At 42.5% G+C, this 56808-nt stretch carries 61 protein-coding genes, 1 tRNA gene and 4 pseudogenes (2 of these 66 only partly in view); 38 read left to right on the top strand and 28 right to left on the bottom strand.

The window, feature by feature from the left end; genetic code table 11:
* Positions 1 to 802, top strand: the final stretch of a protein-coding gene (locus tag BXP28_RS11915; protein ID WP_077585062.1) for an AAA family ATPase. It extends 2078 nt beyond the left edge of the window; the window shows 802 of its 2880 coding nt (coding positions 2079–2880); the start codon falls outside the window, past its left edge; it ends in the stop codon at positions 800 to 802.
* Positions 803 to 943: 141 nt separating this feature from the next.
* Here the strand turns inward: BXP28_RS11915 and pfkB are convergent, their stop codons facing one another.
* Positions 944 to 1876 (bottom strand): 1-phosphofructokinase, encoded by a 933-nt coding sequence (gene pfkB, locus BXP28_RS11910; protein ID WP_023483890.1) that lies wholly within the window; start codon positions 1874 to 1876, stop codon positions 944 to 946.
* Positions 1877 to 1949: 73 nt separating this feature from the next.
* Entirely contained in the window at positions 1950 to 2822 is an 873-nt protein-coding gene (gene fba / locus BXP28_RS11905) for a class II fructose-1,6-bisphosphate aldolase (RefSeq protein WP_023483889.1), read from the bottom strand.
* Positions 2823 to 3080: 258 nt separating this feature from the next.
* On the opposite strand from fba, the gene BXP28_RS11900 reads away from it, so the two are divergent.
* On the top strand, positions 3081 to 3878 hold the full coding sequence (locus BXP28_RS11900; RefSeq protein WP_036655094.1) for a DeoR/GlpR family DNA-binding transcription regulator: 798 nt from the start codon (positions 3081 to 3083) through the stop codon (positions 3876 to 3878).
* 101 nt (positions 3879 to 3979) lie between these two features.
* Here the strand turns inward: BXP28_RS11900 and BXP28_RS11895 are convergent, their stop codons facing one another.
* Together BXP28_RS11895 and BXP28_RS25130 are read right to left on the bottom strand one after the other, a co-directional pair.
* On the bottom strand, positions 3980 to 4702 hold the full coding sequence (locus tag BXP28_RS11895) for a YkvI family membrane protein (RefSeq protein WP_313778442.1): 723 nt from the start codon (positions 4700 to 4702) through the stop codon (positions 3980 to 3982).
* Positions 4657 to 5022 carry a hypothetical protein gene (locus tag BXP28_RS25130; RefSeq protein WP_313778443.1) on the bottom strand — a complete coding sequence of 122 codons (366 nt, stop codon included), beginning with the start codon at positions 5020 to 5022 and terminating at the stop codon, positions 4657 to 4659. Before BXP28_RS25130 ends, BXP28_RS11895 begins: the two co-directional genes overlap by 46 nt.
* Positions 5023 to 5166: 144 nt before the next feature.
* Here BXP28_RS25130 and BXP28_RS11890 point away from each other — a divergent pair, with 144 nt between their 5' ends.
* Positions 5167 to 5784, top strand: coding sequence for a DedA family protein (locus BXP28_RS11890; protein ID WP_036657011.1), 618 nt, complete (start codon positions 5167 to 5169; stop codon positions 5782 to 5784).
* Positions 5785 to 5941: 157 nt separating this feature from the next.
* Here BXP28_RS11890 and BXP28_RS25125 read toward each other — a convergent pair whose 3' ends face one another.
* From BXP28_RS25125 to BXP28_RS11870, 4 genes are all read right to left on the bottom strand, one after another.
* Complete coding sequence (locus BXP28_RS25125) at positions 5942 to 6388, bottom strand: DDE-type integrase/transposase/recombinase (protein WP_077585061.1); 447 nt, start codon at positions 6386 to 6388, stop codon at positions 5942 to 5944.
* Positions 6389 to 6411: 23 nt separating this feature from the next.
* Positions 6412 to 6657 (bottom strand): IS3 family transposase, encoded by a 246-nt coding sequence (locus BXP28_RS23280; RefSeq protein ID WP_158673676.1) that lies wholly within the window; start codon positions 6655 to 6657, stop codon positions 6412 to 6414.
* Between the two features lie 260 nt (positions 6658 to 6917).
* Positions 6918 to 7499 carry a helix-turn-helix domain-containing protein gene (locus BXP28_RS11875; protein WP_051427925.1) on the bottom strand — a complete coding sequence of 194 codons (582 nt, stop codon included), beginning with the start codon at positions 7497 to 7499 and terminating at the stop codon, positions 6918 to 6920.
* 91 nt (positions 7500 to 7590) lie between these two features.
* Positions 7591 to 8235: a hypothetical protein gene (locus tag BXP28_RS11870; protein ID WP_024093681.1), complete on the bottom strand. Its 645-nt coding sequence runs from the start codon at positions 8233 to 8235 to the stop codon at positions 7591 to 7593.
* Between the two features lie 345 nt (positions 8236 to 8580).
* On the opposite strand from BXP28_RS11870, the gene BXP28_RS11865 reads away from it, so the two are divergent.
* On the top strand, positions 8581 to 8907 hold the full coding sequence (locus tag BXP28_RS11865) for a hypothetical protein (protein WP_036655089.1): 327 nt from the start codon (positions 8581 to 8583) through the stop codon (positions 8905 to 8907).
* A 126-nt stretch (positions 8908 to 9033) separates the two neighbouring features.
* On the opposite strand, the gene BXP28_RS11860 is transcribed toward BXP28_RS11865, so the two are convergent.
* The gene (locus BXP28_RS11860) at positions 9034 to 9294 is read right to left on the bottom strand and encodes a hypothetical protein (protein WP_257125633.1); all 261 of its coding nucleotides are present in this window, start codon (positions 9292 to 9294) and stop codon (positions 9034 to 9036) included.
* 439 nt (positions 9295 to 9733) lie between these two features.
* Between BXP28_RS11860 and BXP28_RS11855 the strand changes: the two genes are divergently transcribed.
* The 4 genes from BXP28_RS11855 (at position 9734) to BXP28_RS11845 (ending at position 10939) form a co-directional block, all read left to right on the top strand.
* Complete coding sequence (locus tag BXP28_RS11855; protein ID WP_024095020.1) at positions 9734 to 9967, top strand: hypothetical protein; 234 nt, start codon at positions 9734 to 9736, stop codon at positions 9965 to 9967.
* A 71-nt stretch (positions 9968 to 10038) separates the two neighbouring features.
* Positions 10039 to 10707, top strand: coding sequence for an adenosylcobinamide amidohydrolase (locus tag BXP28_RS11850; protein ID WP_023485292.1), 669 nt, complete (start codon positions 10039 to 10041; stop codon positions 10705 to 10707).
* Positions 10688 to 10753, top strand: coding sequence for a hypothetical protein (locus BXP28_RS25770; RefSeq protein ID WP_496543688.1), 66 nt, complete (start codon positions 10688 to 10690; stop codon positions 10751 to 10753). The genes BXP28_RS11850 and BXP28_RS25770 overlap by 20 nt, the downstream gene beginning before the upstream one ends.
* A 99-nt stretch (positions 10754 to 10852) precedes the next feature.
* Positions 10853 to 10939, top strand: a tRNA-Leu gene (locus tag BXP28_RS11845).
* A 70-nt stretch (positions 10940 to 11009) separates the two neighbouring features.
* Here BXP28_RS11845 and BXP28_RS11840 read toward each other — a convergent pair.
* Complete coding sequence (locus tag BXP28_RS11840) at positions 11010 to 11195, bottom strand: tyrosine-type recombinase/integrase (protein ID WP_024095018.1); 186 nt, start codon at positions 11193 to 11195, stop codon at positions 11010 to 11012.
* A gap of 1019 nt (positions 11196 to 12214) precedes the next feature.
* On the opposite strand from BXP28_RS11840, the gene tnpA reads away from it, so the two are divergent.
* Positions 12215 to 12610: an IS200/IS605 family transposase gene (gene tnpA / locus BXP28_RS11830; RefSeq protein WP_024095017.1), complete on the top strand. Its 396-nt coding sequence runs from the start codon at positions 12215 to 12217 to the stop codon at positions 12608 to 12610.
* Positions 12611 to 12614: 4 nt separating this feature from the next.
* A complete protein-coding gene (locus BXP28_RS11825; RefSeq protein ID WP_036654192.1) occupies positions 12615 to 13670 on the top strand; it encodes an RNA-guided endonuclease InsQ/TnpB family protein in 1056 nt (351 codons plus the stop codon).
* Positions 13671 to 13825: 155 nt separating this feature from the next.
* Here the strand turns inward: BXP28_RS11825 and abc-f are convergent, their stop codons facing one another.
* The 7 genes from abc-f to BXP28_RS11790 all read right to left on the bottom strand — a co-directional run bounded on the left by abc-f (position 13826) and on the right by BXP28_RS11790 (position 19840).
* On the bottom strand, positions 13826 to 15304 hold the full coding sequence (gene abc-f, locus BXP28_RS11820) for a ribosomal protection-like ABC-F family protein (protein WP_023485255.1): 1479 nt from the start codon (positions 15302 to 15304) through the stop codon (positions 13826 to 13828).
* A 436-nt stretch (positions 15305 to 15740) separates the two neighbouring features.
* The gene (locus BXP28_RS11815) at positions 15741 to 16148 is read right to left on the bottom strand and encodes an RcpC/CpaB family pilus assembly protein (protein ID WP_198963620.1); all 408 of its coding nucleotides are present in this window, start codon (positions 16146 to 16148) and stop codon (positions 15741 to 15743) included.
* Positions 16149 to 16285: 137 nt separating this feature from the next.
* Positions 16286 to 16486, bottom strand: a complete 201-nt coding sequence (locus BXP28_RS11810) for a conjugal transfer protein TrbL family protein (protein ID WP_040931968.1) — start codon at positions 16484 to 16486, stop codon at positions 16286 to 16288.
* Positions 16487 to 16554: 68 nt separating this feature from the next.
* Positions 16555 to 16776, bottom strand: a complete 222-nt coding sequence (locus BXP28_RS11805; protein WP_024095013.1) for a DUF6133 family protein — start codon at positions 16774 to 16776, stop codon at positions 16555 to 16557.
* A 385-nt stretch (positions 16777 to 17161) separates the two neighbouring features.
* Positions 17162 to 17257 carry a ParA family protein gene (locus BXP28_RS24255; RefSeq protein WP_309555677.1) on the bottom strand — a complete coding sequence of 32 codons (96 nt, stop codon included), beginning with the start codon at positions 17255 to 17257 and terminating at the stop codon, positions 17162 to 17164.
* A gap of 552 nt (positions 17258 to 17809) precedes the next feature.
* Positions 17810 to 19105, bottom strand: coding sequence for an ATP-binding protein (locus tag BXP28_RS11795; RefSeq protein ID WP_023485254.1), 1296 nt, complete (start codon positions 19103 to 19105; stop codon positions 17810 to 17812).
* A gap of 6 nt (positions 19106 to 19111) precedes the next feature.
* Entirely contained in the window at positions 19112 to 19840 is a 729-nt protein-coding gene (locus BXP28_RS11790) for a LytR/AlgR family response regulator transcription factor (RefSeq protein WP_023485253.1), read from the bottom strand.
* 221 nt (positions 19841 to 20061) lie between these two features.
* On the opposite strand from BXP28_RS11790, the gene BXP28_RS11785 reads away from it, so the two are divergent.
* From BXP28_RS11785 to BXP28_RS11770, 4 genes are all read left to right on the top strand, one after another.
* Complete coding sequence (locus BXP28_RS11785; RefSeq protein ID WP_023485252.1) at positions 20062 to 20622, top strand: accessory gene regulator B family protein; 561 nt, start codon at positions 20062 to 20064, stop codon at positions 20620 to 20622.
* 70 nt (positions 20623 to 20692) lie between these two features.
* Positions 20693 to 20833 (top strand): cyclic lactone autoinducer peptide, encoded by a 141-nt coding sequence (locus BXP28_RS11780; RefSeq protein ID WP_104932509.1) that lies wholly within the window; start codon positions 20693 to 20695, stop codon positions 20831 to 20833.
* Positions 20834 to 20857: 24 nt separating this feature from the next.
* A complete protein-coding gene (locus BXP28_RS11775; RefSeq protein ID WP_024095010.1) occupies positions 20858 to 21055 on the top strand; it encodes a hypothetical protein in 198 nt (65 codons plus the stop codon).
* Between the two features lie 119 nt (positions 21056 to 21174).
* Positions 21175 to 22572 (top strand): radical SAM protein, encoded by a 1398-nt coding sequence (locus BXP28_RS11770; RefSeq protein WP_167552503.1) that lies wholly within the window; start codon positions 21175 to 21177, stop codon positions 22570 to 22572.
* A gap of 6 nt (positions 22573 to 22578) precedes the next feature.
* Here BXP28_RS11770 and BXP28_RS11765 read toward each other — a convergent pair whose 3' ends face one another.
* Positions 22579 to 23802: an IS256 family transposase gene (locus tag BXP28_RS11765; RefSeq protein WP_023483236.1), complete on the bottom strand. Its 1224-nt coding sequence runs from the start codon at positions 23800 to 23802 to the stop codon at positions 22579 to 22581.
* Between the two features lie 121 nt (positions 23803 to 23923).
* On the opposite strand from BXP28_RS11765, the pseudogene BXP28_RS11760 reads away from it, so the two are divergent.
* The 5 genes and pseudogenes from BXP28_RS11760 to BXP28_RS11740 form a co-directional block, all read left to right on the top strand.
* A pseudogene (locus BXP28_RS11760) lies at positions 23924 to 24736 on the top strand (arginine deiminase); the annotation flags it as partial.
* Between the two features lie 17 nt (positions 24737 to 24753).
* Positions 24754 to 25752: an ornithine carbamoyltransferase gene (argF, locus tag BXP28_RS11755; protein ID WP_023482959.1), complete on the top strand. Its 999-nt coding sequence runs from the start codon at positions 24754 to 24756 to the stop codon at positions 25750 to 25752.
* A 96-nt stretch (positions 25753 to 25848) separates the two neighbouring features.
* Entirely contained in the window at positions 25849 to 27264 is a 1416-nt protein-coding gene (gene arcD, locus BXP28_RS11750) for an arginine-ornithine antiporter (protein ID WP_023482958.1), read from the top strand.
* Positions 27265 to 27280: 16 nt separating this feature from the next.
* Positions 27281 to 28234 carry a carbamate kinase gene (arcC, locus tag BXP28_RS11745; protein WP_036655078.1) on the top strand — a complete coding sequence of 318 codons (954 nt, stop codon included), beginning with the start codon at positions 27281 to 27283 and terminating at the stop codon, positions 28232 to 28234.
* Positions 28235 to 28272: 38 nt separating this feature from the next.
* Complete coding sequence (locus BXP28_RS11740; protein WP_036655076.1) at positions 28273 to 28959, top strand: Crp/Fnr family transcriptional regulator; 687 nt, start codon at positions 28273 to 28275, stop codon at positions 28957 to 28959.
* A 55-nt stretch (positions 28960 to 29014) separates the two neighbouring features.
* Here the strand turns inward: BXP28_RS11740 and BXP28_RS11735 are convergent, their stop codons facing one another.
* The gene (locus tag BXP28_RS11735; RefSeq protein ID WP_023482955.1) at positions 29015 to 29512 is read right to left on the bottom strand and encodes a Crp/Fnr family transcriptional regulator; all 498 of its coding nucleotides are present in this window, start codon (positions 29510 to 29512) and stop codon (positions 29015 to 29017) included.
* A 269-nt stretch (positions 29513 to 29781) separates the two neighbouring features.
* Between BXP28_RS11735 and BXP28_RS11730 the strand changes: the two are divergent.
* A pseudogene (locus BXP28_RS11730) lies at positions 29782 to 30173 on the top strand (D-arabinono-1,4-lactone oxidase); the annotation flags it as partial.
* 73 nt (positions 30174 to 30246) lie between these two features.
* Here BXP28_RS11730 and BXP28_RS11725 read toward each other — a convergent pair.
* From BXP28_RS11725 to BXP28_RS11715, 3 genes are all read right to left on the bottom strand, one after another.
* Entirely contained in the window at positions 30247 to 30672 is a 426-nt protein-coding gene (locus BXP28_RS11725; RefSeq protein ID WP_023482953.1) for a ribosomal-processing cysteine protease Prp, read from the bottom strand.
* Positions 30673 to 30800: 128 nt separating this feature from the next.
* Complete coding sequence (locus BXP28_RS11720) at positions 30801 to 31664, bottom strand: copper amine oxidase N-terminal domain-containing protein (RefSeq protein ID WP_023482952.1); 864 nt, start codon at positions 31662 to 31664, stop codon at positions 30801 to 30803.
* Positions 31665 to 32005: 341 nt separating this feature from the next.
* Positions 32006 to 33028 carry an AI-2E family transporter gene (locus BXP28_RS11715; protein WP_257125696.1) on the bottom strand — a complete coding sequence of 341 codons (1023 nt, stop codon included), beginning with the start codon at positions 33026 to 33028 and terminating at the stop codon, positions 32006 to 32008.
* A gap of 241 nt (positions 33029 to 33269) precedes the next feature.
* On the opposite strand from BXP28_RS11715, the gene BXP28_RS11710 reads away from it, so the two are divergent.
* Both BXP28_RS11710 and BXP28_RS11705 read left to right on the top strand, forming a co-directional pair.
* Positions 33270 to 33704 (top strand): DUF2383 domain-containing protein, encoded by a 435-nt coding sequence (locus BXP28_RS11710; RefSeq protein ID WP_023482950.1) that lies wholly within the window; start codon positions 33270 to 33272, stop codon positions 33702 to 33704.
* Between the two features lie 105 nt (positions 33705 to 33809).
* Positions 33810 to 34133 (top strand): hypothetical protein, encoded by a 324-nt coding sequence (locus BXP28_RS11705; RefSeq protein ID WP_036655069.1) that lies wholly within the window; start codon positions 33810 to 33812, stop codon positions 34131 to 34133.
* A gap of 254 nt (positions 34134 to 34387) precedes the next feature.
* On the opposite strand, the pseudogene BXP28_RS25580 reads toward BXP28_RS11705, so the two are convergent.
* A pseudogene (locus BXP28_RS25580) lies at positions 34388 to 34789 on the bottom strand (exosporium protein C); the annotation flags it as partial.
* A gap of 863 nt (positions 34790 to 35652) precedes the next feature.
* Between BXP28_RS25580 and BXP28_RS11695 the strand changes: the two are divergent.
* Together BXP28_RS11695 and BXP28_RS11690 are read left to right on the top strand one after the other, a co-directional pair.
* A complete protein-coding gene (locus BXP28_RS11695; RefSeq protein ID WP_036655066.1) occupies positions 35653 to 37122 on the top strand; it encodes a hypothetical protein in 1470 nt (489 codons plus the stop codon).
* 314 nt (positions 37123 to 37436) lie between these two features.
* Complete coding sequence (locus BXP28_RS11690; protein WP_023482947.1) at positions 37437 to 38099, top strand: ATP-binding cassette domain-containing protein; 663 nt, start codon at positions 37437 to 37439, stop codon at positions 38097 to 38099.
* 97 nt (positions 38100 to 38196) lie between these two features.
* On the opposite strand, the gene BXP28_RS22790 is transcribed toward BXP28_RS11690, so the two are convergent.
* Entirely contained in the window at positions 38197 to 38532 is a 336-nt protein-coding gene (locus tag BXP28_RS22790) for a transposase (protein ID WP_096761175.1), read from the bottom strand.
* A 17-nt stretch (positions 38533 to 38549) separates the two neighbouring features.
* Positions 38550 to 39062, bottom strand: a complete 513-nt coding sequence (locus BXP28_RS22785) for a helix-turn-helix domain-containing protein (protein WP_023484369.1) — start codon at positions 39060 to 39062, stop codon at positions 38550 to 38552.
* A gap of 341 nt (positions 39063 to 39403) precedes the next feature.
* On the opposite strand from BXP28_RS22785, the gene BXP28_RS11680 reads away from it, so the two are divergent.
* The 8 genes and pseudogenes from BXP28_RS11680 to BXP28_RS25115 all read left to right on the top strand — a co-directional run bounded on the left by BXP28_RS11680 (position 39404) and on the right by BXP28_RS25115 (position 48112).
* A complete protein-coding gene (locus tag BXP28_RS11680; protein WP_235430756.1) occupies positions 39404 to 41023 on the top strand; it encodes an AraC family transcriptional regulator in 1620 nt (539 codons plus the stop codon).
* Positions 41024 to 41119: 96 nt separating this feature from the next.
* Positions 41120 to 42097 carry an ABC transporter substrate-binding protein gene (locus BXP28_RS11675; protein ID WP_023485551.1) on the top strand — a complete coding sequence of 326 codons (978 nt, stop codon included), beginning with the start codon at positions 41120 to 41122 and terminating at the stop codon, positions 42095 to 42097.
* 7 nt (positions 42098 to 42104) lie between these two features.
* Positions 42105 to 43115 carry a FecCD family ABC transporter permease gene (locus tag BXP28_RS11670; RefSeq protein WP_023485550.1) on the top strand — a complete coding sequence of 337 codons (1011 nt, stop codon included), beginning with the start codon at positions 42105 to 42107 and terminating at the stop codon, positions 43113 to 43115.
* Positions 43108 to 44135, top strand: a pseudogene (locus BXP28_RS11665) (FecCD family ABC transporter permease). The gene BXP28_RS11670 and the pseudogene BXP28_RS11665 overlap by 8 nt, the downstream one beginning before the upstream one ends.
* Before the next feature lie 303 nt (positions 44136 to 44438).
* Positions 44439 to 45484, top strand: a protein-coding gene (locus BXP28_RS11660) for an IS630 family transposase (protein ID WP_096761125.1) whose coding sequence is annotated in 2 segments (ribosomal slippage) — positions 44439 to 44942 and positions 44945 to 45484 — 1044 coding nt in all. Because the reading frame shifts where the segments join, the coding sequence is not laid out codon by codon here.
* 162 nt (positions 45485 to 45646) lie between these two features.
* Positions 45647 to 47110 (top strand): lytic polysaccharide monooxygenase, encoded by a 1464-nt coding sequence (locus BXP28_RS11655; protein WP_046655118.1) that lies wholly within the window; start codon positions 45647 to 45649, stop codon positions 47108 to 47110.
* 167 nt (positions 47111 to 47277) lie between these two features.
* Complete coding sequence (locus BXP28_RS11650; RefSeq protein ID WP_023484148.1) at positions 47278 to 47736, top strand: helix-turn-helix domain-containing protein; 459 nt, start codon at positions 47278 to 47280, stop codon at positions 47734 to 47736.
* 73 nt (positions 47737 to 47809) lie between these two features.
* Positions 47810 to 48112 carry an RNPP family C-terminal domain-containing protein gene (locus BXP28_RS25115; protein WP_357548366.1) on the top strand — a complete coding sequence of 101 codons (303 nt, stop codon included), beginning with the start codon at positions 47810 to 47812 and terminating at the stop codon, positions 48110 to 48112.
* A gap of 62 nt (positions 48113 to 48174) precedes the next feature.
* On the opposite strand, the gene BXP28_RS11645 is transcribed toward BXP28_RS25115, so the two are convergent.
* Positions 48175 to 49035: an alpha/beta hydrolase gene (locus BXP28_RS11645; protein WP_152532853.1), complete on the bottom strand. Its 861-nt coding sequence runs from the start codon at positions 49033 to 49035 to the stop codon at positions 48175 to 48177.
* A 162-nt stretch (positions 49036 to 49197) separates the two neighbouring features.
* Positions 49198 to 50415: a cytochrome P450 family protein gene (locus BXP28_RS11640; RefSeq protein WP_023484150.1), complete on the bottom strand. Its 1218-nt coding sequence runs from the start codon at positions 50413 to 50415 to the stop codon at positions 49198 to 49200.
* A 483-nt stretch (positions 50416 to 50898) separates the two neighbouring features.
* Between BXP28_RS11640 and BXP28_RS11635 the strand changes: the two genes are divergently transcribed.
* Positions 50899 to 52779, top strand: a complete 1881-nt coding sequence (locus BXP28_RS11635; RefSeq protein WP_023484151.1) for an AAA family ATPase — start codon at positions 50899 to 50901, stop codon at positions 52777 to 52779.
* Between the two features lie 85 nt (positions 52780 to 52864).
* Here the strand turns inward: BXP28_RS11635 and BXP28_RS11630 are convergent, their stop codons facing one another.
* The gene (locus BXP28_RS11630) at positions 52865 to 53185 is read right to left on the bottom strand and encodes a DUF2642 domain-containing protein (RefSeq protein ID WP_024093850.1); all 321 of its coding nucleotides are present in this window, start codon (positions 53183 to 53185) and stop codon (positions 52865 to 52867) included.
* Positions 53186 to 53554: 369 nt separating this feature from the next.
* Between BXP28_RS11630 and BXP28_RS24245 the strand changes: the two genes are divergently transcribed.
* The 5 genes from BXP28_RS24245 to BXP28_RS11615 form a co-directional block, all read left to right on the top strand.
* A complete protein-coding gene (locus BXP28_RS24245; protein ID WP_036655064.1) occupies positions 53555 to 53794 on the top strand; it encodes a hypothetical protein in 240 nt (79 codons plus the stop codon).
* Entirely contained in the window at positions 53791 to 54354 is a 564-nt protein-coding gene (locus BXP28_RS11625) for a type I restriction endonuclease (RefSeq protein WP_023484152.1), read from the top strand. The genes BXP28_RS24245 and BXP28_RS11625 overlap by 4 nt, the downstream gene beginning before the upstream one ends.
* A complete protein-coding gene (locus BXP28_RS11620; protein ID WP_077585054.1) occupies positions 54273 to 55583 on the top strand; it encodes a restriction endonuclease subunit S in 1311 nt (436 codons plus the stop codon). The genes BXP28_RS11625 and BXP28_RS11620 overlap by 82 nt, the downstream gene beginning before the upstream one ends.
* 348 nt (positions 55584 to 55931) lie before the next feature.
* Positions 55932 to 56081 carry a hypothetical protein gene (locus BXP28_RS22780; RefSeq protein WP_024093853.1) on the top strand — a complete coding sequence of 50 codons (150 nt, stop codon included), beginning with the start codon at positions 55932 to 55934 and terminating at the stop codon, positions 56079 to 56081.
* Positions 56082 to 56314: 233 nt separating this feature from the next.
* A protein-coding gene (locus BXP28_RS11615; protein WP_158529825.1) for a DEAD/DEAH box helicase crosses the window boundary here: on the top strand, positions 56315 to 56808 show its 5' end (the start). Its footprint extends 2083 nt past the window's final position; only the first 494 of its 2577 coding nucleotides appear in the window; its start codon is at positions 56315 to 56317; the stop codon falls past the right edge of the window.

The raw sequence follows: 56808 nt of genomic DNA, 5'->3' as shown, positions 1-56808 counted from the left end.
AACGGACGAAGAACTCAGGCGTCTTGCCAATCTGGATGAGGAACGGGGGAATCTGCAAAAAGAGAGACAGCTATTGTATACAGCCGTAGAAGCCCAGATTGGCCCCGGTCTCCTGGCGAAGTTAAACGAGGAGCTGGAAGGGTGTCCTGAAGAAAAGCTGGCAGAGAGGCTTGATTCTCTTAAGGAGCAGAAGAGCCGGCTGGAATCGTCCATTCATGACATGAGAGAGCAGCGGGGAAGACTTGCCGGAGAGCTGGACAAACTGGAACATGGGGATGGTCATGCAGTGCTTCTTCAACGCCAGCAGGAAGAAATCGCCCGGCTTCAAATAATGAGTGAAAGATATGCCATTCTATCCATGGCTTCCCAACTGATCCGTAAAGCCCGGGACCGATACGAGGAGGAACGTCAACCTGGGGTGCTTAAGAAGGCATCGGAGTACTTTGCTTATTTGACGGATAATCGGTATGTCCAGATTCGGGCTCCACTTGGAGAGCCGCGTCTTTCTGCCATTACTTCCGCCGGAGAGGCAGTGGATACGGGCTTTTTGAGCCGGGGAACAGCCGAACAACTGTATCTGTCCATGCGCTTTGCACTTGCCGACGAATACCGGAATAAAGCCGTTCTTCCTCTGATTCTGGATGATATTTTTGTAAATTTTGACCCGGTTCGTACCCGCCGATGTCTGGGGTTACTTAAGATACTCAGGAAAGACCGGCAGATTCTTCTGTTCACCTGCCATTCCCATATCAGGGATGCGGTACAGCAGATGTTGCCGGATTCGCAGATCGTAGAGATGTAGAACATACCGGGTAGTTTCACTTGTGGGCTGTTTCCCTTGACTCGTAATAGAAATGACAAAAAGACCTCCATGATCCGCTACAAGTGTTTGGAGGTCTTTTTGTCTTATTTTGAAACGGTCCCTTTCTTGTTCACATGCTTGTCAATTGAGCCGTTCGACTTTTATGTTTGCCTGCAGTTCGTATACTTCGTCAGCTTGAACACGGCCTGCCTGCATGTGAAGAGCGTTTGCGCTTCCGCAGGCACATCCGAGTTTCAGTACTTCTTCCGGACTATATTCTTTCATAAGTGCGATAGCCATTCCTGCTACCATGGAATCTCCGCTGCCTACGGCATTTACCATATTAATCTTAGGAAGATGGACGCGGTAAAGACTTCCATCTATGCCTGCCAGTGCTCCATTGCCACCGAGGGAAACCACTACATGACGGATACCGCGTTGATTCAGGGAAGTGATAGAGGTTAGGATATCCACTTCGGATGAAATGGAACGTCCCGCCAGCTTTGCCACCTCATGCTCATTCGGCTTGATCAGATCCGGCAGACCGGCCAGGCTTTGTTCAAGCGCTTCTCCGCTAGTATCTAAAATAACCCTTGCCCCTTCTTCTTTGGCCGTCCGGATTAAATCTACATAAGCGGAAGGAGAACAACCGGACGGTAAACTCCCGGAGAAAATGACAAAAGAGGAACGGACGGCAAGCTGTCTGATTTTCTGTTTCATCTTGTTCAGATGCTCTTCCTGTATGACAGGACCCGATTCCAAAAGCTCTGTTTGTCTCGAATTCCGGGGATCTACTATCGTTATGCAGGTCCTGGATTCTCCGGGAACGAACATGTACTCATGTCGGATTCCGTCTTCTTCAAGCAGCTTTTCAATTAATTTCCCGGTGTGTCCTGCAAGAAACCCCGTAGCAATGACCGGTTCTCCAAGTGTGGCTGTAACCCTTGCCACATTATTGCCTTTCCCTCCTGCCAGCATGCTCATTTCGGGAATACGATGCAGGCTTCCTTCTCTAAATTCCGGTACCTGATAGGTTTTATCAACGGCTGCATTTAGGGTAACCGTTGTAATCATAATGCAGGCATCTCCTTTTTTTTACAAAGATCATAAACCTCCAAGTGACGAACTTTTCTCCCGGCGGCAATTGTCAGAAGAGCAGTTCAGAGGCACGCCCCGCACTGCCGATTAGACGCATTTTTGTTTGGGCAAGCTCTTTGACAGCCTCTTTCGCAGGTACCATATATTTTCGGGGATCATTTTCTTCCGGTTGTTCCCGGAATACTTCTTTGTTTGCACTTGAAAATGCAATTTTGAGTTCTGTCGCCACATTCATTTTGGCCATTCCGAGTGAAACACACCGCTTCACCTGCTCATCCGGAATTCCGGACCCTCCATGAAGAACAAGAGGAACCTGAACCGTGTCCCGAATGACTTCAAGCCGGTCAAAGGCGATATTAGGCTCTCCCTTGTAAATACCGTGGGCGGTTCCGATAGCCGGAGCCAGTGTAGGAACCCCGGTACGTTCAACAAACTCAGCGCATTCTTTAGGGTCTGCCAGGGCAGCTTCACTTTCATCAACCGAAATATTATCTTCAACGCCGCCTACCTTGCCCAGTTCGGCCTCAACATTCACTCCTGCTGCTTTGGCCACTTTGACAACTTCAAGAGTGCGGCGGACGTTTTCTTCATAAGTATGCATGGAAGCATCGATCATCACGGACGTATATCCTTCTCTTATACAACGTATCAGCAGGTCGTAATCGGTACAATGATCCAGATGCAAAGCAATAGGGATGGAGGCATTCTTGGCTGCGGTTCGGGCAGCGGCTACAATATAGTCCGGTCCCAGATGTTTAACTGTTCCCACTGTTGTCTGAAGAATGAGAGGGGCTTTAAGCTCTTCAGCTCCCTCTACTACCGCTTGCATCATTTCCAGAGTGTGTACGTTAAAAGCACCGATTGCATACCCGTTTGTACGGGCTTGTTCCAATAAAGAAGTGGATGATATCAGATGTCCCATGATTGAATTTCCTCCTTCAGCAAAATGATTGAAACGATCAAAAAAATGATTTATACTGTCATAAACAGATTATAGTCTTTCAAAAACAAGAATGTCAATGTAAGATTGGGGAATAACGATAAATTTGTATCCGGATTTACAGAATAGTGCCGGAAGCAATATCTTTTACCTTTATTATTCGGACATATTTTGTCTTACACGTTCTGTCAAATGGCAAGACTGGCAGATGACATATCGTTTTATAGGCAGGTGAGATATATGAATTCCACTCAAATGTCCAAAGGTACCCGCAGAAGACAACAGATTTTACAAAAATTGAAGCAGCAGGGTCGCATTACAGTCCAGGAGATTATTGAAACGATGGGTTGCTCCGAAGCGACGGCCAGACGGGATTTGGATGTGCTGGAGCGGCAGGGTGAATTGGTCCGGACCATAGGGGGGGCCCTTTTTGAAGGTCCTTCTCCCATGAAAGAAATTCCGTTTGCCGAGAAAAAGAACCAGCTTTGGTTTGAAAAAGAGGCGATTGCCAAAAAAGCGGCCGAACTGATTGAAGAAGGGGACAGTATATGTCTCTCGGGAGGAACCACAACTTATCTGATTGCCAAAGAAATAAAAAAGCGCCAGGGCATCACGGTAGTTACAAACGCCGTAAATATAGCCATGGAGCTCGCTGACAGCGAAGCGCTCCAGGTTGTGGTGATTGGTGGGGTAATGCGCAGCAACACATTTGAATTGTCCGGTCCTTTGGCCGAAAAAACGATTGAACATCTAAACATCCGCAAATTGTTCCTTGGTATCGATGGACTCCGTATAGACAAGGGGATTACCACATACAGTGAGCTGGAGGCGGCAACTGCCCGCATGATGATGAAACGCGCTGAACAGACGCTGGCTGTTTTTGATCATTCCAAGGTCGGGAAAGCCTCCCTGTTTTCTATAGCCGGGTTACAGGAGCTTTCCGCCTGTATCACAGACCGTGCTCTTGATCCGGAAACGGACAGGCAGCTTCACCATTTTGGTACCAAAGTATATATCGCCCAGCCATCCGGGCATTAACCCCGGTATCCGAGTTCTTTTTTGCGGTAGAAAGACCCCCATTCACCTGCATGGGTGTTATTGGAGGTCTTATTTTTAGGGTTCCCTTTGTTTCCTGACATCTATGTATGATGGACAGGATCTTTTTTCCGGAGCATAAGGATAAACCAGATCAAGCTAATGAAACCAAACAACGGATAGAGCCAGGTAAGCAGCGTCTTGAATCCGATATGGCTTAGCAGGAAGCATATGGTCAGCACCATCAGCAGGATAACCCGGAAGCCAAGCCGGCTGTGCTGCTGGATTTGCAGACTAAGTCCGTAAGCATTGGAGAGGAAAGTAGTAAAAATTTCAGCGTAAATAATAAACAAAAACAGCATCTGCCATATACCGCCTACATGATCCAGAATGCTTCCCATGGGAATGTCAAACTGGGATATATCCGGCATTTGTGCTGACATCGCATAATGGGCTCCCATAATCAATACGCCAATCATACAACCCCCTAGAATTCCGCCTCTTATCAGAACTTTTCTGTCCTGAACCTGGGCCCCCAGCGGGACGAGAACAGCTTGTGCTGTAGCTAAGTTAAAACTTGTATACAGGAAGGGGGATAGCCAGGAATATACCGGAGAAAAATCCGTTGTAATGCGCAGCCAGTTACCGGAACCTGGTGTTCCCCAAGTAGTAGCTACAACAAGAAGGCTGAATAAGATCATGCAGGGAACTACAATCGTATTGACAGTCATAATCCCCCGGATTCCTTTCGTCAGGATAAAATAGGTGAGCATTATAATAATCAAAGCCCCCACTTTAGAATCAATTCCAAGCTGTTCTTCAAACACAGCCCCCCTCCCGCCAGCATCACGATACTCACTCCAAGAAGAACCAATAAGGAGAATAGGGCCACCCACTTGCCTGCCTTGGCCCCAAATAAATAACGGATCATGTCTTCATAAGATTTAGCCCTGACTTCCCGGGACAATAACATCAATTTTATCCCGACACCTATGAACAGGATTGTGGAAAGCAAAATAGTGCCCGTTGCAACAGCCCCATACCGGGTGAAAAATTGCAGAATTTCCTGCCCGGAGGCAAAGCCCGCTCCAACAACCGTACCCACGTAGGTGAAGGCAATTTGAAGTACTTGTATATGGCGTTTCAACTTATCTTGTCTCCCTTCCCTTTTATAGTACAAGGTATGTAAGGAAAAGGACGGGCATGACAGGCTAAAAAGACGAATAAGAAGGAAATATGTTGATCAACATGGAAGTAATTAAGGATGATAACGTATTGGGAGTGGCTGAACTTGAAGGAAACGGTTTTTTCTTTACTTGCGGATTATGGTTATTACGCCTTGTACAGCCTTCTGGCGTTAGGAATTATCGGACTTCCTATCCCGGATGAAACTTTGATGGCGTTTGTTGGGTCGATGACTATGCACGGGGGTCCCATGAATTTTTGGGCATCTTTGGCAGTGGCTTATGCCGGAACGATGACAGGTATGACAATCAGCTATACGGTTGGAAGAAAAGTAGGCAAGCCCTTTTTGTATAAATATGGGAAATGGATGAAGCTGACACCGGCCAGGCTACAAAAAGCGGAGAATTGGTTCCGTAAGTACGGCCTTTGGACAGTAGGCTTCGGCTATTTTGTTCCGGGGGTAAGGCATTTTACTTGTTATCTGGCTGGAATGAGCGGAGTGAAATGGTGGAAATATTTGCTTTATGCGGGCAGCGGGGCTTTGGTATGGTGTGTTACTTTCCTGCTATTGGGCAGATGGATCGGCAGAAACTTTGATCGCGTTCTTCATATGTTTCACCGTTATACTGGAGTTACCTTAGGAATTTTAGGAGGTCTGCTGATACTGGGGCTTATCGTATATCTGGTATTCAAACGAAAAAAAAAACAGCGTAATCACATGTGAGCCAGCGTCAAACTATATGGCAAACAAAACAAGCAAGCCCACCCGGATAATTGAAGTGCCCCCTGTCAAGTAGACAGTGTAAAAAAACAAAAACAGTTAGTTTGTTTCCCTCAGTTCTGTTAAATTGAACTGAGGGTTTTATTTTCTTCTCTCATTTTTATGCAGCTTGTTTTTGATATTCGCTGGGAGACAGGCCACTTAAACGCTCTGTATAGCGGTAATTGTTGTAGTAGTGGATATAATTTCTCACGTCTTTGAGAACGTCTTCATAGGTGTGGTGTTTCCTTAGATAAAAGCTTTCTGCCTTAAATGTACCCCAAAATCGTTCAATGGGTTGATTATCTAGACATCGGCTCACCCGAGACATACTTTTAGTAAAACCGTACTTAAGCTGAAGTAGACTGTATTCATGTGAAGTATACTGGAAGCCTCTGTCGCTATGCAGAAGTGGAGTCACACCCGGGTTCCTCCAGTAGGCCTTATTCACCGTATCCATGACGAGTTTTTTGTTGTTGGAGGGGCTTAACACCCATGAAACGATGGAGTTATCGTATACATCAACGATAGCACTCAGATAGGCTTTACGACCATTCCCATACTTCAATTCTGTGACATCTGTGCACCACTTTAAATTGGAGAGTCCGCGTGAAACTCGCGGTTCATCCCATTTTCAGCCACATGTATTGCAGAGGATTTCACGTAATTCGGTCGTTTCCTGCGAATCACCGCTTTTAATTCAAGAGCGCGCATGATTCGATAATAACGTTTTTTGTTGTAACTCTTTTTGAGTTTCCGGTTCAATTGTGTGCGGATTTGACGATAACCAAGTACACCCTTTCTCTTGTCATAGCGAAGTTTCACTTCCTTGGCCAATGAAAGGATTTCAAGTTCCCTGATGGATGGTTTCCATTTTAGCCATTTATAATAGGCAGATCGAGCGACTTCGGCTAGCTTGCACAGCTTCGTGACGGCATAGCCTTTCTCAGCGTGCAGTTCTTGGATAGCTTGATACCAGTCTGCATGTCGGACTAACGTTAGCGTGTATGTCGTCGCCGGATCTCTGCCAACTTTTTTGCCAGAGCGTTCTCCATTTCTAAATACTCGTTCCGTGCTTCTAATTCTTTGATCCGAAGCTAGAGTTGTTCATGATCATCCAACTCTTCCGCAGGCTTGTTACGACCGCGATTGTCCTTGAGGGCTTCCTCACCGCCAGATTTATATTTACGAACCCATGCGTACACCTGTGAATAAGAAACATCATATTTCTCCATGGATTTCTGATAATCCAGATCATTTGCGATCGTATACTGTGCAATTTCAATGCGTTCTTCGAAAGTGGTTTTACGTCCTTTGTTCATACGAGATACTTTACGAGTAGATTTTATTTCTACCCCATTAGTATACTTGGAGATCCATCTCGTCAAAACACTTTTACTAGAAATATGATACTTCTTTGTTGCCTCTCGTATAGAATGACTACCGGATAATACATCTCTGATTGCAGCCAGCTGCAGATCCTCTGAGTAAGCTTTACATCCTCTGGATTCCTTTAATCCGTCAAGACCATCTGCTTTATACTTCCTTACCCAATCTGTTACCGTGTTTTTGTCTATTCCCAGCTGTTTCGCCTCATAACTTGGGTTTGTCTCATTCTGAAGACATCGCTTTACGACACGTAGCTTTACCTCTAAAGAAGTTGGACTCCTTTTGGACATTGTAAAAACTCCCATCATTGTAGGGTAGATGTTTTTGTTTTTTCTACTGTCTACTATGAGGGGAGCATATCAAATTGTTGTGGCTTGCTTATTATTCTTTAAACAGTTTTATGGACAAGACCTGGTCGAGCTTTGGGTCCACATCCAGCCGAAGAATGGTTCCGCCGCTTTCATAAGCTAATACGTAAGAGGTCTTGGTCGAAGGAAGCCCCAGTGTATTGACCGCATCTTTCGTAGAAGAGCCTATTTTAACACCGTGCAATCCGGGATTAATTTTATCGTTCTTGATCTCTACAAACTCCAGTTTGCGGTTTCCGTTAAATCCTACCGAAAAATCCGCGTATTCATAAACTGTTACAGGATTTCTGGTTTCCTCCATTTTAAAAAAGCTTTTGGCTTTACCCAGTTTATCCATAACTTCCAGTATGTCCATGCCAGGCTGTAAACCAAGTAAAGCAGGTTTTGCCGGAGTGAATTGATCCTGCTCATTTACATGGAGCGGCGGATTATCAGCTTTCGGATCTACAAAAGGCTCGTTATTTGACTGACTGGAGATGAAGGTCCTGGAAGTTGACTGCCTGGAAGCGGAGGATGAGGAATCACTGTATTCGGGCTGTACGGTTTGTTCCTGGGTAGATACCGGTTTGGCCGACTCCCCGGTATTCCCGCATCCGGCCAAGATAGTGATAACAATTGAGGTAAGAATAGCAAGTGTAAAACGAGACTGGTGTATCATAATATCCGTCCCTTTCTTTTTCCTAACTAAGGATAAGCCTGGCGAATAATGTCGGATTCACCGCTTTAATATTATAGACGTTTTTAAACCGGAAAACCCTTCGACAAAATTGACATTTCTATATATAAAGACCCTTAAAGCAAATGAAAAGTTTTATTTTACTTCCATAAATTCAGATTTATCTATACCTTGTACAAGGTTGAATGGTATCTAAGTTTTGAAATGGATTCAATTCATTTATTTTATAAAATCGAGCTCCTTTTTGGAAGAAGTTTCTAGGCCGTCTTTTCGGCCCCGCAGTTTTCCGATATAATAAAAGAAGGCAAACGGAAAGGAGGAATCAGCATGGGGAACGAGACGCTTCCGAACGATTACTTGATTGAAAAGCTATCCGAAGCGAAGACGCTTTTTGAGCGGTCCCTTGACTGTAAACACACTGAGTTCGATGACCTGTACCCATACATGATTGAGCATCCTCAATTCTTTTGGTATAAACGCTATGTAGCGTGGTCCGAACTGTTGACTGTCGTTAAGATTTGCTCAGAACTTTCCGTTCCGTGGAAGCAGACTTTTACAAGTCAGCAGGTTCAGTATATTGAGAACCGTGTCATGTCCAGCAAGGTTCTGGATGAATGGTTCGAAAGGAACGATTCCAAGGAACATGTCGGGTAATAAGGAAAAATTTTTTTATAAGATCAACACTTTCCGGTGAAAATAAACTTTGAAAGACCTGTGCCTTCTTCGTGACGAATTGGGCTGCAGGTCTTTTTCTGAAGGTAAAAAAAGAAGTTTGGTTATTCAAAGTATATTCATATGCTCAATAGTTTCTTTCGTCTCTTTTGTTCCAAGCCGGTGTACAAGTTCGTAAATGTTTTTAAGTCCTCTATCGTACCTGTCATTTTCTTCATCCGAATGGTATTCTTTGAAAGGGATTAAAGCGCGGAAATGGGTACTTATGTCAGCCGAATAAAGCTCCTCGAATAATACTTGAAGCTGGTCCAGCTCTTCCGGACTGGCGTAAATTTCAAAATCGTAGTTGGTATCTTCTTTATTCTCCACAATGTCGCCGGAGGCCACAGTAAGGTAATATTTTTTTTGTCAACCAATTTGTCCGCTCCTTTCCTTATTGGCCAGTTACAGCTGATCTGATTAAAGTTATCCTTAGTCTTTCCTTCAGCGGATGACCGTATGTGGTTTGATTGGAAATTTAAGCTGAAATTTGAGAGAATTTACCCTTTAGGCTATGATAGCTTGGTAAAGACAGATAGCTGATAATCGTATTCTTGGTAAATGACTTTGTAAAACAGGCCTATAAAAAGGTTACATGGAAAATACATGGGATCTAACCACCCGTCGTGCAGCATCGCAACGCGTGCCCGGGAAGCGGCGCTTTGGGTAGAAGTTATTAGTTCAGGGACTCTGTGAAATCAACCATAAATCCTCTACAATGGAAAAGAGGTTTTCCCCAAATGTTTATAATAGGAGGGTATGACAGCAGATGATTTCGGATGAACAACTGGATGATTACAGGATCAAGGGAAAAAAGCTGCGTGTCATTCGAGATGCGGACCCGGCCAATGATGTGAAGGGCATTGTTGTGGCATGGGATGAACAACATGTTCTGATCCGGAAACAAAACAGGAATATTGTCAAGTTGTCCCGCAGCTATACTTACCAGCCTTTCGAAGCGGAAAGACCGGGTGAATTTACACTCCCGGACAAAGGCGAATAAATTTGCTGAAGAACACATCTATAGAAAGTTGCTGAAGAAGAGATTTATAGACAGCGGAGAGAGGATACAGGATGCGGTCATCTTACCGGATTCCGGGAATAACTGTGCAAATTTGCGGGGACGCCTTTCCTTATTTGTATTGGGAAAGTGAAAGCCCGATGCGTTCCCTCAGTTCGTCCATCTGGGGCGGGGGAGTTGGAGAAAAGAAATATATTGTAAACAGGCAGGTCACAAAGGGGTATAACTGTGATGAACCTCTTGAAGAGATGGCCGTCTTTTTTGAACATGAAGGCATAAACGGTACCCAGGCCGCCGGCTTCTTAACGGCTGCCCGGGTCAAGGATTTCGGGTTTGCTTCTTTAGTCTGGCCTCCGGAAGCCCTGGAACGCGGACTGGAACCGGAATTAGCTGTCTCAGCCTGGGCAACGGCCGGGTTCAGCAATAAGGCAAGAGCGGGCTTAAGGGTCCCTGAAGAGGTCCTTTTTCCCGGTACGATCAATATTGTTGTGATTGTTGACGCACAGATAGGGGACGCGGTATTGGCCGGTGCCTTCATTACGGCGACAGAAGCGAAGACAGCCGCCCTTCAGGATTTGGGTATAACCGTTGAGGGAGGGTTATCCGCTACCGGCACAACTACGGATGCAGTTCCTTGTTGCAGCAACAGGAAGGGGCCGATATTGTACCTATACGGGAACGGCTACCCGGCTAGGTCATTTAATCGGACGGGCCGTTTATGAAGCAGTCCGGCAATCTGGCCGGAAGTACCAAGAAAGGACATGCTGAGGGTTATCCGGCATGTCCGTTTCTATTCATGAATTCGCTGAATTTTTCCCGGTTGACATCCTCGATGGTGCATGTTATATTAGGTATCGTTCTTGTTAAGCGGTCGTGGCGGAATTGGCAGACGCGCACGGTTCAGGTCCGTGTGGGCTAACCCCCGTGGAGGTTCGAGTCCTCTCGACCGCACCACTTCATCAATGACAGGTTTCTGATCTGCTTTTTCTGGCAGAGCAGGAACCTTTTTATTATTCAATATCTTTTAGCTGGCACTCATTACCTGGGCAGAAGAAATCTTGGAACTGTAATCCAAATGAGCGTAAATATTAGCTGTAGTGGAGAAATGTCTAAGACCGAGCCATTCTTGAATCTCCTTCATGCTTACACCGTTCGCCAGCAATAGGCTGGCATAACTGTGTCGAAGATCGTGAAAACGAATCAGGCGCATTTCAATTTGACTTTAAGATACTGACAAACCTTTGAACCCGATCTTTGTCCGATTGATGAAAGCTTTCAGGAGTCACGTCGGTTGAATTGTAGGGGATCAAATTGACGTGATATAAATGTTCCCAAGGACCTCTGTCTTTTAACAAAGCAGCAATGGCTTCCGCAGCTCATTTGAATCGTTTTCTCCTCGAAGTAATATATACGCAATATATACTTTTCTACCTGTATCACGAATATGCTGATCCAACTTGTTCAACACATCATAAAGCGGAAATCGATTGTTAATGGGCATTAGTTCGCTCCGCTGTTCGTCGAACGGAGAGTGCAGTGAAAAGGTCAGGTTAACCTGTGGAAATTCCTTTGTCAGACGATCGATACCTGGCAAAATTCCGATGGTGGAAACTATAATTCTTCGATGCCCCAAGCCAAAGGTTTGTGAATCTTTTATTCGTTTCTTAAACCCTTGGGTAGTATGGTCATTCGGTCATATTCACCAATTTTTTGCTTGAAGATCGCGTCTGCAATTTGTTGAAACCGATATGCGGGTTGTTTCAATTCTGTCAATATGTGTTGAATCATTTCGTATTTCGAAGTTGATTTCATGTTTTTTCTCCTCTTGAACCGGAGAAAATGCCTTTAGCACCCTTTGTTGGTGCTTAACATATACATTAACCAACTATATTAAAACCCACGAAGCTTGCAGCTAGAATCGCTACGTGCATCTACCGATAGATGGATAATGCTCCGGCATCCGTTTAGTTTGATCGTGAACCGTACCAACGGACAATGAACGGTTCACATGAACATTTACAACTTCAGACATCTATTTTAACCTCCTAAGATAAAATAAGCATATAGTTACAGTAATTTCCGACTGAAAGCCCACGGTTTTAATCGTGGGATGAAAGCCGGCTTTGCCAGAACATCCCTTCATGGGATGGGCAGGGCAAACACATAGCCATGTGCGTGTACTTTTCGTTCAATTGTTGTAGTTGTTAGTTGAACGGATACAATTGGTTTATGCAAGAATATAGACGTACAGCTACAACAGTATCTCTCATTAACTATCATTTTGTTTTCTACCCTCGTTATCGAAGAAAAGTGTTAGTAAAACAAGTGGAAATTCGATTCAAGGAGCTATTGGCTGAAATATGCCATCAGAATAGCTGGTTTATTGTGGCAATGGAAGTTATGCCCGATCATGTCCATCTGTTCCTGAATGGTCTTCCCACCGATTCTCCATCAGACGTAATGGCAAAAGTGAAGGGAGTGACCCCTCGAATATTAAGGCAAGAGTTCAAGCATCTTGCTCATTTGCCTAGTCTGTGGACACGTTCTTTTTTCGTTAGTACAGCAGGAAACGTATCAAGCGAAACAGTAAAGCGTTATGCCCAAGAACAAAAGAAAAGGGGGTGAACACATGCAAGCTTTAACCGTTAAGATACGCATATTTCCTGATCAACCAGCCATTCTACGTCAATTGGGAAATGAGTACATTCGGGTAGTCAATCAATTAACCAAACGGGCTGAACAATTAGGGGCATTTCCGAAAATGACTACAAAAGATGTAGAAACAGTTCTTCCGTCTGCCGTTTGTAATCAAGCGATTCGTGATGCCAAAAGTGTTTTCAGTAAAATCAAGAAACTTGGTGTTCGTCCAATTCTTAAAAAATCTGTATATTTCGTTAACAATCAAAACTACACAGTATCCGAAAATACAGTTGCGTTTCCTATCGTTGTAGATAAAAAGACGAAGAAAACAGCGTTTCGGGCTACAGCGACTAGCAGAGATATGGAACTGTTAAGAAAAGCCAAACTTGGATTGATGCGTATTATCGAAAAGTCAGGAAAATGGTACGCTCAAATTTCAATAGAAGTACCTACAAGCGTAACAAACAACGAAAACATCATGGGTATTGATCTTGGTTTGAAAGTTCCCGCTGTTTCTGTAACTTCTACGGGTAAAACCCGATTCTTTGGAAACGGCAGAGAAAACAAGTACATACGAAGAAAGTACCAACAACGCAGACGTAAATTAGGTAAACTCAAAAAATTGTCTGCCATTCGTAAGCCAGGTAATAAAGAGCAACGTTGGATGAAAGATCAAAATCATAAGATTAGTCGGCAAATTGTCGATACAGCCATTCAGGAAAATGTGTCCATAATCAAGCTTGAACGACTGGAGAATATTCGCAAGACGGCAAGAACAAGCCGCAAAAACGCAAAGAATCTGCATAGTTGGACTTTTTATCAGCTTCAACAATTCATCTCCTACAAAGCAAACCTAGTCGGCATAAAGATTGTGGAGGTAAATCCTGCCTACACTTCTCAAACATGTCCTGCCTGTGCGGAGAAGAACAAAGCGAAAGACAGAGGGTACGAATGTTCATGCGGATTCAACGCTCATCGAGATCGGGTTGGAGCGATCAATATCATGAATCAACCTGTGGCAGATGGTAACAGTCTGTCAGCCTAAGATGCTATATGCACTATCTTAGGACGGGCTGATGAGACAGCCCTGAACTTGGGGGAACTACGGTTAGCAGAAATGCATGACCGACTACCACCCAAGAATCCCAGTGATACCAAAGGTGTCAGCTTGCGGCTTTAGCCGTGGGTGGGAGTCTCAAATTACAGTTTCACGATTTTGGTGGCGATATTTTTACAAAATTCGCTATCATGCTCTATAAAAAGTATTGTCGGAGAATATTCCAGCAATAGTTCTTCGATCTGTACACGAGAAATGACGTCAATAAAGTTTAACGGTTCGTCCCATATATGGAGATGAGCCTTCTCGCATAAGCTCTTTGCGATCAACACCTTCTTTTTCTGTCCGCTGCTGAATGAAGACATATCTTTTTCAAATTGTATGCGCGAAAAATCGAGTTTCCTTAAAATCGCTTTGAACAAGCTCTCATCGATCTCGTTCCGACTCGCATAATCTGATAAGTTGCCTTGTAGATGTGAGGTATCTTGTGCCACGTACGAGATTTTTAGTTGACTACCTTTGCGAAACGTTCCCGTATAAGGGATTTCCTCACCAAGAATTAGCTTAAGAATACTTGTTTTTCCCGAACCGTTTGGACCCACAAGTGTAAATCGCTCCCCTTGTTCAACGGTAAAAGTTACATCGTTGCAAACCGTGTGTTCACCGTAGTGGATTGAAACATTCTCTAATTCCACCATCTGCTTTTTATTATAAGCAAGCTGAGTGATTTTCAGACTTTTTGAGCTTTCAATATTTTTCAAGAGTTTGGAACTTTCCTCAATCGCGGATTGCTGTCTCTGCTCAATCGATTTGGAACGTTTCATCATTTTGGCGGCCTTGTGTCCGATATATCCTTTATCGACTTTCGAGCCGGAATTGCGAGTGCCGTTTTTTGTTTTCTCTACTTCGTGCGACCAGCTACTTGTTCTCTTTGAGGCTTCGGACAGTCGTTTAATGTCTTTTCGCAGCTTGTCGTTCTCGGCTAGCTCATATTTATCTTGCCTTTGTTTATTCTCCCACCAGTCCGAGAAATTACCTTTCTGGACCTCAATATGAGTTTTGTTTATCGAAAGAATGTGGTCCACGCAGTCATCTAGAAATGCGCGATCATGTGAAACCAAAATAAATCCATTCTTGGTTTTTAGATAATCGCTGACCAGCTTCCGTGCGTGAATGTCCAAATGATTAGTTGGTTCATCGATAAGCAGGAAACTGTTTTCCTTCAAAAACAAGGTTGCTAGTAATACTTTCGTTTGCTCCCCGTTTGACATGGTTTCAAATGGCCGATACAATACATCCTCTGACACCTTCAGCAACGATAGCTCGCGTACGATCTGCCAATGCTCATAGTCAGGATAAATTTCATCAATAACGTCCAGGGTATTAAATCCCTTGTGTTCAACATGGAAAGGGAAGTATTCAAAGCTGATATTTGCTGAAATGGTTCCGCTATAATCGTATTTACCAAGCAGCAGGTTAAGAAACGTGGTTTTACCTCTACCGTTCCTTCCAGTAAAACCCAATTTGCAATCGGTATTAATTTGAAAGCTAACGTTTTCGAAGATGTTGTCGTAGCTACCGTCATAAGCAAAAGTCAGGTTGGTCACATTGATTAAAGACATTGACAATATCCTCCATAAAAATAAAATAAAGAGCTACAAGAAAGTTACCTTTCTTGTAGCTCAAATAAATGCTAAAATCTAACCCATTTAATGGAATAGATAAGATTATTTGAGGGAAGAGAATAAGTAACTTTCTTGCCTAACAAAGAATAAAACAGCTTTTGTTTTATCCATTCGTAAAATAAGCAAGAAATATTACATTATTCTCATCATCTCCCCTCGATTATTTACTAGCATTGTAGCATAACAAATTCAACCTTACAACTTTGAATTTAATCAAGATATCCACTTGGTAAGGATACTTAGTTAGAATACCGAAGAAGTAATGGCTATCCGAAAATCAACGGTGCAGAGCAATGGTTGCTGCTGTGGGGGCAGAAAAGAAACGTCATCTGCAGTAGCAGGAGGCGCTACATGTTGATGACGTTGGAAATGCTCAAGGAGCTAGGCAAAGCCGTACAGCCGGACTCGTACATGTAACTGTATCGGACGGGTATGGACGTCTGGCTCGTGGTGAACTACGATTACCTGTGTACGCGCGGCGGGAGAATCCGCGGCGATGATGAAGCGCTGAAGACGGCACCGGAGGCCCGAAGAAATCCGCATGGTGTGGCAATACAAGTAAGGTAAGCGTGGAAGGCAGTTCCTTCTCGTCCGTGTCTGCTTGTTTCTCCGATTTGGCTTGAGCATCCAGTCCGCTGCTGGTCGTCACTGACAGCACCTCTACATATTGCAGCTCCGGGGGCATTATCGTTGTGTGAAGATCGCTGTAGTCGGCAGCGATCAGGCTTACAATATCGCCGGGTTGAAGCTTGCCCGATAAGCCTGCTGCGAGGCTTTTGATGGTGACGGATAGCGCCTGCTTCTATCCGTTCAGACGGGTCAAATAGGTATCGAGGGGAACCCCTGACAATTTGGAAAAAAGTAAAAAGTCATAGCGGTTCCTCGTCAGGGTCGCCATCCGTCCAAAGAATGTAAATTTCAAATCCTTTTTTTTGGAAATTTAAGAATCATCAGCGCGATGCCAAAGCTGAACAGGATTTCGTACAGACTTTCGGCAAGATCCACGCCGGTCGAAAGCGTCATATAGCGATCCGCATACAGGGAAATCGAAATGATGTCCTTTAACAGCGTATCCATGTAGATGAGAGCGCCGTTCAGGATCGCGACAATAAGCAACAACAGAATTTATCCACGGACTCCTCCTTTCCGAGAAGCGGAGTGAACGCCGCTTCCGCTCAAGGCCGGGCTTACTCTTTATAGTTGAACATATCTTGAATGCGTTGCTTCAGCGTCGGCAGAATGGTATCGCCAAACAGCATGTACAGCCCAGCCAATACCAGCGCTCCGATGACGACGGCCATCAGGATTTTAACCGCCGTATCGAGAAACCCTTCTCCGCGGCGGTTGTTTACCGCTTGCTTGGTTCCGATTACTGCACCCATGATTTTCTTTTTCAGCCATTGCTTCATGTTTAAAAGCCTCCTGTTTTTGAGAGTGGAATTCAAAAAGCCTGCCGAGGTTCAGCAGGCTTGTCTTACTGTAGGATCAACAATCCCACGTTCATTCAAATACACATGTTTCATCGGTTCCAGCAGCGCGGCCAACGTCTTTTCACCACCCATCTCATCCCGCAAGTTCATTCGGCAACCGATAGTTCAATATTGCTTGGGATAAGGTAAATGTTCCCCTGAGAATGAAGGTATTGGTCAGGGGAGGGGATAAGCTCATCTCTCATGATTATTGCATTCATGATATTGAACATGCTGATGTCCAACTTGTCGGGCTGCCCGATGCCGAAACATAAGGTCAGATTACCTTGTGGGGTCGAAATCCACCAAGAGAACCTTTTTTTCTTCATTGGATAAGGCATAAGTTTAAGTTGTAGGCGGTGGTCGTTTTTCCGGTTCCACCTTTTTGATTAGCAATGGTTATAGTCGTAGCGTTTCTCATGTTAGCCCTCCCCGAAGCTGTCGCTTCGTTTATTTGTCAATGGTAGGGAGTGGGCTGGTTTGGTCGTTGTTCTCTCCGAGTTCTCTCAAACATCCAAAATCGGCCGCATTTTCTGGAATCGTCGGGAAGCCTTGCGGCGCTTGAATTTGAACAAAAAAACCGCCAAAAACCTTGATTTATCAAGGCTTTTGACGGGTTTTAAATTCCTCATCCTTGACTTAGATTCCGCTTATGTTACAATGACGTAGAAGTTTCAGGTCCGTGTGGGCTAACCCCCCGTGGAGGTTCGAGTCCTCCCGACCGCATATACTTACCTATCAATAGGGCCTTTACATGATGAATAAGTCATGTAAAGACCCTTTTTTTTGTTCGGGATTTGCAATGTATTGCTCATCACTTGAGCCGAAGAAATCTTCGAACTATCCAGATGAGCATAAATGTTGGCTATTAGAGTAATGGCTATTCCAACCAGGGACCAAGTATGTCATTGCAAATACCATCGGGGAAAGGTGGGCATAAATATTACTGTAAAAACCAGTTGTCTTTTTTATATCATATTGTCGGGCTTATTTCATCTGATAAAGGAAGCATGATGCTGGTCTCGAATTGTCTATTTCCGGCTTTTGTTTGGAGATAGCCGCCATATTTTTCCGCTACCCGTTGAATATTGGTTAACCCGAATCCGTGAAAGTCGGGATTGTCTTTGAGAGTGCGCTGATTCGGCTGGTTTTGTTCCAGCCGCGAATTCACCACATGAATAAACAAAGAGTGGGAATTAGAGGACATGCGCAAATGGATAAACTTGTCTTCCTTGTTGGGAACGAGGCGAACGGCTTCAATGGCATTGTCCAACACATTACCTATGACCATGCATAAATCATAACGATCCAGGCGGATATCTGAAGCGGTAATGCGGATGTCGTGTTTCAAGGCAATTCCGTTGTCATTTGCGATATTAAGCGCATGGCTGACTAGAGCGTCAATCACAAGGTTTCCCGTAGTAATGCGCAAATAAGCGGCATTCATGTGCTCCAGCGTTTGATTGATATGTACGATTGCTTCCTGTAGGCGCTGCTCCTGAATGCAGGCGCGAATGAACACCAATTGTTTTTTCGTATCATGGATGATTCGTTTGATACTTTTAAAAGAATGTGCCGTTTTCTCATAGCTGTTATCCTGATAATCCATCTGCTTTTGTAATTGGTAATTTTCATCAGCCAGCCGATATTTTTCAGTCATTCTATCAAACAGAAAAAAGGTGAGCATGTTGATACAGAGAACGCCTACGATAGACAAAAGGTTAAACCAATTTCTCTGCGCATAGAAAAACAGGGTGTTTAAAATTAGAAGGCTAAACAAAAGCATCAACGTGATGATAAAATAATAGACCAATCTTAACTTGTAATCGTACTTCTTCCATTTGATAAAGCGAAGGATGAGAATGAAAAGAAGCATAAGGCAGGAAGAGACAAGCAGAAGCAATAGCCGGGTCTCCAACGTGGTCAAATCCATTTCACCTTTCAAATTCTGGAACAGAGATATGAAATAGAATGACAGCAGTTCCGCGATGAAACCAAGGAGGAGGTACAACACGGAAAAAACCAGCCGGGTTTTCATCCGGGCCGGATACAGAAGGGAGACAAGAAAGGCGCTCCCAATGGATAACAATCCGGTGACAAGGGGAGGAAAGAATGAAACGGAGGAGAAAAACAGCATGCCCCCGGCTGCTGCATAGTTAATTCCAATGACCCGCTTACTTTTATCGGGAGCGTAAAACAGGACAGCAAAGTAACAGTGAAGCAAAACTAACTCCAGCAGAGTTGTTCCAATGAATAATCCATCATGCATGGGAAGTTATCCTCTTTCGTTAAATTGGGCAATCCTGTACCGGGCATACGCCTCTTTGATCCCTTTCCCTTTAGAACGCCCAAGCGGAAATTTGTCTTTATTGGACATGACGACAGTTGTGGCTGTAAACTTATGGACATGTTCCAGGTTAATGATGATAGAACGATAAATCTGATAAAATGAAGCATCCAGCTTGATTGAAAATTCTGCTAATGTGGAAACGGCAGCAAAGCGTTGTTCCATTGTAATAAGTTCCAAATGTTTTTTGTCCACTTTTTCAATAGCAATAATATCGGAAGCTCTTAGGACAATTTGTTCCGTGTTCGTCTTAACAACAACATAACGTTGGATCACGGAATGAATATAATCGCATAACTTTGCGATTTGAGTTTCAAACCGTTCATAGGAAACGGGTTTGATCAGATACTGAAAGGGCTGCACATTAAAGCTGTCGATCATGTATTGCGGGTAACTGGTCAAAAAAATAATCTGTACATCCTTATCGGGTAGGGAACGGATTTTTAGGGCGGTTTCGATTCCGTTCATGCCTTTCATTTCCACATCCAGGATGAGAAAATGGAAGGTATATCGACCGTATTCTTTATAGTACTGAAGCAATGCCTCTCCTGAATAAAAGTAGTTAACCTCAAAAGTATAGGATTCGTTTTCCGAGAACTGCGAAAAAAACTGCTGCAATTGCTGATGAATTTCTTCTTCATCATCACAGACTGCCACTCGAAGCAAAAATGACCACCTCTCTCTACTAAAGTACTTCCATTCTACTTCGATTCTTCCTTCTAGCGCTAACTCATTCTTCCTAAATCTATTCATATTTAACATAAATATAACATAAATCTGACAAAGACATGCAGTTTATCCCCTGTTATCTGCAATTAAGGTCCAATATATTTCAATAAATAACATAATATGCTATATTGGTTTGCGGGTGATGGAACATGATGGCAAACATTGTGAATAAAATCACGTTAAAAATCTTTCAACAAGGTGTTGTGGACGAAGAGAATTTGCCGATTATTCGCTATGGATTGCAAGCGATAATTGAAGTTTCGATTATAGTGGCAACTATGCTGACGATTTCTATATCATTCGGTCGGATAATTGAAGCCGCAGCTTGGATGGGGACCATTATCTTATGCAGAAGTTTTGGAGGAGGCTATCACGCCAAGACCTTTAAAAGCTGTTATTTCATATCTGTCGGCGCTTTTATACTGACTTTGGTAGTGGTGGATATAATGCCCTGCCGGTTGTTCATGCCTGTGACTATTGCTTGTTTCATGATTTCTATTATTCTCTTTATTCATTCGTACATTACTGCCAAACAAATCAGGGGGCTTGGGATAATTGATCATCTTTTTTACAAAGTGAGCATGAGCATATATATTTGCTATTACTTTTTCATCATTTTCATGATTTCACTGGAAATAATCAATTCGGTAGTCGTTGCAAGTTTATTTGGATTTATTATTTCTCAATTATCGATTGAATCAAATTCATAAAACAACTCGGATGGAAATCTAAGTTATGAAATTGATTCGATTTTCATCAAACATAAGGGGGGCAGGAAAAATGAAGCTTATTAAATTACCTTGGAAAGCGCTAAGCATGATGGCAGGACTTTTTGCTTTCATTGGAGCAAATACAAGGTGTTGGTGGATTGCCCATCAACCCGAGGTTCCCGAAGAGCTGCATAAATTACGCAAATTCTAATTCCAATGAAAGGAGGTGAACAAAATGGAAAAGATTCTTGTTGGTGAAGAACAAGAGACTGCTGCATGTTGGGGCTGTGCAGTCTGCGCTTCGTGTCTATGGTGCGCTTCATGTCTTGCTTGTGTCGTTCCGGTTCTGGGACAAGCGGCGGTAGCCGCAGCTGCTGCTGAGGTAGGAGCGCCAGCGACAGCTTCGGCCGTTGCAATCGGAGTTTCTGCTTGATCCAATGACTACTGCTCCTGCGTTTCATCTGTGGACAGATTGCAGGATTTCTTCATAAAGCTAAAACGATATGGGTGCAGACGCAGGAGTCCATTAATTCATAAATGAAGAGGTGTCCTATGAAAGGGATTCACTTTACAAGCAAACGGGGAACCGAATATTACTACGATGACCTGACGGGTCAGATATTTCCCGCAAAACAAACCGAACTTTCCATGCTGGCCGAAAAATTCCGGAATTTGGCTCCTGACCGGAAGCTTTTAGATTTTCATAATATTAGAAATGCCGGAGAAGAGGAGCTAAAAGATTATCTTTGCAAAGGTGCCAACGGGTTCAAACAATTACTTTTGGAAATTACATCTTTTTGCAATTTGAGATGCAAATATTGTATTTATTCCGATCATTATGAATTCACTAAGACTTACGAAAATAAACATATGGATTTTTCGGTTGCCAAGGCCGCCATAGATTACTATTTTTCGGATTTCCGGAATATTCAGTATCGCAATCCTACAAGAAATCCTGTGATCGGGTTTTATGGAGGAGAACCTTTATTGAATCTCCAGCTTATCCGGCAAATAGTGGAGTATATCAAGATGACATACGGAGAATATGATGGCATACAGTACAATATAACAACCAACGGTATCAGCTTTACGGAGGACGTTCAGGATTTTCTGACGGAGAATAATTTTTCCATTATCGTAAGTCTGGATGGATATAAAGAAAATCATGACCGTAATAGGGTGAAAGCTGACGGAACCGGAAGCTTTGATGAAGTTATGAAGAATCTGAAGACGTTCAGAGAGAGGCATAAAGGTTATTCCAAGCTCGCCATAAGCTCCTGTTACGACATTAAAACGGATATGTTTCAGCTGAGGGATTTTTTTGACAGTGAAGATTTATTCTTGGCCAGATTAGCTTCTGTCGACGCTAACAATACAACTTATTATGACCAATTTACGCCTCATGAAAAGCAGAAATTCAGCGAATCTCTCGCCTCGTTAAAAGAGATCTTTCTAAATCTGACGGAAAGCAACAAGATACGGAAGGATTCATTCCTGTATTCTCTTATCGGCATGAATTATTCGGAATTGGCATTTCACCCCATGATGAACGAAAAAAGACCGGATCTGCTTCCCTTTACTGCTTCCTGTATTCCAGGAGAAAAAATTTATGTAAATATAGACGGCAACTACCATATGTGCGAGAAAATAAATACTCATCATGCCATAGGAAATATTGAACAAGGTATCGATTATGGAAAAATTGCATGTATTATTAATAATTTCAAAAAGAGTGTGTGCCAGAACTGTACTGACTGTAATGTAACAAGATTTTGCAATATCTGCTTCCAGCAATGCGCCACGGATCACAATTTCGAGAAAAAGGACTCCATGTGCGCAAATATTGAGGCTCATGTAAAAGCGATACTTGCAGATTTTATCGATGTACTTGAAACAAATCCTACATTGTTTGGATCAAGTCCAAATTTGTGTGTAAATTCCCTCAGCTAGACTGTGCTACATAATGCGAGTCACTTTGGCATCGGACTTTGGCCGATCCTTCCGCCATTCCATGTACTCGGTCATGTCGAGATATTTCTTGCCGGCTGCCCATTTTTCATCCTGTTCCATCAATAGAGCACCAATAAGACGAATCACGGATTCACGGTTTGGGAAGATGCGAATGACACGTTCCCGGCGTCTAACCTCTTCGTTGAGACGCTCAACGCTATTTGTCGTGCGCAGCCGTTTTCGGTAACGCTCTGGCAGCATTAAGACGGCGGTAGCATCGTCAAATCCGCTTTCCAGCACGCCCATCGCCTTACCCGCCTTATCTTCATAAGCCGCTAAGGTCTGTTTTAATAAAAACCTTGCCGTTCCAGTATCAGGAGCATCTAGAATCGACCGTAGACGGCCATGGATCTCATCCTTCAAGGCTTTGGGTGAGGCTTCTAATACATTTCGCGTGAAGTGAGTCTGGCATCGCTGCCATGTTACCCCTTGCAGCTGCTGCCGTACCGCGCGTACAAGGCCGCCATGATCGTCGGAGGTAATGAGATCCACACCTCGTAATCCACGTCCTTTTAGAGAGCTGAAAAACTCACTCCAGCTTGCTTCAGATTCTGTGTCACCCAGCATCAGGCCAAGGACTTCACGATAGCCCTCGGTGTTTACACCAATGGCAATCATGATGCCTCGTGAGCGTACACGACCGTCTTCACGGACCTTGAGATACATCGCATCTACGAGAACAAACGGAAAGAGGCTGTCTGCCAGGCTTCGATTATTCCAAGCAGTTACGATGGGATCCAGCCGCTTACAAAGGTCTGAAACAGTGGATTTAGAAAACTCGGTTCCGCAGAGTTCTTCGGTTACTTGCGAGACTTTACGCGTAGAGACGCCGTTTACGACCATTTCCATCATCGCTAAGATTAACGCTTGTTCACTTCTCTGGTAACGACTAAAGAGCTCTGTCGTGAACTTCCCGCCACGGATGCGCGGAACACTTAGTGTAATGGTTCCCACCCGCGTATGCAGCCCATGTGGATACGATCCATTCCGGTACGCTTTTCGATTCTCTGTTCGTTCATAACGATCTGCTTCCACTTGTTCACTCACCTGTGCTTGTAAGACTTGGTTCAGTACAGACTCGAGCAGCTTGGCTACACCCGCATCCTGAGAATTTCCCAAAAATAGTTGATGCAAAAGCTGCGAATCTACGTTAATCTGGTATTGAGCCATTTCATAACACCTCGTATATTTAGAATTTTGTGTCCCAACATTATTCTAACTGAGGGCTATGAATATGGCTCCTTTCATTTTTTGGAACCTAGCTTTTTACACAATTATACGGACTCAACTGGATCATTACCCGTTTTATCTTGATCCGATGCCAAACCTTTACTTTACCCGTGATCCTGCAGCAGCGATTGGCGACGGATTATCAATAAATAAAATGAGAGAGCCGGCCAGGCGGCGGGAATCCTTATTTATGCAATATATTATGAGGTATCACCCGCGTTTTAAAGATCATGATGTGCCGGTCTGGCTCGACCGTGATTATGAGTTTCCAATTGAGGGCGGGGACGAACTGCTTTTAAATGATGAAGTTATTGCAATTGGAGTATCTGCCCGTACTTCTGCCAAAGCCATTGAGCGCCTGGCGAAAAATTTGTTCAGCCGTCAAGACCGTATCCGGAAAGTATTGGCCATAGAAATTCCGAAATGCCGTGCATTCATGCATTTGGATACCGTCTTTACAATGGTTGATTACGGCAAATTCACAATTCATCCGGCTATTCAAAGACCGGAAGGAGATATGAATATTTTTATATTGGAAAAAGGGGCAGATGAGGAAAGTCTGCAAATCACGCGCTGCACATGCTTAACCAAGGCTTTAAAAGAAGCTTTGAGCCTGGATGAATTAACCCTGATTCCATGCGGGGGAGGCGATGCCATTGCTTCAGCCCGCGAACAGTGGAACGATGGCTCCAATACATTGGCTATCGCACCGGGTGTGGTTGTTACATATGACCGTAACTATGTATCGAACGCTTTATTGCGTGAACATGGGATAGAAGTGATAGAAGTGCCGAGTTCGGAATTATCACGTGGCCGTGGGGGCCCCCGTTGTATGAGCATGCCGATTGTCAGAAAAGATATTCAGAACAAATAAAGAAAGTAGGAATAAACATGTTAGGGAAACAACAGGCTTTAAAAGGAAAAAGCTTTCTGGCAGAAAAGGATTTCACCGAGGAAGAGCTTCTATATTTTCTTGATTTGGCGGAAGAATTGAAAGAAAAAAAGAAAAAAGGCATTCCGCACCGTTATTTGCAAGGAAAAAATATTGCACTATTATTTGAAAAAACATCTACGCGGACAAGATGCGCATTCACCGTGGCGAGCACTGATTTGGGTGCGCATCCTGAGTATCTGGGCAAGAATGACATTCAATTAGGCAAGAAAGAGTCTATTGAAGATACGGCAAAAGTACTTGGCAGCATGTTCGATGCCATTGAATTCCGCGGTTTTGAACATTCCAAAGTGGAAGCTCTGGCCAAATATTCCGGCGTACCTGTATGGAACGGGTTAACAGACAGATGGCACCCGACTCAGACTCTTGCTGATCTGTTGACCATAAAAGAACACACCGGGCACTTAAAAGGAGTAAAGCTTGTTTATGTTGGGGATGGGCGAAACAATGTCGCTAACAGTTTATTAATCGGTGGCGCCATTGTTGGTATGGAAGTGCGCATTTGTTCCCCGGAATCCCTTTTCCCCGATCAAGAAATCATAGATATGGCCAAGCAATACAACGGCCGGATAATGGTAAGCAGCAGCATAGAGGAAGCAGTTCCGGAAGCAGATGTGATTTATACAGATGTATGGGTATCCATGGGGGAAGAAGACAAATTTGCGGAACGGGTGAAGCTCCTTAAACCTTACCAGGTAAATACGGAAATGCTTCGGAAGACAGGAAATAAAGATGTCATGTTTTTACATTGCTTGCCTTCTTTTCATGATACTGAAACGGATTATGGCCGTGAAGCCTACGAAAAATACGGAATAAAGGAAATGGAAGTAACAGACGAAGTATTCCGCAGCAGGCATTCCAAAGTTTTTGAACAAGCCGAGAATAGAATGCACACCATTAAAGCTGTAATGGCAGCCACTTTAGGAGATTTGGATTAGAAATCACTTTGGGGGGAGGAACAGTCCTCCTCCCTTGTTCTGATTTTCCCGGCAAACGGAGCAGGCCAATACAGCCAAAAAGGAGAGGTGAACGTTATGGGGGAAGAGAAGAAATTAGGCCTTTTTTCTTTAATTGCCCTTGTCGTGGGTTCCATGATAGGGGGGGGTGCATTTAACCTGGCGAGTGATATGGCTAAAGGAGCGGGAGCAGGAGCCATTATAATCGGCTGGATCATAACGGGGATCGGGATGATTGCTTTAGGACTATCCTTTCAAAACTTAACTATGAAAAGACCGGATCTGGATGGCGGTATTTTCAGTTACGCCAAAGCAGGCTTTGGTGATTTTATCGGATTTAACAGTGCATGGGGATACTGGTTGTCAGCCTGGCTTGGAAATGTTGCCTATGGCACTTTGTTATTTTCGTCTTTAGGTTATTTTTTTCCCGTTTTCGAAGGCGGTCAAAATGTAGCGTCAATTATTGGGGCGAGTCTTTTATTATGGTGCGTTCATCTTTTGATTTTACGCGGGATTCAGTCGGCTGCACTTGTGAATTTAGTCACAACAATTGCTAAATTAGTTCCTATCTTTGTCTTTATTATAGCTGCTGTCTTTGCATTTCATATAGATATTTTTACAGAAGGGTTCTGGGGAGAAGCGGGTTCTTTTTCCTGGGAAGCGATAGGGGGACAGGTTAAATCTACAATGCTTGTTACCCTCTGGGTCTTTATTGGAGTCGAAGGGGCTGTTGTTTTATCCGGCCGTGCAAAAAACCGGAGTGATGTTGGCAAGGCTACGGTTATTGGATTGCTTGGAACACTAATTATTTATATCTTCATAACCCTGTTATCCCTGGGCATCATGCAGCAGGCGGATGTTGCCGGTTTAAAAAACCCGGCAATGGCCTATTTGTTTGAAAGTGTTGTCGGCAAATGGGGGGCGGTTCTGATCAATCTGGGCCTGGTTATCTCTGTATTGGGAGCGTGGCTGGGCTGGACCTTGCTGGCATCCGAAATTCCTTTTTTGGCGGCCAAAGACGGTGTATTTCCGAAATGGTTTGCGAAAGAAAACAAAAATAAGGCGCCGGTAAACTCTTTGTGGCTGACGAACGGGCTCATTCAAATTTTTCTGCTAACCTTTATCGTTTCGGAACAGGCATACCACTTTGCCTTCTCTCTTGCATCGTCCGCTATTTTGATTCCATATGCCTTTTCAGCATTTTATCAATTCAAGTATAGCCGGCAATCCCGGCATCAGGACCGGACAAAAAATATGGTTATCGGTTTGGTGGCAAGCATCTACGGGTTTTGGTTAGTCCTGGCTGCAGGATTGGATTATTTACTGCTGACCATGACCTTGTATGCACCAGGCATTTTTATCTTTTATAAGGTTCAAAAGGAATCCGGCACGGAACACGTGTTTACCAAGGGTGAGAAAGCTTTGTCCACAGTAATTGTAGCATTGGCACTTTTCGCGGTTTTTGGTTTGGTGACGGGTAATATGACTTTTTAATGTGGAGGGAAAGGAAATGACAAGAAGAAAAATAGTAGTGGCCTTGGGAGGAAATGCTATTCAATCCGGGGATGGTTCCGCTCAAGCGCAGCAAGAGGCCCTGGAAAGAACGGCCGAACAGCTTGTGAAAATTTTGGAGAACGATGCGGATATTGTGATTACCCATGGAAACGGCCCGCAAGTAGGTACGCTTTTGTTACAGCAGAAGATAGCAGACAGTACAGCGACACCTGCCATGCCTTTGGATACTTGTGGTGCCATGAGTCAAGGAATGATTGGGTATTGGATGGAAAATGCGATTGAGAAAGCACTAAAAAAACACCGAATAAATAAACAGGTAGCAACCGTGATTACCCGGGTAGTGATAGATCAAGAGGATAAAGCTTTCAAAAATCCAACCAAGCCGGTAGGCCCTTTTTATACGGAAGAAGAGGCCAGGCAGCTAATGAAAGATGCGGAGGCTGTATTTAAAGAAGACTCGGGGCGGGGATGGAGACGGGTAGTCCCCTCGCCAAGACCGGTTAACATCCGTGAGAAAGAAATCATAAGTTCATTAGTCAGGGAAGGCCATATTGTCATTGCCGTTGGAGGCGGGGGAATTCCCGTTGTTGAATATGCAGAAGGCCTGCAAGGTGTTGAGGCGGTAATTGACAAAGATTTTGCCGCTCAAAAACTGGAAGAACTGGTCGGGGCAGATATTCTGATGATTTTAACGGCTGTTGATCATGTTTATATCAATTTCAATAAGGACAACCAGTCCAAACTTGGCCGCACTTCAATTCAGGAACTGGAGACCTATATTAGGGAAGGGCAATTTGCAGCAGGAAGCATGCTTCCGAAAATACAGGCCGCCATTCATTTCGCCGGGACAAACCCCGAGCGGCAATCTATCATAACTTCATTGGATAAAGCGTACGAAGCCCTGGAGGGAAAAGCCGGCACCATCATTACAAAGTCTGGTTCACACTAAAGTATAAGCCAATTGATTTTGCTAAAGAGGTGGGCAGAATGACAAGAAATATAGGGGAAACCTTGAAGAAATTTGAATTGTTTTCTTGTTTAACCGAAAGCAAATTACAAAGCCTCGAAAAATTCATTTATTGGAGGACTTACCGAAAGGGCCAATTTTTATTTCTGGAGGGTGATTCAAGAGAACGAATTTATCTTCTGTTAGATGGATTCGTTAAATTGGAACGCGTGAATCAAAGCGGTAATTTAATATACGAAGACTACGTCAAACCATTTACAGTCTTTCCTTATGGCGGGATGTTTACAGATCAAGTTTATAATTATACAGCCTTGGCTATGACGGATGTGGATATTTATTATATTCCCACTATCATTTTCGAGGACATGATCAAATACAACCGAAAGCAGTTGTTATATATCATTCAGCAGCTATCCTCTATTTTAAAATCACAGGAGAGCCGCGTGCAGAATATAAGCATTCCCAATGCCCAAGATCGGGTCATTCAGACGCTCGGTTACTTAATGAATGATTTAGGTGAACAAGAAGGAGAAGAGGTTGTCATTTCTTGTCCTCTTACAACCATTGAGATCTCCAAAATCTCCGGAACTTCCCGTGAGACGGTGAGCGGAGTTTTAAAACAACTGAAAAATGATCATATTGTAACCGTTCTAAGCAAAAGAATCACGATTCATGACCCAAGTTATTTTGAAGAAGTATCCATGTAAAATATTTTAATAGCTCAGTCATTGTTAAAATATAAACCGGGTGCCCTGGCGCAGTCTAGTACAGACTGCGAAGCACCCGGTTTATCGTTTCACGGCGCATTCCGATAAATTGGCCGATCTCCTCCTGGGTCAATACATCTGTCAGCTTGTAGCCTGGCACGTACCGTTTGAACCATTGCTCGAACAATTCGAACCGCTCCTTAGGAGTAATGGCAGTAAGATGATCGATTCTTTGCTGCATAACCCTGAGCTTGTCCTGCATGATAAGGGCGATATTCCGGTACCTTTCCGGATTTTTCGCCAGACTGGCGTACCATTCATCTTTGGGAATCCGTTCCACCTCACTGGTTACAAGAGCAATGGCGGTTCCATGATACTCTTTGGGTGAGATCAGGGAGTGATGCGGAATAAATTCACCGTCATATAATAAATTAAATAGAAACTGGCTGCCATCCTCATGAATCCTCACCACTTTGAAAAGCCCCTTTTTAATCCGGAATAATGGACCAAGCTCTCCCTGGCGGAACAATACTTCCCCTTTATGCAAAATCATTAAGGCTTTCCCCCCTTGCCGGCATTCTCTATATCAAGTTTTATCATATTTTGAGGGATGAGCCAAATAACTCGGAAAAATATAAAAGAAAGCGGTTCCAAACAGGACAAAATTCTGTCAGAATTATGGAATAACCCGACTCGGGAAGGTGAACAGAATGTCTTTATATGAAAAATACAGAAAGGCGTTTGCGGAGATTCCCAAACCATTTGCTTTTGTTGATATGGATTTTCTGGCCGAGAATATTCAAGCTGTTGCTTCCCGCAGTCATGGAATATAGTGTTCCGGCTGAGTATATGAAACAAGTATTGATGGAGGTAGAAGCTTGTGTAAGAAAGCATCGTTTTGCCGTACATTTTCCAGTAGAATGCAGGTATGTCAAGGGGGATGATTTGTGGTTAAGCCCGGCATACGGTCGCGATTCCGCGTTTATCGCGGTCCATATGTATAAAGGTATGCCTTACGAAGCTTATTTCGTTGTGTAGAGTCGATTATGCGCTCTTATGGGGGACGTCCTCATTGGGGGAAGCTTCATACGATGAAGACAGAGGAATTGAAAGCTATATATCCGAAATGGAAGGAGTTCACGGACGTTCACAAACAACTCGATCCGAAAGGGGTATTTCTGAACAGTTACTTGCAGGAGCTGTTAGGAGAATGAACGATTGATTAGCGAAAAACAAACAAAAGCCTGGCTTGGGAGTACCAGGCAGGCTTTTGTCCGAAAAGAAAAACTAGTTTTTGTGAAAAAAACTGAGCAGATCAGTCCAGCGTCGTTTTTTATCGAATATGAATTTGATCTGGATGAATTTGGATCCGTATGCGTATTGAAGCGTATTCAGTCCATAATTCAATGATTGCAGGATAACGGCAGCCTCCCGGCTCCCTTTGTCTTTTTGCAGGTTGGGAAGCGTGCACTTGATATAACCGTCTTCCCTTTCAATCTGGGCGGCATCCTCCGTAAATTCCTGCAGGCTGTTTACCGCATTAAGAATAAGAACAGAAATGGCTGTTGCTACAATACTGCAACCGTAGTAATCAAAAGCCTCCCCCTTGGCTTCAAATCCGTAAATCGTATTATTGGCTGTGAAATAGAATGTTGCCCTAAAAGGCTGCCTATCTTCCAAACGGACCTTCGTTTCAGTGTACTGTTGAACCATGACTGCCTCCCATATCTATCTCTCTTTAATAAGCATATCAAAAAATACCCGGAAAACAAAAAATACGTTTAAGGTAATAGAGAAGGGTAGTCAAAAGCCTCCACCCTGGAGCATGGAGACTTATCGCTTTATATTATATCCATATCTTGATCAGGCTGATTAGTCGGCCATTTGTAGGGCTGGGAGATGGCAGACTGTTGTTCCCGGTACGAAGGTAACAGAATATTGCCGTCTACAAGTTTGACCTCATCCGGATTGATATTCTCTGTGATATCAGCACCAATTAAAATAGTATCTTCGAATTTTACAATCGTATAGCAGTGTTCGACATTTGCAACCTGTTCCCGGTTTTTTTGCACAACCTGATACAGAAGGTACTTTTTACTGCGGACTGGTAAGGATTCCCATTCTTTCCTGGCTATTTCATCCGGAAGAAGGATGGACATCATGGCTTCTTTGTCGGTTAAGCCGATATTGTTGGGTTCACGCCCAACGATACTTTCCGTACCGAGTTTTGGAACAAGGGCATCAATGGCGGCCTGATCGAGCTTCTGGTTTTCGTCCGGCATGGATTTGGTATCAACATACGCCGTAAACGTGTCCCCGTCCCAAGAAATGCCGCATCCGAGTACTTGACTGACAAAGCGTAGTGGGACCATGGTCCTGCCTTCAAAAATTTGAGCCTCAACAGGAAGCAGGTAAGAGATCCCATTAACTTGTGCAACTGGGGACCCTATTTTCAGTTGAACATTGGTTTCTTCCTTCCGGGCAGTTACAATTTCATGATCACCATCCCAGAACACGCTGGCTCCCAATTTCTCAAAAATGTCCTTCATTGGAATGATGGTATAACCATTTACGGTGACTGCAGGTTTAGATAAAGACATAGGTGATCCATCGACTACCACGTTGACGGTGGCCTCCGCATTGGCCTGACCGGCTCCGACAAACAACAGGATTGCCATGCCGATGGAAACAATCCATCGTTTCAAATGACTCCCTCCTTAAGATTTTTAATATAACTACCCATTTTGACGTGCCTGCTAAAAAAAAGGTTGCACCGAACCGATTAACACCGCAATAAATAAATCAAGGTCCTAATAGATTTAAAGATTTCAATTTGAGCTTGGTCAAGTGTCTCAAACACCCTACAATCCCTCCGTTGATTATACAAAGAAAACCGTTCCTTTCGTAAATGGCGGATCGTAACCATTTTACTAAAGGACGGTTTTCTTTTGTTTTACGGTCTTGAGAAAAGAGCCTATCCCTCTTCCGCCATCCAATGACTTTTGGGACAGACCCTTTTTGTTAACAAAGGAAACAAGACAATTCTTTAAGATTTTTTCTTGTTAGGAGCAGGTTCATTGGCTCCGACAAGATCGAGGAAAAACATAAACAGTGGAATTCCGATCAGAAGGCCCCACACTCCAATTAAACGTTCAAACAAGATAAGAACAGCGAAAGTGAAGAAAACGGGCAGCTTCATTTTGACAGACATCAGCTTCGGATTGAGCACATAACTCTCGAATGCATGAAGGATGGTAATCATAACCAGTACATATACAATGTGAATCCATCCGCCTATCTGGAAGGCAATAATACTGAGCGGAATTAAAGATACAATTACTCCGGCAACTGGGACTAATCCCAATGCGAAAATTATGATGCCAAGTCCGAGAATCTGCGGAAAACCCATAAAATACAGCATGATCACGGATAAAATGGAGTTAATAAAAGAAATTAGAATCTGAACTTGCATAACTTTGCCGAAACTGTTTACGAAATTGCGTCCGAACTGTTTGTAGTATTCGTAAATAAAACCTACTTTACTTGTCTCGAAACGCTGCAGAAACTTGACGATCCCGCGGCGTTCCCAGGAGAAAAAGAAGCTGAGAATGAGAGAGAGGAATATGCTGAGGAGAAATCCCCCGATATTTTTAGTCGTATTAACCGCATAGTTTCCGGCTGATGATAAATACGACCCGATATCCACCCTTTGGATCATCTCAAATACCTTTGGATGAAAGGCATCTTTATAATCGCTGGGATTGAAATTTACAATAATATTTACGATGCTGACAATTTGTTTAGCCAGTACGGGAACATACATGTAGCTGGCCACCCCGACAAATACCCCGAAAGCCCCATAAACCAGAAGAATCATAAGTTTTTCCGGGATACGAACCCACTTGTGTGTCAGCTTGAGAAGCAAGGAACAAATAGTGTAAAACAAAAATGAAAAAATAAAAGTGAACAGCAGGATATTAAGCATATCCGACAGCATGTAAAAAAGTAAAATCAAAAATAAGATGGCCAGAAGCTTCTTGGCTACAGCGAAATTAAACATATCTTTCATCTTGTCCAAAAGCGATACTCCCTTTCCTCTAGTCACAACAATTCTTATACGTGCGGGCTTCTTAAAAGGATGCAAATTTAACCGATTTGTAACTTTTTATTTTCATGTTTATTAGTATAGCAGAAAGCAGTCCAAAACCAATCACCAAAACCGCATTGATATAACTGTTTTTTTTAAAATCGGGCGTTAAAGCATATTTTGATGGCAGAAGGGGAAGCTACTCAAAAAAGGAGTGTATATCATGCAGCAGGAGACGGTTGTAATTACATTGAACGAATTCCTTGAAGGAAACTATATGGCGGTTCATGCCTATGAACGGTATATTGAACAAGTAGAAGATCCTAAAATTAAAAAGGGTCTGCAAACGATTCAACAGGATCATAAACAGCATGCCTTAAAGATTGCAGAGCAGATTCAAAATCTTGGAGGCGTTGCGGTTGACGGGGTAGGCTTGGCAGGAACCATAAGTGAATGGTTTCAAAAAATAAAAGGCGACCAAAAAACAGAAGAAGTGCTTCAGGCTGCCCTCAAAGGTGAGGAAAAAGGCATAGAATCGACAGAAAAACTGGTTCGTGGTGACCTTGACGAGCGGAGTCTGGAGTTGGTTCGTTGGGTTTTGAATGAAGACAGAAGACATATCAAACAGTTAAAACAATTGAAGCAATTGCTGCATTGAAAAAGGGAAAGCTTTCCTTGGGTGAAAATCTGATAGATATGCACCCATACGTGGATTCCGGCATAAAATACATGGAATCCACGTACGAAAGGTATGAGAGAAGAGATGGAGTATCCTGTTAAACAGAAACAGGTTGTATACGAGGCCGAAGCGAAGGTAGTCGAATACATCAAAATTTGCAGGGAGCGGCTTTACAAGATCTGTCATCAATGTATCGACAGGCTGGTCCGAATCCAAACCATGGATGGGATTGTTTATGAAGGAATGATCGTAAAAGTAGACAAAAAACATGTTTACTTGAGTGTTTCCCAGGGATACCCGGACGGATATATGGAAAGAGGATTTTTCTATGGGCCCGGAGCTTACTATAGTAATGTGATTCTGCCTCTGGCTTTGTTTGATTTGCTTACCATTACCCTGCTGATTTAAAAAAGAGCTTCCGAAAGAAAGGTCTCATACTGGGGGAAATCCTATCATAATGGCCATGTGCCTTTGCAGAATTCTGCGTAAAGCAGTTTTCTTGACAAACTCAGAGCTTCCAAATGGAGGCTCTTTTTATTTTTTTTATGGAAAATAGTTGTCCCGGACTTCGTATCCGTTAGCGAAACAGACGACTATAAACGGAAGCGGGCAGAACAAAAAAGCCTGCCCTGCAAAGAAGGACAAGCCTTTTAGACTCAGATTTATTTTTTTGTTTTAACGGCTAATCCGCTGAATGATATCGGACCTACTATGTCGGCCCTAGTTCCGTTTACTTTGTTTTCCGCAGTTAAAGTATAGATATGGGTACCGGCTTTCACGTTAAAATCTATCGCTTGAAAAGATACGATATAATTCTCCCACGGACCCTGCGGATTCAATTCCCTGGTCAGTATTGAAGATTTCCCTGCATCACGAAAGATCCTGAACAAAATTTGAGCAATGCCCGTTATACCCCGGATACCGACGCTGGCAATCAATTCGACTTTGTTCGCGATTTGGGGAAGGCGTAACCTAATCTTTGGTAGACGAATCCTTTTCGGAGAAATGGGGATGGTGAATGATTTTGCTACATTGAATCTTCTAAGCGGCTCTGTTGCCTTAAATCAGAATACGTACCATGACAAGAGCGGAGTTTTTTTGTTCTATCAAAAAAATAAATTGACAAGCTATATTTGGGTATATATACTAAATATATTTAATTATACCAATTTATTTAAATAATGAAAGGCGGGTTGCGGACCATGACAAATCTAATTTTCAAAAGCAAATTTACTCAACTCTTGTTATTACTAATTGGCAGTGTGGCATGCTTAGGTTTGTATTTCACGATGTTAAGTATGCTTCCAGTAGCAGACATGGTAAAAGAATTCGGTGTTCCTGTCGCTGTTGCAACAACAGTAGCAAATTATGGAGGCGGCAGATTGGCTAATTACGGGAGCGATGATTCTTGCCGCAATCGGAACAGGCGGCGCTTCCTTGCTTGCAGCTGCCGGCAAAGAATAGCTTAAAGCGGTCTTGAAGAAGAAGTACGGAGAAATGGGCGCGAGAGCATTTACTGCTTGGTAATGAAATTGTTGCTTTCATTATTCCTTATGACGAGTTAGAAAGTCTGTCCGATAGCGTAACCTTTAAAATAAGCCATCGGACAGACTCCTTAGGGGGACAAGTACGAATGAACTTCTTGTCAGATTTCAACGAACTCTTATTACTGCATCTGAAGATTAGAATAAGGGGACAATTTTCACTTTTATTTACTTATACATTGAAATTCTTAAATTAATGGAGCAGAACAAAAGTTTATATCCTTTTTTTATTTATTAAAATTTCATTTTCGTTTCTATCGTTATGGGTAATATGGAATTATATATACAAGGAGCAGTACTCTTTTTATTGGAGTGCTTCAATTCTATTATTTTTTTTGATTTACCCTGCTATAGTTGGCATGTTCGCTTGGAAAAGAACGCATGTGCCTGTTTATGAAGAATTTTTATTAGCTTCTTCTAAAAGTGAAACATACATATTTGGTTTACTTGCAGCAGAGGAATTTATCTGGTCCATAATGAACAATATAGGTCTATATACAACCTTGTTAGGTTTGATTGCATTCATTCATGAACTGGCATTTATAGAAGCTTTATTAGGTTGTATTTTATTGGCCATTATTTCATTTGGTTTGTTCTTGATCAGCAACCGCCTTCTTGGAAATTACATCATCTATAAAATATGCAGGCCTATAAGTTGGATCCGATTGTTTGTCTATCTAATTGTTTGTGTTATTTGTTTGGGTATCGGATTTCTTGCTGTTGGACAAATCATACCGTATATTCGTGCATTTAGAACAAACATCACATCACTGCAAGCCTTGACCAGCGAAGAAATTTGGAACCGTATGATCCACTTGATATCGGTTGAATGGAATCAAGTTATTCAGCAACTTTTACATATCATATATCATAAAAATTTGCCTCATATTTATCTGCATGAGCAGTTCCATCATCCTAACTTGTTAAACCTGTTTGCTTTATGTGCGGGTTGTTTCGTTGTCATTTTCATGATCATGAGTCTATTCCCATACAAATACAATAAGTTTAAACTTACAGAACATAAAGATTTTTTGCATTACTATATCACTTGGCTCAAGCAAATCAATAAGCTTGTTTATAGATGTGACTGTATGTTAGAAAAAGAAATTACGTTGTTAGGAAGAAATAGGCAGCACGTATCATCCGGTTTTTTTTCGCTTGCAGTCGCAGAAATAGAAATATTTTTTTATTCAGGAATTACACTAGGGTTAGGGCAAGCTTTACATACGGAGGGTTTTATTATCTCTATTATTTGTATCTTTACAATGTTGGCTGTGGCTAACCATGCTTCCGCTATTAGATCAGAATATCCGTTTTTGTTTTTATTAAGTTCCGAAGGGAGAAATATAGATCTTATAAGATTATCGGGAAATTCCAGCCGATTATTATTTGATGCCAAAATGAAGCTGATGAGGATTATAATGATAATTCCAACCTTGGTCATGCTCATTATTGTTTGCATCTTATGTATAATTTGGGGCTTTTCGGCATCTTGCAGTTTAATTCTGGTCATAATCATTATTTCCTATTGGATATTGCCTTTTTTTGAACTATATTCTTCTCCCTTTATATCTAAATTTAACTTTAAGAGCATTCAAGAGATTGGTAAAACGAAAGAGGAGCTGGAGCTGCGTACACTTGTTGATACTGCTCCAAGGAGATTTATTATTGTGCCTATAATGATTATTTTATATTTCGGCGCATTCATTATACCAAGTTGGGCTGCTAGCTTTCTCCCACTTTTTATTACTGGTTATTTTACCTTATCAAGTCTTATTTTTTTTCAAATCTCCAAAAAAATAACAGCAAAAGGTTTGAAAGAGATTGATAACCGGGTGTGGATTGAATCATGATGGGTCAAATGCTTGTCAGATGGAGAAGGTTGTTTCTTTTATATATGCCATAATAATTTCATTGATCTGTTTAATTTTCAAGCGAGAGATACTTCCGATAAAAACGTATTCCATCATTATAAGCGCGAATTCATATAATCCAGTTGTTATGTTTAGTTCTTTAATTTGCAGTTTGATTATTACTATTATGGCGATTCGAGTATTTTATTACGGACTTTATAAATATGTCGGGTTAAATAAAGGGTTTTGCTTATTTTTTTGTGGAATTGTTGCTCTGGTTGCTATTCTTACTAACGTGACAGGAGTAATAGGTTATGTATCCTAAAATCGAAATCAATGATCTGTGTTTTTCATATCATCATCAACCTATTCCAGTTTTGGAGCATGTATCATTTTGCGTTTACCCGGGAGAACGGGTATGTATAAAGGGCCGAAATGGAGCAGGGAAGTCCACATTGCTAAAGATTTTATCTGGTCTTATAATTACGGACACTTCCCTCTTATTTAATGGGGCTAGGGTAGAAGATATGAAATCATACAAAAGAAGAATTGCTTATATTTCCGATACCCCCTACTTATACGATCTATTAACAGGAAGAGAAAATCTTAAAATCATTATGTTCATGTGGGAGATTGAAGATAAACGTGCATATTGGAAAAATATAAATTTATTAGCCGAAAAATTTAACATGATTGATTCGTTGGATCAACCGGTTGCCAGCTATTCCCTGGGAATGAAACATAAACTATTTTTTATAGGCATGTATGCAAGAGAAACGGAAATCTTTCTTTTAGATGAACCTTTATCAGCTCTTGACCAGGAATCACAAGAACATATGATTGATCTATTGCGTCAATACAGCGAGAAGGGAGATAAATCCGTGATTTTTGTTAGTCATCTACAAAGTCTGGAGAAGGATCTTTCCAACAGGGTATATTATTTAACAGCTGATGGTTTAAAGGAGAAAAGGACGTGATCATAATGAATAAACGATTTTATCTATATAAGTTGAACGAAAGAAAATAGCAATCAAAGTCGCACGCACAGCCGGTCAATAATGGCATGAGGATGCTTCATGATTTCATCCATAAATTGCCCGACACGCAGACGGATTTCGGAAACGGCCGAAGCAGCTTTGCATGATGAATCCGGGCATTGTCCAAAACCAGAGCCAGTTTCCCTGTTGGATAAGTCGCCATGACCTTTTGAAGAAAGGAAAGAAACGTTTCAGCGGTGTACTGTTCATCTTCTTGCCAAACGATGTGTCCCGTTTCATAGTCAACCGTGGCCAGCAGTTTGACCCCACGATGCTTGCCCGTGGTTGGAATGATGCGTTGCTTCCCGCGAAGGAACCAGGTCTTCTGAATCGCCTGGTAGTCCCGGATCATCGACTCATCCTCGAACAGCAAGTGATCAATCTCCTCGTTCAGTAGCTTTTTTTCAGTTCAGGAAAGGTCGTTTCGGTGAAATGGCGTTGTTTCTTGGGATCTGCTGCTGCGAGCGTGTAGGTCGGTTTCGTATAGCTGAGCCCTAGCCGCTCCATGACCTTGGAAATGCCTCGGAGCGAATAGCAATGGCCCCAGTCGCGTTCCACGTACGTGGCAATCAGTTCAAGCGTCCAGTTGTGCTTTGCCGTAAAGCCGACCTCATGGGGAACCGAATAGGCGACGGTTTGTTTCAAGCGATCCTGCTGCTGCTTCGTCAACCGAGTAGGAGCACCTGAGGAATGCTTGATTTGCAAGGCTCCCAGTCCACCGTTCTCGTACGTATGAATGTAACTGCTCACCGTCATTCGGTTTCGATTCAAAATGTCAGCGATCGCCTTCATGGATGTGCCTTTCAAATGCAAATAGATCGCTTGGTAGCGTTCATACATTCGGCGCTCTTTGGTTTGTTGCATGGCTGCCGTTACTTTTGCCAGTTCGGTATGTTTATCCATTGTCATCCCCACTTGTCTATTCTTGATCTGTTTCTTATTCGACAAATGGTTCCTTTTTCCTTGCCAAGGTTTGCTAAGAATATTGATTCAACTTATATAGTATTGACTGTATTGTGTTTGCCCATATTTATATACTTTCAATTTTTTGTCAAGCCATTAAATCCTCTGGAAAAAATTATATTTGGAGGATCTATTGGCGTTGGTATTGCTTCATTAATTAAAATTTTTTCAAGAAATTAGGCTGCATAGATGTTCTTTATTTGCATACTATGCTAATTTTTTGTACGATAATGATAATCATTATCATAAACCTTTTGCATAGAGAGAAAGGGGATGCCATCTTGCATCATACACCTTTAGAAGCCCTGCATGTCCATGTTGCTCTGGACGACTTGTGGCTCAAACTCCGTCATGTTGAATTAAGGCGCGATGGCCGGATGGAACAGCAGCTCATTGAATCGCATGTCTTGATTATAGCCAGAAACGGTGAGGGCCGTCTGAATATAGGTCTTCATGAATATCGCTTAAGGCAAGATGCCGTACATATCGCTTTGCCCGGACAAACCATCGGCGTATCTTCGGAAGAAACAGGCGGGTTAGATCTATATGTCATAAGATTTGACGTATGCCGGGATTCGGGATTGGCCGGGAAGGGCGATACATTTCCGCTGAAGGGGGAGTTTCCAATATATTCGGAGACTCAGATGGCAATTTTGTGTGAGTCGCTGTACTTCTGCTGCTCTAGTGAACAAACATTGGAACGGTTTCGGGCGCAGTCCGCATTTCAGGAACTGCTGTATTGGATAATGAAAAATTTCCGTCTCCAGCCTGACTCTGACTCGCGAACTGCACTGGACCGCACCAGATCTTATATGGATAACCATTATAACGAGAACCTGACGATTGAGCAGCTGGCCCATATGGCCGAGGTTAGTCCGAAGTATTTTGTCGACCTTTTCAAAAAGACGTATGGTAAAAGCGCGATGGATTACGTAACGGAAGTAAGGGTCAACAGTGCCAAGAAGTTAATGGTACGTTCGGATGCCCGGTTGCGTGATATTGCCCACCAGGTCGGATACAACGACGAGTTTTATTTTAGCCGTAAATTCAAAAAAGAGGTTGGTATGTCGCCAAGTGCCTATATGAAAAACCGCCGCCGGAAAATCGCAGCTTATTCCGCTCCCATTCTCGGCCAGCTGCTTGCACTTAACATCATTCCTTTTGCCGCTCCGCTTCATCCGAAATGGTCAGCTTACTATTACAAAATGTACCGTACTGATATTCCTGTGCACCTTAGTGCCTACCGGTTTAACCAGGATTGGGAATCTAACATCGAAGCACTTATGAGTGCCAGTCCGGATTTGATCATATGCAGCAGGGATAATCTGCACCCTGACGAGAAAGAAAAGTTGGAGCAAATCGCGCCTGTTTTTTTTATTTCCTGGAAAGAAAAAGACTGGCGCGAACAATTAAGAATTACGGCAACATTTCTGGGAGTTTCGCAGGAAGCGGACTCCTGGCTGCAGTGCTATGACCAGAAAGTGAAGTGCGCCCGGGAACATTTGAGCAGGGAATTAGGGGGCGAAAGACTTCTCGTCATGAGCATATATAAGCAAAATTGTTATCTTTGTCCTGTCCGGGGGATGAAAGAGGTGCTGCATGGGGATTTGCAGCTGAATATCGTCCGGAGCGGTTCCGATACATACAGCCAGATTATTACAGCAGATCAATTAACGGAATTTGATGCAGACCGGATTCTAGTAAATGTTTGTCAGGAGCCGGAATCCTTGGGTTATTGGCAATTACTGCAAACATCTCCGCTGTGGCAGGATTTGAAAGCAGTGAGAAGGAATCATGTGTACCCTATTTCTTCTGATCCATGGCGGGAATATTCCGCTTATGCCTGTGAACGCATGGTGGATGATCTGCTTAGGCTTGTATATGGAGATCATCCAAATTGATTCTGGAAATTGTCCATGTTCGAATGAAAGGGACGTAGTTTATAATTTTACTGAGAATGATTATCAATTGCGGTCTTTAGAAAGGGGTTCAAAGAAATGAAGAAGAAGGTAGGGGCGCTATTGTTAGCGTCTGTCATGATGTTGGGATTAGCCGCTTGCGGAAGTAAGGAGGAGGCTAAACCGGCAAGCAGCCCATCTGCGAGTCCGGCAAGTGCTGCTAAAAAGCTGGATAAAATCAGCTATTTGAATACAGAGTACAGTCTTCCGGGGAAAGCGGACCGGATTATTTTTGCAGGATCACTGGAATCCATGGAGGATGCGCTGGTTCTTGGCGTTAAACCGGTTGGAGCAACAACTGTCGGCGGTAAATTCCCGTCCATGTTTTCCAAGGTTACGGAAGGTGTGGAAGCAATCGGGGAAAAAATGCAGCCGAGTGTGGAGAGCATGCTGAAACTTAAACCGGATGTTATTCTGGCCAGTACCAAATTCCCCGCAGAATCCATAGAAAAGTTCAAGAAAGTGGGTACAACCATTCCCGTATCCCACAAGTCAACAGATTGGGAAGCGAACCTGAACCTGCTTGCGGAGCTTACAGGAAAACAGGAGGAAGCGAAAAAAGCACTGCAATCGTATAAAGATGATTTGAAAGAGACGAAAGAGAAGATTGGACTTGTTTTTAAGGATAAAAAGGTTCTGGCTATAAGGGTTAGGACAGGAAACATCTACATTTATCCACAGGAAGTTTTTTTCAATCCTTCCCTATATGCAGATTTAGGAGCGCAAGTTCCGGAAGAAGTGAAAGAAGCGAAAGCCCAGCAATTGATATCGCTGGAAAAATTGTCGGAAATGAACCCGGACTATCTCTTCATTCAGTTTGCGGAAGATGAGAATAAGGATAAGCCTAAAGCACTCGAAGATTTACAAAACAACCCTATTTTCAAAAGCATCAATGCCGTTAAAAATGAAAATGTGTTTTTCAATCTGGTAGATCCAATTGCTCAGGGCGGAACGGCTTATAGTAAAATTTCTTTCCTCGAAGCGATCAAAAAAAGCAAAATCGTTCAAGCAAAGTGAGTAGGGTATGATCAGAGTAAAGATTCCTGCATATACCCTGATTTTATGGAGTTCACCGATTTTTATTGTGCTCGCAATATGGTTATCGGTCGTTTACGGTGCCAAACAGATAGAGATGAGCACGGTTTGGGATGCTCTATTCCATTTTGATCCGGGTAATGTGAATCATCAAATCATCATGCAGTCCCGGTTGCCGAGAGCAGTCGGAGCTTTGCTGATTGGAGCTCTCCTGGCAATTTCGGGAGCTATCATGCAGGGGATGACAAGAAATTATCTTGCATCCCCTTCTATTATGGGGGTTTCGGACGGCTCTGCTTTTGCCGTTACCATCTGCATGATCATGATGCCCAACTCTACTTCTATGGGGTTGATCCTGTATTCCTTTATCGGTTCAGCTCTTAGCATTGTCATTGTATTTGGTCTTGCTTGCCTTCTTCCCGGAGGGTTTTCACCCGTACGAATGGCGATTTTAGGCACAATTATAGGCACGTTTCTTAGCAGTCTTTCGGCAGCGTTAGCCATGTATTTTCAGATTTCCCAAAATGTAAGTTTTTGGTATAATGCCCGGCTGCATCAGATGGACCCGGCACTGATCAAACTGGCAATCCCTTTTGCCGTAATCGGCATTGCAATAGCCATCTGGATTTCCAAATCCATTACGATTCTTTCACTTGGGGAAGAAGTTGCTGTGAGCCTGGGGCAAAAAACGATGATCATCAAGCTTTTGTCTACCTTGAGCGTCGTGATTCTTACAGGCATATCTGTAGCATTGGCAGGAAAGATCGGCTTTGTAGGACTTATCATTCCCCATATCTCCAGGTTTTTGGCCGGTATGGATTACAAAAAGATTATTCCTTGTGCAGGTGTCCTTGGGGGAATTTTTCTTGCACTTTGCGATGTATTGAGCCGTTTCCTCAATTATCCGTATGAAATGCCGATTGGTGTTGTTACTGCGATCATTGGAGTCCCTTTCTTTCTCTATCTGATAAGGGTGAAAGGAGGAGGGAAACATGAATAACGTTCCGAAAAGCCGTTACATTACGGTACTGATCGTAGGGGTTGCCATTGCTCTTATTACAATGTATGTAAGTCTAACCAATGGCGTTTTTGACATTTCTCTGGGGGATGTTATACGAACTTTGCTGCGTATTGATCCAAAGCCGGATCAGGATTTGCTTATTTTTGAGTTTCGGCTGCCCCGAATCATCATTGCAGCATTTGTCGGAGTAGGGCTTGGCATTGCCGGAGCCGTGATTCAAAGTATAACAAGAAATGCATTGGCCGACCCGGGCATTCTAGGGATTAATGCCGGTGCAGGTACGGCTATAGTCATTTTTTTGTTCTTCTACCAGGGCCAGATTAGAGGCAGTGACTGGATGTCCATTTTGGTGATGCCTTTGTTTGGATTGGTGGGGGGCTGACCGCATCCTTTTTGATCTACCTTTTTTCATGGAAAGATGGCAGGCTTGAACCACAAAGGCTTCTGCTGACCGGGATTGCCATAGCTTCAGGTTTGGGGGCGGTTTCCCTGTTTTTGACCCTGAAAATGAATGCCAAAGACTTTGAGATGGCGGCAGTATGGACGTCAGGCAGCATTTACAATGCCAATTGGAAATATATTAGTTCCATTCTGCCATGGCTTGTGATTCTTATTCCTGTCATAGCCATGAAGTCTTATATTTTGGACCTGTTTCAATTGGATGAAGACAGTATCAGAAGCTTGGGAGTAGCTACGGAAAAAGAAAAAGCGATCCTCTTGTTAAGCAGTATCGGCATAGTAAGTGCATGTGTATCTGTATCAGGAGGTATAGGCTTTATCGGATTGATGGCTCCTCATATCGCAAGACGTCTTGTTGGTAATGTTCATAGGCGGATCATTCCCGTATGCGGGGGTATCGGGGCACTCTTGGTCATGATATCCGATTATATCGGCAGAATGGCCTTTGCTCCGGCCGAACTTCCGGTCGGTGTCATAATAGCCATTATGGGAGTTCCTTATTTTATCTATTTGCTTTATAGGGAAAAAAGCCGGACTTAAGTTACGGGCTTATTCTATAATATTTTATTTATATGTTTTTTGAAGAGAAGACGACTTCGGACTACCGGAGTCATTTTTTTATGCCCTTTAATTGTAACAGGTTATTCCTATTGTTATAAAAAATAATAACTATTTTATGATAGCATCATGATGTAAGCAGTAAGTTTTTATTAGAAGGGAGAGGAATTATTTATTTTTTAAATTATTTTCTATATAAGTTGAATCAATATTCTTAGCAAACCTTGGCAAGGAAAAAGGAACCATTTGTCGAATAAGAAACAGATCAAGAATAGACAAGTGGGGATGACAATGGATAAACATACCGAACTGGCAAAAGTAACGGCAGCCATGCAACAAACCAAAGAGCGCCGAATGTATGAACGCTACCAAGCGATCTATTTGCATTTGAAAGGCACATCCATGAAGGCGATCGCTGACATTTTGAATCGAAACCGAATGACGGTGAGCAGTTACATTCATACGTACGAGAACGGTGGACTGGGAGCCTTGCAAATCAAGCATTCCTCAGGTGCTCCTACTCGGTTGACGAAGCAGCAGCAGGATCGCTTGAAACAAACCGTCGCCTATTCGGTTCCCCATGAGGTCGGCTTTACGGCAAAGCACAACTGGACGCTTGAACTGATTGCCACGTACGTGGAACGCGACTGGGGCCATTGCTATTCGCTCCGAGGCATTTCCAAGGTCATGGAGCGGCTAGGGCTCAGCTATACGAAACCGACCTACACGCTCGCAGCAGCAGATCCCAAGAAACAACGCCATTTCACCGAAACGACCTTTCCTGAACTGAAAAAAAGCTACTGAACGAGGAGATTGATCACTTGCTGTTCGAGGATGAGTCGATGATCCGGGACTACCAGGCGATTCAGAAGACCTGGTTCCTTCGCGGGAAGCAACGCATCATTCCAACCACGGGCAAGCATCGTGGGGTCAAACTGCTGGCCACGGTTGACTATGAAACGGGACACATCGTTTGGCAAGAAGATGAACAGTACACCGCTGAAACGTTTCTTTCCTTTCTTCAAAAGGTCATGGCGACTTATCCAACAGGGAAACTGGCTCTGGTTTTGGACAATGCCCGGATTCATCATGCAAAGCTGCTTCGGCCGTTTCTGGAAGCGCAAAAAAATCGGCTTGAGCTTGTGTACTTGCCTCCATACAGCCCTCAGTTAAATATCGTAGAAGGACTCTGGAAATGGCTCAAGTCCAGTGTGATCAATAACGTATTCTATTCGGCCGTTTCCGAAATCCGTCTGCGTGTCGGGCAATTTATGGATGAAATCATGAAGCATCCTCATGCCATTATTGACCGGCTGTGCGTGCGACTTTGATTGCTATTTTCTTTCGTTCAACTTATATAGTTAAATTCATAATTTTAAGTTATGAGTTTGATTCAAGAAAAATTATTAATTAAAGGAGATGATATTACGAAAAACATTGTATGAAACAATGGATGGATTGCCAATCAGTTTTATGAAATGGGAGGAGAATTTATGATATCAGACAAAAGACGTTGGACTAAACATTTGTTGATAACAGCACCTCTACTTATTGCTTTTGGGATTATAGGATTGATGTTTGGAGAGAAAATATATGCACACGGGTATATTGAATCTCCAGCCAGTCGCGCTTATATGTGTACGCTGGGGAAAAATGTGAATTGCGGTCCGGTTCAATATGAACCTCAAAGTATTGAAGCCTTAGGCGGATTCCCTAAGACGGGTCCATTGGATGGACAAATTGCGAGTGGCGGTATTTCAAATTTTAAACCACTTGATGTTCAGACGCCGGACCGTTGGAATAAAGTAACGATAAAAGGCGGCAAAAATACCTTTCAATGGTATTTAACAGCACCGCACAGTACAGCTGAGTGGAAATACTATATTACGAAGAAAGATTGGGATCCGAATAAACCCATTACGCGTGCCGATCTTGAGTTGATTGGTCAAATCGATGAGGGTGGCAAGAAACCTTCATCTACTGTAACGCATGAAATTAATGTGCCGACTGACCGGAATGGGTACCATGTCATTTTAGGCGTGTGGGAAATTGCCGATACAGCAAACGCTTTCTATCAAGTCGTTGATGTGAATTTGGTCAATGAAGGAACAACTCCGCCTGAAACGATTGCTCCACCAACGTCATTGGTATCTTCAGGGCAGACATCTCATAGCATAGAGCTTCGGTGGAATGCCTCCAGCAGCAATGTTGCAAAATATGAAATTTTTCGCGATGGCCAGCTAATTGGAGAAACGGCGGGCACATCGTATGCCGATCATGGTTTGCAAGCAGATACAACATATACGTATACGGTCCGGGCAGTGGATGCAGCCGGAAATATATCCCCGGCCAGTGATGCATTGAACGTGAAAACAAACAAAGATGAAGGAACAACTCCACCTGAAACGATTGCTCCACCAACGTCATTGGTATCTTCAGGGCAGACATTTCATAGCATAGAGCTTCGGTGGAATGCCTCCAGCAGCAATGTTGTAAAATATGAAATTTTTCGCGATGGCCAGCTAATTGGAGAAACGGCGGGCACATCGTATGCCGATCATGGTTTGCAAGCAGATACAACATATACGTATACGGTCCGGGCAGTGGATGCAGCCGGAAATATATCCCCGGCCAGTGATGCATTGAACGTGAAAACGAAAAAATCCGATACATCTGCAGTAGAAGAATGGGATCCTAACAAAGTGTACACAGAAGGAATGACTGTCCTATATAAAGGGCTTGAATATAAAGCAAAGTATTGGACAAAGGGAGACCAGCCGGATAAATCTGATGCATGGAGATTAATGAAACCTGTCATACTTGAATGGGATAAAGACAAAGTTTATTATGGAGGAGATCAAGTCATTTACCAGGGGGCTTTATACAAAGCAAAATGGTGGACAAGAGGAGAAGTTCCCGGAAATTCAAATGTTTGGGAAAAAATGAAGGATTCTTAACTGATGTAAGTACCTTCAGGCTGCTGGGACTTCCCCGCAGCCTATTTTTTTAAAGGCATTCGTATTTGTAAGTCACAGTTATGGTCGATTTTAAAAAGTGGGTTTCAGGAGTTTTATTCCCTATGAATTAGCAGATGTTGCTGTACCCAGTAAAGGGGTTGTAACTTATGTCTTATAATTGGTCTTATATTCATATAGGTAAAATTATTAAACAGTTACGGCAAAAATATAAATTAAGTCAAGAAGAGTTAGCAAAAGGAATTTGTTCACAAGCTCATATAAGCAAGATTGAACGCGGGATACAATTTCCATCCGGAGTTATGTTATACTTATTGGCTCAAAAATTGAGAATAAGCGTAGATTATTTATTTAATCCGGAAAATGCGGCGGAAGATAAAGAGAGAAAACAAATAAAAGAAATGATCAGAAAATCCATCCGTTTCAATGACTATGAACAAGCTTTGAAAATTATAGCAGATGAGCAAACTCAATCTTTATTTTCATCCCCATATAATCAGCAATTTTTATTATGGGCTAAAGCCGGTTGTTTATTTTATTATGAGAATAAACCCGATGTATGTATGAAACTTTTAAAAGAGGCTTTAAAAAAACAACCGATAATTTAAATCATTGTACTGAACAGGAATTATTAATTATTAATAGTGTGGGCATTATCTTCGCCGAGAATAAAAAAATAGGATGGCCCTTAAAATTCTATTGTGGGTTTATAAAGAAATTCAAAACCTTCATCATATTGAAGATCAACATTTTATTGTGAAAAATACTTATGCATGTGCCCGTTCGTTATATCGTCTAGGTAAATATGAGGAAGCCATTCACTTTTGTAACATAGGAGTTAAACGAAACTATGATCATGACAGACTTTATCTTTTGGGTGAACTATACTATATAAAGGGATTATGTTGCCTGTTCTTGAATTACACTCATTTGTCTATCGAATCTTTTAAACGTTCTCTTTGTTTATTTCATCTAAAGAATTAAATACCGGTTACCTTATCTGTTATGGTAGGGTAACCGGGATTTATCTTTTTTCGGCTCGCTCCTTATTTGTCCCTATTGGTGTTAGGATTCAATGCAAACCTTAAGGTCTTACTGATCAAGGCAGGCAGTACGGATACGTGGCCTTCGTCTTCAAATTCTTTAAATTCCACACTCACACCGTGGCTTGTCAGGGTGGATAAACGTTCTGAAAGCTCCTTCGTATTTTCGGTTATACGGCTTTGATGGTTTTTTTCCAATTCTCCCACCGCAAGAAGTACCCTGACTTGTGCAGGTTTCTGACCCAAGCGGGAGGCAAATTGCTGCTCTTCTTCAAGAAAATATGGCTTGTTCCAATGGATGGACGGGCTCCCTGCGACATACGTTTGGAAGGCGTCCGGTCTGGTAAAAAGCGCATGCAGAACAAAAAGGCCCCCTAGAGAATGGCCAAGGATCGTTTGTCTGCCGGTATCAATATTAAACTCACGTTCGATTTCCGGTTTCAGATCCTCTTCAATAAATTTCAAGAAAGCTCCCGCACCGCCCTGTTCCGGCCATGCTGTTCCATCAGGTCTTGAAGGCATGTCTCTGGCGGTCGCCGTCATAGTAAAATCGTAATGACGGTCAGGAGGAAACGGAGCTTCTGTCTCATAGCCGATACCAACAACAACGGCCGGGATCACACCGGTTTTCTCATGCCGGCATGCTTGAACCCTTATCGCCTCTACCATTGTTGCGAATACGGCATTGGCATCCAGCAAATAAATCACCGGATACCCTGATGAAGGGGGCTCTGTATCGGGTGCAGAAACGAAGATCCGGTATTCCCGGTTTCCGGTGCGTGAATACATGATACGCTGTTTTGTCCGTGGTATTGTAACCTCCCGGCCGGCGGTATTGTCAGTCATAACAGCCTCGCGTTCCATTTTATTGTTTACCACTGGCTCCTGTTCCTCCTTTGGATGGAAATCTAAGTTATGAAATTGATTCAATTGATAATCATTATCAAAACATATCAGAACTGATTATATAGCACGTTTTGTTTTTGAGCCATGGACGATATCCGGAATTCGTTTTGAACGGGTTACTTACCTAAATCGGAGGGGCAATGCATCGAATCCCCGCATGAGATAACTGGGCTGCCATTTGAGACAATCGGGAGAAACAGCCAGCTTTAAGTTTGGCAAACGCCTTAACAGGGTATTAATTGCAATTCGGCCTTCCATACGGGCGAGAGGTGCTCCCAAACAATGATGAATACCCATCCCGAAAGCAAGGTGGTTGTTATTTTCACGAGTTAAATCAAGACGTTCCGGATGTTTGAAGGATTCAGGATCCCGGTTGGCTGACGCCAGTCCGACTAGCACAATGTCCCCTTTGGATATAGCTTTTCCTTCCCATTCAAAACCTTCACCGGCCCAGCGGTTGGTAGCGAATTCAACAGGGCCCATAAATCGGAGGAGTTCCTCAATTGCGGAACCAATCAGCGAAGGGGTTCTTCGAAGTTCTTCCAGTTGTTCCGGATGCTGCAATAAAGTAAACGTTCCGTTTCCAATCAGGTTTACGGTTGTTTCATGACCTGCTATGATCAGTAGAAATATCATCGATACGAGTTCCATTTCGGAAAGTTTGCCGTTTTCAGATTCCGCTTGAGTAAGCAAAGATAACAAATCTTCTTTTGGATCTTGCCGCCGCCGCTCAATCAGTGATTTGATATAATTAGTAAATGCAATGGTGTCCGGGACAATTTGTTTGTATTTTTTTGGAACATTCATGGACGAGACAAGGGCGTTCGACCATTTGCGAAATTGATCCCGCTCTTCACTGGGCAGACCTAACATCTCGCATATGACAATGATAGGCAGGGGATAAGCATAGTCCTGAATCAGTTCCATGTCTTCCCGGCTCTCTACCTTATCAATCAAGCTGTCCGAGATTTCCTGCACGCGCCCGTTCAATTTTTCAATCATCCGGGGAGTAAATGCTTTTTGTACCAGGGAGCGCAATCGTGTATGGTCCGGTTGATCAGTATTAAGCATGTGTTTAAACATCAAGTTCATTTGTTTCTGAGGCAAACCTACGTCTTCGGAATGCATGAATTGAAACAAATTTTTCGTTAACCGTTCTTTTTTCAAAGTGGCAGCAGCATCTTTATAACGCGTCACAACCCAGCCGGTTTTGCCGTTAGGCAAAGTAATCTTATGAATAGGATCATTCTCTCTGAGCTTTTCATATAAAGCATATGCCTGATTTTTAAAATCGGGTGAGAAAGGGTTAATAGGCAAAACAGTAGAATTTGTCGCCATAATTGTTTTCCTCCTTCAAAAATATTAAAAAACGGAGAATGGCCTGTGTCCCTGATAAGGTGTGTCATAAAGTCCTAAACAGTTCTGCACTTCACTCTTGATTACAACTGGTGGAGAATCTTTTTTATCGTGTACCTTTTGCAACGGAAGAACAATTTTATCCTAACACCGCTTTCCATGCCACGCACCATAAACCAAAACATAAGTACTCATTTCATCACTCCTTATTTTCATAAAAGGTATACTTTTATTTTACAGTAAATGAATAAAATAACAATTATGTAAATAAATTTATTTATGATACAAAAGTCAGTGGAACGGTAACTCCAAGAAGGGGTCCATGTTTTTTCTGTTCTCTTCGGGGCACCGGAAGCGAAAATAGGGATGGGAGGGAACGATAATAAATAGCTGCCCTCACAAGGAAAATGGGGATTTATGAAGAAAAGATATATTTAATGGAAAAAATCCGGGTGAGGGAAGTCTATGAGAATCAATGAACTGATTATAAAAAATTTTAAAAACATTGGGACAGAGAAACCTTGCAAAATAGTATTTCCTGTAGAGGATGATTCGGATTTAATCAGTATTATCGGTGAAAATAACATTGGCAAGTCTTCAGTATTGGAAGCATTGCGGTTGTTTATGCCGGGTTATGTATCAACTCCCGATTTGAATATGTTTCCTTTCCGCCGCGAACCTCAGAGTGCTGATCATTATATGGAAATATGCGTTACATTCGGGGGATTGACTGAACAAGACCTCAATCACAAATACATAAAACCATATGTATATGACGGTGTTCTTCGAGTAAAACGAACATGGTCCGGAACCGGCTTGAAAGATAGTGAAGTACCATTTGAGGTTTTTATTCCTAACCGTTACATAGAAGAACTGTCAGATAAAAAAACATGGAATGCCAAAACATTCGCTTCCCTTTCCCGGGATTTAAACAGACAGTACGAGTTATACTGTACCCGTAAGGGATTAAGTGCCGGGGAGACTATAACTAAAGCTAATCAAGAAGATTTTGTTGAATTTGTATATGAAAATAATGCCGGACTTATTATGGAAAGCGAACCAAAATGGCAACCGAATCCTAATGGTTTTGCATCAAAGTTCCGGTCCATCATGCCAAAGGTCATATACGTACCGGCCGTAAAATTAGCCGAGGAAGAAGCCTCCGCCCAAAAAAACAAGTCTGCGGCAAATTTGATCGTATCTGCACTATTTGACCGATATTTAAACACTTCAGGTGAGATTCAGCAATTTCAATCAGCTATTCAAGCTATAAGAAATTTATTTAGCGGTGAAACGGCTCATGACGAGATAAGAAGAATACAAGACAGAATTACCCAAAAATTAAAGAGAGTGATAGAGGCAGATGTAGAATTCGACTTTACCCCTCCCGAGGTAATGGACAAATTGCATTTGAATTCAAACATTTTGATTAAATATAATGATTTTCGAACAGCACCGGAACATCAAGGAAACGGTGCGCAAAGATTGTTGATTTTGTCCCTACTTGAAATGATGGCGGAATACATAAAAGAGAGTTCCCAGGAAACGGAAAGCGAATGGCAAAGAAGCTTTTTATTCTTAATAGAGGAACCGGAGATCTATCTTCATCCTCAGTTACAAAGGAAAATGCGCAATGCGCTGGTAAGCATATCCAAGAGCAGCCATGCACAAGTGGTGTGTACTTCCCATTCAGAACAGTTTATAAATTTGGCGGATAGACATCAAGGCATCGTGTTATTTAAAAAACAGGCAAACGGAACGGCAAAATGTATACAAGTGACGGGAAATATATATGAGGGAGAGACTAAGAAAGATCAAAGGGACAGAATGCGTATGCTTCTGAATTTTACCTCTTCCACATTAGAGGCCTTTTTTGCGGAACGGGTTGTTCTGGTAGAAGGAGACTGCGAAGTAGCCAGTATATACGCGATATCCAACAAATTAAAAGAGATTTATCCCGATAAAATCGAGGACATAAATCAATTATTACATTCAATCTGTATCGTTCCTTGTAACGGGAAATTAACACAATTAGCTTTCTTTAAAGTACTCCGGCACTTTGGCATTGATTCCTATCTCATTCATGATTTGGATGGCCATTTGCCGAATGAGGGGAACAATAAAATTATTTTAAATGGTATTGGCAGTGAAGAATACAGGTACACGCATGACCCGAATTTTGAAGGGGACATATTTGATCAATATTGGAGTGGAGATAAACCTTGGAGAGCAACAGAGAAAATATACAATCATTTCGCTGAATATAAGGAAAAGTTATTATCGTTTTTTAGCTTTGTTGTGGGAAAAGAAAGATTTGAAACATTAAACCTGGAATCTGCTGATTAACAGGACTTTTTCGGAAATAAAATAGACAAAAAATACCCTCCGACGGCTAGAAGCCGGCGGGGGCTGATTTGATCTTTTCCGGAAATCAAGCTTTCTCGAAATAAACGATTTCGTGTATCCGGATATGCAGTTTTTTTCCGTGAGAGATTAGTGTAATGTGATCAATGTACACATTATCCAGCTTTCCTTCCAGTTTGCCGACCGTTGTTATGACATGAATCTTCTGCCCTTTGTGCATCTGCAAGTGCTCAATTATCTTAGGATCCACTTTTGTCAAATATACGATGGTTTTCGGCAGGATTGTACTCTCCATTGGCCGGTCAGACCCGTTGCGGTAATAGGGCGGATACTGCATTGGGGCCCCATAAAAATGAGGATAATCATATACTGCTACTGCTTTACTCAATGTTAATTACTCCTTTGTTCAATAATGTGAATATCTTCTACACCATATGATAAATGCCCGTTTCATGTTCCTAGAAGGTTGTTCAAATCCTAAAAAGAATTAGTACCTCTTCATGGTCCCTTGCTCCATTCTCCCCTTCGTTCAGGAAACAGCAACGGAGGGAATTACTTATAGTACCATTTCAATTACATAGTTTTCTAAATCTCGCATGCCTAGCCGAAAGAAGGTGCTATGGAACGATTCTCTACAGTACCTATTAGGTATTCTCTTGTGGTAAAATAAGACTATTCATCCTATAGATTCGCGACAACTGAGTTGTTAATAAGGTCCAGTTCTCCTACAGAATAAAACAGAAGCAGGTGAGCAGACATGGCATCGCAAAATTTCAGCTTTTTAGCCCCACAGTGGGAAGTGTTTGATAAGGTAGCGGAAACGGCAGAACGTAATGTCTATCAAGATCCAAATACAGCAATCTCCAAGATCCGTACGTTTGCCGAGACAATAGCAAAGTACATTTCCGCATTTGAAGAGGTTCGGGAAGATAGTACGACTACCCAGGTACAACGTTTAATCAATTTAAATACCAACAAATTGTCCCCCGTGAAATGATAGATTTATTCCATACCATAAGGCTTAAAGGGAATAAAGCTGTTCATAAGCCGGAGTATGGGGATACAGACGAAGCCAAAGCTTTGCTTCATATGGCGTTTCGATTATCCGTCTGGTTCATGGAGGTCTATGGAGACTGGAAGTTTAAAGCTCCGGCTTATCAGGAACCGTCTAAAGAAAATCTGATTTCTAAAGCTGAGTTGGAAGAAATCACACAGCTCTATGAAAACAAGCTTGCCCAAATGGAAGAAGAACTTCAAAGAGTGCGTTCAGAGCAGCTGTATGTGAACGAGGGGTACAAAGACCGCCGACGTAAGCGTTCTTTGAGATCCGGTAGTAATCTGCAACTAACCGAAGACGAGACCCGTATTCTCATCGATCAACAATTAATGGATGCCGGATGGGAAGCGGATTCTAAAAAACTGAGATTTTCAAAAGGAACAAGACCGGAGAAGGGGAAGAATCTGGCGATTGCGGAATGGCCGCTCAAGAAAGTATTAATCCGTCTAAACCTAAACTTAATTTCTCGGATCAATTTAAAACCAGCTTTTTACCTATGAGTTCAATTGATCCAGTATCAGGACAGATAACTTTTATTAAAGAACGTGAATTTAGTAAAGTTAGTAAAGGATATACTTATTTTCAAGAGAATGATATTCTTTTTGCTAAAATAACGCCATGTATGGAAAATGGAAACACAGTTATTGCAAAAGGAATGTTAAATAAGTTTGGATTTGGTTCGACTGAATTTTATGTGCTAAGGCCTTCAAATATAGTTGAAGGAAGATTTATTTACTATTTGCTAAGATCTGAAAAATTTAGAAAAGAAGCAAAAGCTGTAATGTCTGGTGCAGTAGGGCAACAGCGTGTACCAAAAAAATTTTTAATAGATTATCCTTTGTGCTTGCCACCATTAAATGAACAAAAACGAATCGCCGACAAAATTGAATCGCTTTTTGCAAAAATGGATATAGCCAAGCGTCTTATTGATGAAGCAAAAGAGTCTTTTGAACTTCGGCGGGCGGCTATTTTGGATAAGGCTTTTCGGGGAGAATTGACGAAGGAGTGGCGACTATCACAAGTTGAAATTTTGCCGAATCTTGAAACCAAGATTCCATATGGATGGAAACATGTTATTCTGTCTGATGTTGTTCAAGTAAACCCTCGACGAACAAAACTTCAGCATATTTCTGATGAGCAGGAATGTACTTTCGTTCCGATGGGGGCTGTAAGTGAAATATCCGGTACAATAGAAGAACCTGAGGTAAAGAGTTTTGTAATAGTAAAAAAAGGATATACCTATTTTGAAGAAAATGATATTATTTTTGCAAAAATAACACCATGCATGGAGAATGGTAAAACGGCTTTAGCTTCGAAACTAATAAATGGATTTGGATTTGGCTCTACTGAATTTCATGTGATTAGAGCTAAACAACATATTAATAACAAGTATATATACTTTCTGTTACGATCTTCAAAGTTTAGGTATGAAGCAAAAATGCATATGACAGGTGCAGTTGGGCAACAGCGTGTTCCAAAGAGTTTTTTAGAAAATTATAAGTTTCAATTGCCACCTGTAGAAGAACAGGCTAAAATTGTAGATCTTTTAGAGAAAATATACGATAAAGAGGATAAAGCATTAGTTATTGAGCAGCTTGAAGAAAGTATAAAATTGCTTAAACAATCGATCGTCCAAAAAGCCTTCCGTAGAGAATTAGGAACTAACGACTCTACTGAAGAATCCGCCATTCAGCTTCTAAAAGAAACATTGCTTTCACAGATGAAATAGAAATTACAAACTTATGTAATATAAATAGGCTCATGAACGAATTATATAATGTTCGCATCATGAGCCATGCTTTAATAAGAATCCTACATCCGTCCTTGAAAATCAGACGAAGGTAGTTTAAGTTTCATCAGTATATTACAAGATACTGGAAGATTTATAGAAAGGGTTTTGTTATAATAGACTGGGAAGATAAACAAAGCCTCAGCCGGACATAAGCAATCGGTTGAAGGGGCGATGAACAGATACGATTGGGGTTAGAGGAATGAAAAAAGATTGGAATGAGAATGACTTCTGGCCCGCTGCGAAGTTGGGTCTTTTTTTGGTCTTCAACGTCAGGGAGGTAATATTGTGGGAAATAAAATAAAGGCTATGATGCGATACTGGAGGTCTAGTCTGGCAGATGCGGCCAGAATGACGATAGACCCCAAGAAAGCAGGGGAAGACGGAATCAATGTAACCATAGGCGCATTAAAGACTCAAATCCATGTTCAAACTTAACATTCATCACCAAAGGGATCAGGGTAACTTGTATGTCTCCCTGTTTTTGACCCGGGGAGTTCTTTCCACTCGAATTCGCTGCCTTCTCCAACAGGATCTTCGTTTGCTCTAAGGGTGGGCTGCCGAAGGTTCTGCTTCCCTTGTGTATTCCTGCAAAATTGAACGGGGAGGGCAGGCTGACTCCGAGTACCGGCTTTCCTTGGATTCCACGAAATCACCTGGAGCCAGCTGTATTGGATTCGGATCATTATTCAGTAGGCAGTGTTGAACGACTGGATGAGTTCCTGAGCAAACATAAAGAGCATCATGAGCAATGGAGTGCTTACTGGGAATATACGCTTAGATTGTTCAAGTATGTTACAAACCAAGGATTGCATGAATTCCATCTTCCCGAATACGGGCGTGCTGAACAGGGGATTGTTACCATTGAAACTTCTGTGGTTGCCCGACATATTTTAATGCTTTACGACGAGCTTATGAAGAAAAAAGAGCAGGATTACCCCCCCCTGTTACAAAGATATGCAAGCCTGGAAGACGCGGCACTGCTTTCTTTGTTGTCAAAGGAGGAACAGATAAAACAATCGGCCTTTCACATTGGACAGATGAGCAATGAATTCTCAATATCGCCCTCTCAACGTGAGACGATGCACCACTTTTTAAACATGGGGCATGGAGATATACTGGCCGTGAACGGCCCGCCTGGAACAGGGAAAACAACACTTCTGCA

It is taken from the genome of Paenibacillus larvae subsp. larvae (genome assembly GCF_002003265.1).
Lineage (GTDB): Bacteria > Bacillota > Bacilli > Paenibacillales > NBRC-103111 > Paenibacillus_H > Paenibacillus_H larvae.
This window is presented reverse-complemented; position numbering and strand designations above follow the sequence as displayed.

What these genes read in the sequence shown, in the direction of transcription:
- BXP28_RS11640 (WP_023484150.1), bottom strand. Translation starts at nt 50,415, where the DNA reads ATGGCGACAAATTCTACTGTTTTGCCTATTAACCCTTTCTCACCCGAT.
- BXP28_RS24245 (WP_036655064.1), top strand. Translation starts at nt 53,555, where the DNA reads ATGGCATCGCAAAATTTCAGCTTTTTAGCCCCACAGTGGGAAGTGTTT.
- BXP28_RS11675 (WP_023485551.1), top strand. Translation starts at nt 41,120, where the DNA reads ATGAAGAAGAAGGTAGGGGCGCTATTGTTAGCGTCTGTCATGATGTTG.
- BXP28_RS11705 (WP_036655069.1), top strand. Translation starts at nt 33,810, where the DNA reads ATGGAGTATCCTGTTAAACAGAAACAGGTTGTATACGAGGCCGAAGCG.
- arcD (WP_023482958.1), top strand. Translation starts at nt 25,849, where the DNA reads ATGGGGGAAGAGAAGAAATTAGGCCTTTTTTCTTTAATTGCCCTTGTC.
- BXP28_RS11620 (WP_077585054.1), top strand. Translation starts at nt 54,273, where the DNA reads ATGGCCGCTCAAGAAAGTATTAATCCGTCTAAACCTAAACTTAATTTC.
- BXP28_RS22785 (WP_023484369.1), bottom strand. Translation starts at nt 39,062, where the DNA reads ATGGATAAACATACCGAACTGGCAAAAGTAACGGCAGCCATGCAACAA.
- BXP28_RS11625 (WP_023484152.1), top strand. Translation starts at nt 53,791, where the DNA reads ATGATAGATTTATTCCATACCATAAGGCTTAAAGGGAATAAAGCTGTT.
- BXP28_RS11735 (WP_023482955.1), bottom strand. Translation starts at nt 29,512, where the DNA reads ATGATTTTGCATAAAGGGGAAGTATTGTTCCGCCAGGGAGAGCTTGGT.
- BXP28_RS11740 (WP_036655076.1), top strand. Translation starts at nt 28,273, where the DNA reads ATGACAAGAAATATAGGGGAAACCTTGAAGAAATTTGAATTGTTTTCT.
- BXP28_RS11795 (WP_023485254.1), bottom strand. Translation starts at nt 19,105, where the DNA reads ATGCATGATGGATTATTCATTGGAACAACTCTGCTGGAGTTAGTTTTG.
- BXP28_RS11670 (WP_023485550.1), top strand. Translation starts at nt 42,105, where the DNA reads ATGATCAGAGTAAAGATTCCTGCATATACCCTGATTTTATGGAGTTCA.
- BXP28_RS11870 (WP_024093681.1), bottom strand. Translation starts at nt 8,235, where the DNA reads ATGATACACCAGTCTCGTTTTACACTTGCTATTCTTACCTCAATTGTT.
- BXP28_RS11785 (WP_023485252.1), top strand. Translation starts at nt 20,062, where the DNA reads ATGATGGCAAACATTGTGAATAAAATCACGTTAAAAATCTTTCAACAA.
- BXP28_RS11650 (WP_023484148.1), top strand. Translation starts at nt 47,278, where the DNA reads ATGTCTTATAATTGGTCTTATATTCATATAGGTAAAATTATTAAACAG.
- BXP28_RS11875 (WP_051427925.1), bottom strand. Translation starts at nt 7,499, where the DNA reads ATGTCCAAAAGGAGTCCAACTTCTTTAGAGGTAAAGCTACGTGTCGTA.
- tnpA (WP_024095017.1), top strand. Translation starts at nt 12,215, where the DNA reads ATGCAAGAATATAGACGTACAGCTACAACAGTATCTCTCATTAACTAT.
- BXP28_RS11715 (WP_257125696.1), bottom strand. Translation starts at nt 33,028, where the DNA reads ATGAAAGATATGTTTAATTTCGCTGTAGCCAAGAAGCTTCTGGCCATC.
- BXP28_RS11765 (WP_023483236.1), bottom strand. Translation starts at nt 23,802, where the DNA reads ATGGCTCAATACCAGATTAACGTAGATTCGCAGCTTTTGCATCAACTA.
- BXP28_RS11775 (WP_024095010.1), top strand. Translation starts at nt 20,858, where the DNA reads ATGGAAAAGATTCTTGTTGGTGAAGAACAAGAGACTGCTGCATGTTGG.
- BXP28_RS11850 (WP_023485292.1), top strand. Translation starts at nt 10,039, where the DNA reads ATGCGGTCATCTTACCGGATTCCGGGAATAACTGTGCAAATTTGCGGG.
- BXP28_RS11805 (WP_024095013.1), bottom strand. Translation starts at nt 16,776, where the DNA reads ATGAAGCAATGGCTGAAAAAGAAAATCATGGGTGCAGTAATCGGAACC.
- BXP28_RS11645 (WP_152532853.1), bottom strand. Translation starts at nt 49,035, where the DNA reads ATGGAACGCGAGGCTGTTATGACTGACAATACCGCCGGCCGGGAGGTT.
- pfkB (WP_023483890.1), bottom strand. Translation starts at nt 1,876, where the DNA reads ATGATTACAACGGTTACCCTAAATGCAGCCGTTGATAAAACCTATCAG.
- abc-f (WP_023485255.1), bottom strand. Translation starts at nt 15,304, where the DNA reads ATGTCTTTAATCAATGTGACCAACCTGACTTTTGCTTATGACGGTAGC.
- BXP28_RS24255 (WP_309555677.1), bottom strand. Translation starts at nt 17,257, where the DNA reads ATGAGAAACGCTACGACTATAACCATTGCTAATCAAAAAGGTGGAACC.
- BXP28_RS11825 (WP_036654192.1), top strand. Translation starts at nt 12,615, where the DNA reads ATGCAAGCTTTAACCGTTAAGATACGCATATTTCCTGATCAACCAGCC.
- BXP28_RS11770 (WP_167552503.1), top strand. Translation starts at nt 21,175, where the DNA reads ATGAAAGGGATTCACTTTACAAGCAAACGGGGAACCGAATATTACTAC.
- BXP28_RS11655 (WP_046655118.1), top strand. Translation starts at nt 45,647, where the DNA reads ATGATATCAGACAAAAGACGTTGGACTAAACATTTGTTGATAACAGCA.
- BXP28_RS11855 (WP_024095020.1), top strand. Translation starts at nt 9,734, where the DNA reads ATGATTTCGGATGAACAACTGGATGATTACAGGATCAAGGGAAAAAAG.
- arcC (WP_036655078.1), top strand. Translation starts at nt 27,281, where the DNA reads ATGACAAGAAGAAAAATAGTAGTGGCCTTGGGAGGAAATGCTATTCAA.
- BXP28_RS25115 (WP_357548366.1), top strand. Translation starts at nt 47,810, where the DNA reads ATGGCCCTTAAAATTCTATTGTGGGTTTATAAAGAAATTCAAAACCTT.
- argF (WP_023482959.1), top strand. Translation starts at nt 24,754, where the DNA reads ATGTTAGGGAAACAACAGGCTTTAAAAGGAAAAAGCTTTCTGGCAGAA.
- BXP28_RS11690 (WP_023482947.1), top strand. Translation starts at nt 37,437, where the DNA reads ATGTATCCTAAAATCGAAATCAATGATCTGTGTTTTTCATATCATCAT.
- BXP28_RS11900 (WP_036655094.1), top strand. Translation starts at nt 3,081, where the DNA reads ATGAATTCCACTCAAATGTCCAAAGGTACCCGCAGAAGACAACAGATT.
- BXP28_RS11710 (WP_023482950.1), top strand. Translation starts at nt 33,270, where the DNA reads ATGCAGCAGGAGACGGTTGTAATTACATTGAACGAATTCCTTGAAGGA.
- BXP28_RS11635 (WP_023484151.1), top strand. Translation starts at nt 50,899, where the DNA reads ATGAGAATCAATGAACTGATTATAAAAAATTTTAAAAACATTGGGACA.
- BXP28_RS11725 (WP_023482953.1), bottom strand. Translation starts at nt 30,672, where the DNA reads ATGGTTCAACAGTACACTGAAACGAAGGTCCGTTTGGAAGATAGGCAG.
- fba (WP_023483889.1), bottom strand. Translation starts at nt 2,822, where the DNA reads ATGGGACATCTGATATCATCCACTTCTTTATTGGAACAAGCCCGTACA.
- BXP28_RS11865 (WP_036655089.1), top strand. Translation starts at nt 8,581, where the DNA reads ATGGGGAACGAGACGCTTCCGAACGATTACTTGATTGAAAAGCTATCC.
- BXP28_RS11780 (WP_104932509.1), top strand. Translation starts at nt 20,693, where the DNA reads ATGAAGCTTATTAAATTACCTTGGAAAGCGCTAAGCATGATGGCAGGA.
- BXP28_RS11840 (WP_024095018.1), bottom strand. Translation starts at nt 11,195, where the DNA reads ATGCGCCTGATTCGTTTTCACGATCTTCGACACAGTTATGCCAGCCTA.